Here is a 57,671-nt window from a genome sequence, read left to right on the forward strand (position 1 = left end):
CTTCGCCCCATCACGGCGAGCAGGGCCCAAGCGGCGCCATGCCGGCGCGCGCCGCCGGCATCACACCGGCCTCAGGCGCGGCGGGACAGGGGGCGCCGTCATGACCGCCGCCGTCGACCTTGCCACCGTCTGGGCCTTCATCATCGCCTTCGCGGTGTTCGTCTATGTCGTGATGGACGGCTTCGATCTCGGCCTCGGCATGCTGTTTCCGTTGTTTCCCGCCAAGGCCGACCGGGACGTCATGATGAACAGCGTGGCGCCGGTCTGGGATGGCAACGAGACCTGGCTGGTGCTGGGCGGCGGCGGCCTGATGGCAGCCTTTCCGCTCGCCTATGCGGTGCTGATGCCGGCGCTCTATACACCTGTCATCGCGATGCTGATCGGGCTGGTCTTCCGCGGTGTTGCCTTCGAATTCCGCTGGCGCACCACCGCGGCCCGAAACCGCTGGGACGTTGCCTTTGCCGCAGGTTCGTTGCTGGCGACGCTGGCGCAGGGCGTCGCCCTCGGCGCCATCCTGCAGGGCGTGCAGGTCGAGGGGAGGCATTATGCCGGCGGCTGGTGGGACTGGCTGACGCCGTTCAGCCTGCTGACGGGAGTTGCCCTGGTGATCGGCTATTCCCTGCTGGGCGCCACCTGGCTCATCCTGAAGACCGAGGGCGCGCTACGCGAGAAGGCCTACCGGCTGAGCTGGGGTCTGCTGTTTGCGATGCTTGCGGCGATCGCGGCGGTCAGCATCGCCACGCCATTTCTCAGCATTCAATACGCGCAGCGCTGGTTCGCCTGGCCGAATGTCGCCCTGGCCGCGCCGGTGCCGATCGCGGTCGCCGCCGTCACCGCACTCCTGATGCGCAGCCTCGGGCAAAAGCAGGACTCCCGGCCGTTCTTTCTCGTGCTGGCGTTGTTCGCGCTGTCCTATGCCGGGCTGGGCATCAGCATGTATCCCTTCATCGTGCCGCAGAGCATCACGATCTGGCAGGCGGCCGCGCCGCAGAACAGCCAGATCTTCATGCTCGTCGGCGTGGCCGGGCTGGTGCCGCTCATTCTCGGCTACACCGGCTGGGCCTATTGGGTGTTCCGCGGCAAGGTCCGGGCCGGGAGCGGTTATCACTGATGCCGCGCGAAGCTGAGGCAAGGCAGCTGGGGCGACGGCTGATATGGTTCGCCGTGCTCTGGCTCGGGGGCGTCGGCGCCGTCACCGTGATTTCGTTCGCTCTCAGACTGTGGCTTGCGCCGAAGTGATCGGCCCTGTCGCCAGCCGGATCGTTTCCGGCACGGCGACGAGAGCGCAACGACGAAAGCGACCAGGTCGTGATGCCGCTGTTGTTGCTTGACTCCGCGGACCCGTCCGTGGAGCTTCGCGGCCTCGAAATCAGCCGCCCGCAATGGACGACACGACCAACAGCACCGACATTCGCCTTCGTGAAGGCGCCTCGATCGCGCAGCGGCTGGTCATGTCCGGCTTTGCGGCGGCCGTCGCGCTGTGCTTCACGCCGGGCCTGTTCACGCACGACACCCTGGAAATCATCATCTCCGTGGTCGCCCTCCTGGTGGGGACGGGGTTCGTCATTGGCATCATGATGGCGCCGGCGGTGGTGTGGATCATCACACCAAACGAAATCCTGATCGGGCAACAAAGTCCGTTCGGGAAGCTCCGCACGCGGATCGTCGCGAAGGACGACATCAGCGGATTGCAGGTTCCTGGAAGCAAGCGGGTGAAGGCCCGCTTTCAGCTCGTCTTCACGCTTGTCTCGGGGGAGCGCCTGACGTCGCCGCCGATCTCCGACGTCACCCATGTTCGTGACACCGTGTCCCGGATCGCCGCGCAGTTCGACGTCCCCAATGTCGAGGACCCCGTCAATCCGCTCGATGCCAGCAATGCCGAGATGCATCTCGGCGAGCCGCTCGAAGCATTTTCCGCGCGGGACATCCGGATCGTCGCGCTGATCGCCGTCGCGCTGTGCGCCGTGCCCTACGCCTACAAGCTCTGGCGCGGATGGCCGCCCAGCCATGTCGACATCCTGCTGCTGCCGCTCGGCGCGCTCGCCGCGTTCGCGGTTTACAGATACGCAAACCTCGTCACCGGAGCGTTCTGGATCATCCGCGAGGGCGATATCCGCGTCGAACGCCTGTGGGGCGACGGCACGCCGCGCGCAGATCATATCGAGGGGAACCAGGTGAAGACGATCTCAGTCGACCGCCGCGGCCGGTCCGAGGACGAGCACTGCATCGTCACGATCCGGTTGCGCTCGGGCAAGCGGTTTCGCAGCCCCCGGATCGGGTCGAGGATCGAGGCCCGCGCGGTGGGCACCGAAATCGTGCGGCGGCTGGGGATCGCGCGCGAGAGCAACAGGATTTAGTCCCGACTGCCTCCACGCCGTCATGGCCGGGCTCGTCCCGGCCATGACGGATGCAGATTCGACAGGCCATCCCCGGAGGAATGTCGCCGACACTGCTTTTCGCGCCATCCCCTGCTTGTGGCATTGCGAAGGGCTCGTCAAAAAACCAAAGTATTCTCGTGACATAACAGCCGGGTGTGCCATCAACTTGCCATGAAGATGGCCCTGAGATTTGATGGTTCCAGATGATTTTGGCCTTGGCCGCGGGGAGAGCCTGAAATGACGGATTTTCGTCGCCTGACCGGGATGTTTGTGGCTGCGATCGGCCTGATCCTGTCCGCGCCCCATGCTTACGCCCAGCAGCCCGATCGCGGCGACGAGCCGGGCCTGGTCGCCGACGACGCCTATGAGCTCGATCCGGAATGGCAGAAGCAGGTCGTCTACTTCCGCACCACCGAAGCACCTGGCACGCTCATCATCTCGACCGCCGAACGGCATCTCTATCTGGTCCAGCCCGGTGGCCGCGCGATCCGCTATGGCATCGGCGTCGGCCGCGATGGTTTTCAATGGCAGGGGCTGGTGAACATCACCAACAAGAAGGAATGGCCGGACTGGACGCCGCCGCCGGAGATGATCCAGCGCCAGCCCTATCTGCCGCGCTTCATGGCCGGCGGCCCCGGCAATCCGCTCGGCGCCCGCGCCATGTATCTGGGCACCACGGTCTACCGCATCCACGGCACCAATCGGCCCGACACGATCGGCACCAAGGTGTCCTCGGGCTGCTTCCGGCTGGTCAACCGCGACGTCGCCGATCTCTACGATCGCGTCCCTGTCGGCACCAAGGTGGTGATCCGTCAGAAGCCCGAACTCTGATCTCCTCGCTTTAGCGAATATTCCTTTTCCCGATTTTTCGAGAGAGCAACATGATGCGCACATTTCGAGGCGGCCTGCTGATCGGGCTCGCGGTCGCCGTGCTGGTCGCCGTCCTGGCCATCATCTATGAATTCTACGACACCCGTACCCTGAAGCGCACCGTTCGCCGTGGCGAAGTGCTGTGCGGCGTCAACAAGGGCCTGCCGGGCTTCTCGATTCCCGACGACAAGGGCAACTGGACCGGCTTCGACGTCGATTTCTGCCGCGCCGTGGCCTCCGCGATCTTCAACGATCCGGGCAAGGCGAAGTTCGTTCCGCTCGACGCCGGCGAGCGTTTCAAGGAATTGCAGAGCCGGAAGGTGGACATCCTCTCGCGCAACTCGACCTGGAGCATGGCGCGTGAGCTCGACTACGACCTCTATTTCCCGGCGGTCGCCTATTACGACGGCGCAGGCTTCATGCTGCCGCGCGCGCGCAACAAGGAAACCTCGCTGGACCTGACCGACAGCAAGGTCTGCGTGCAAGCCGGGACCACCACGGCGCTCAACGTCGCCGACTACTTCCGTGCCAACAACATGAAGTACGAAGAGGTGAAGTTCGACAAGCTGGACGACGTGGTGAAAGCCTACGACACCGGCAAGTGCGACACGCTCTCCGCCGACGTCTCCCAGCTCTATGCGCTGCGGCTGAACTTGTCGAAGCCCGGCGACCACATGATCCTGCCGGACATGATCTCCAAGGAGCCGCTCGCCCCGGTCGTGCGCCAGCGCGACGACGACTGGATGATGATCGTGAAGTGGACGCTCTACGCGATGATCAACGCCGAAGAGCTCGGCGTCACATCGGAGAACATCGACGAGGCCCTGAAGTCGAAGAAGCCGGAGGTGATGCGGCTGGTCGGCACCGAGGGCAATTACGGCGAGCAGCTCGGCCTCACCAAGGACTGGGTCGTCCGCATCATCCGTCACGTCGGAAACTACGGCGAGATGTACGAGCGCAACATCGGCGAGAAGTCCAAGCTGAAGATCCCGCGCGGGATGAACCAGCTGTGGAACGCAGGCGGCGTGCAGTACGCGCCGCCGATGCGGTAAGTCCTTCGCTCGACGAAAGCTGCATTCTCAAACGTCATGCCCGGGCTTGTCCCGGGCATCCACGTTTTTGAGACCGCTAAGAACGTGGATGGCCGGGACAAGCCCGGCCATGACGAGCTTGGGGCTGGCACCCTCCACACTCTCAACTGTCATCGCCCGGCTTGACCGGGCGATCCAGTATTCCGAGACGTCAATCGTATGCGGAGAAGCTGCGGCGTACTGGATCGCCCGCCTTCGCGGGCGATGACACCGCGTGTGAGACGAAGGTGCGCCTCAATATCCCCGCGTCCGCGCCAGCTGCTCGGTGTGGTAGTTCGCGTCCCCGAACAATTCCTCGCAGACCCGCGCGCGCTTCATGAAGAAGCCGATGTCGAACTGGTCGGTCATGCCCATGCCGCCATGCATCTGCACGCCTTCCTGCACCGCGCGCGTGGCGGTGGTGCCGGCGCGGGCCTTGGCGACCGCGACGCTTGATGCGGCCTTGGCGACGTCGGCATCCAGCGCCTGCAGCGCCTTCATCGTGGCGGCGCGGGTGATCTCGATGTCGACATAGAGCTCGGCGGCGCGGTGCTGCAGCGCCTGGAATTCGCCGATCAGCTTGCCGAACTGCTTTCTGTTCTTGAGGTACTCGACCGTGCGGTTGAACACTTCCTCGCTGAGGCCGACCATCTCGGCGGCGACCGCGCCGCGGCCGATGTCGAGCACGCCGTCGAGCAGGGCAGCGCCCTGGTCGACTTCGCCGAGCACGCTGTCGGCGGTAACCTCGACATTGGCAAGCTCGATCCGCGCCGCATTGTGCGCGTCGACCATGATCGTGCGCTCGATCGAAACGCCCTTCGCCCTGGGATTGACCAGGAACAGCGTCAGGCCGTCGCGTTCGCCGGCTGAGCCCGCAGTGCGCGCGGCGACGATGAAGAGATCGGCGACGTGGCCGTCGACGACCAGCGCCTTGGCGCCGCTCAGCTTGAAGCCGTTGCCGGCGCGCACGGCCTGAAGGCTGGTCTGGAGCGGACGATGCTTTGCGCCCTCGTCGATCGCAAGCGTCGCGAGCAGCGAGCCGTTGGAGATCTTCGGCAGATATTCCGACTTCTGCGCGGCATTGCCGCCACGGTTCAGCGCCGAGGCCGCAACCACGCTGGTGGCGAGGAAGGGCGACGGCATCAAGGTGCGGCCGATCTCCTCCATCACGACACCCGCCTCCATGAAGCCGAGGCCGCTGCCGCCGAACTCCTCCGGCACCAAGAGGCCGGCAAAGCCCATCTCGGCGAAGGCGTGCCAGAGCTCCTTGGAGAAGCCGGTGGGGTCCTTGGCATCGCGCAAGGAGCGCAAATGCGACACCGGTGCCTTGTCGCTGATCAGCCCGCGCGCGGAGTCGCGGAGCATCGATTGTTCTTCGGTGAGGACGAGGGCCATGTGCGTGTTTCCGATTCGAAATCTATTTGTCGTCGTCATTCCGGGATGCGCCGCAAGGCGCAGGCCCGGAATCCATCGGGCGGCAGAGTTGGTGGATGAATGGATTCCGGGCTCGCGACTTCGTCGCGCCCCGGAATGTCGGAAAGGCTTACGCCCCCGGCAGATCCAGGATGCGCTTGGCGACGATGCCGAGCATCACCTCCGTGGTGCCGCCCTCGATCGAGTTGGCCTTGGTGCGCAGCCAGGCGCGCGGGCGGGCGCCCTGCTTCGAGCGCTCGCTCTCCCATTCCAGCGCATCGACACCGCCGGCGGACATCAGGATTTCGTAGCGGCGCTTGTTGAGCTCGGTGCCGTAATATTTCATCGCCGAGGAGAATGCCGGATGCGCCTGGCCTGCCTTGGCGAGATCGACGGCGCGCTCGGCGCAGGCGGCAAGGGCGGCTTCATCGACGTCGAAGCTGGCGATCCTGCCGCGCAGCATCGCATCGTCGAGCTTGCCTTGCGCATCGGAGCCGACGGAGTCGGCCGCGATCTGGCCGAGCGGGCGACCGACGCCGCGCTCACCCATCCCGGAGATCATCGCGCGTTCGTGCTGCAGCAGATATTTCGCGACGTCCCAGCCGCGGTTGACAGTGCCGACCACATGCGATTTCGGCACGCGGACGCCGTCGAAGAAGGTTTCGCAGAACGGGGAATAGCCCGAGATCAGCAGGATCGGCTTGGTCGTCACGCCCTTGGAGGTCATGTCGAACAGGATGAAGCTGATGCCGTCGTGCTTCTTCGCGCTCGCGTCGGTGCGGACGAGGCAGAAGATCCAGTCGGCGTAATTGGCGTAGGAGGTCCAGATCTTCTGGCCGGTGATGACGAAATCGTCGCCGTCACTCTCGGCGCGGGTCTGCAGCGAGGCGAGATCGGAGCCGGCGTTCGGCTCGGAATAGCCCTGGCACCAGCGGATCAGGCCCGCGGCGATTTTCGGCAGATGCTCCTTCTTCTGCGCCTCGTTGCCGTATTTCAGCAGCGCCGGCCCGAGCATCCAGATGCCGAAGCTCGACAGCGGCGGACGCGCGCCGATCCGCCCCATCTCGGTGCGCAGCACCTTGTGCTCGGCGGCGCTGAGGCCGCCGCCGCCATATTCCCTCGGCCAGTCCGGCACGGTCCAGCCCTTGTCGCGCATGCGCTCGAACCAGATGCGCTGCGGCTCCGAGGCGAATTTCGTGTTGCGTCCGCCCCAGAATACATCGGCGTCGGATGTTGCGGGCTTGCGCATCTCCGGCGGGCAATTGGCTTCCAGCCAGGCCCGCGTCTCGTTGCGGAATTTTTCGAGATCGGCGCTCTCAGTCTCGCTCATGGTCGTTTCCATCATCACAACTTGTTGGGTGCGACTCTGAGCCATCGCCCCGTGGAATTCAACCACTTCCGCAGGCCGCATTCGGCTATAGTCGCAGCGACGGCGAGCTTGAAAACAAAGAGGAAACGACAATGCGCCTGAAACTTCTTTCGCCTGGCGAAATGAACGAGAGCCAGCGGCAGACCTATGACGAGTCGATTGCCGGCAAGCGCGGCAAGCCGCCGGCGCCGATGATGGCCTGGCTCAACAGCCCCGACATGGCCCGTCACGCCACGCGGCTCGGCGAGGTGCTGCGCTACGACACGATCTTCCCGGCCAAGCTTTCGGAGATCGCGATCCTGGTAACCGCGCGGCACTGGACGGCGCATTACGAATGGTACGCGCATAAACGCCTCGCGCTGGCCGGCGGCATGGATCCTGACATCATCGACGCCATCCGCGACCGCCGCACGCCCGTGTTCGACGATCCCAAGGGCCGGATGATCTACGATCTCGCAAAATCGCTGCACGAGGGCCATGGCGTCGAGAAGGGGCTCTATGACGAGGCGGTGAAGCTGCTGAGCGAACGCGGCGTGGTCGAGGTGATCGGACTGTGCGGCTATTACACGATGGTGTCGATGACGCTGAACGCCTTCGCGTTCGAGCTGCCGGAGGGCGAGACGGCGGAGCTGTCCTAGTCGCTCATTCGGAAACGATGGGTTTCGGGACAGGCTGGTAGCGTCGTCCCGAAGCCGGGCCTATGTGGAGTTTATCAACGGAGCACCACCATGTCGCAGAGCCCAGCCGTCGCCGCCGGCACCAGGATCGGCCACGTCCACCTCAAGGTCGCCGATCTCGATCGCGCGCTCGGCTTCTATTGCGGCGTGCTCGGCTTCGAGCTGATGCAACGGATGGGCTCCGGCGCGGCCTTCATCGCGGCCGGCGGTTATCACCACCACATCGGGCTCAACACCTGGGAGAGCAAGGGCGGCTCGCCGCCTCCACCCGGCACGACCGGGCTGTTCCACACCGCGATCCTCTATCCGACGCGGCCGGCGCTGGCGGATGCGCTGCATCGGGTGCTGTCGGCGGGCATCGCGCTTGACGGCGCCAGCGACCATGGCGTGTCCGAGGCGTTGTATTTGCGCGATCCCGACGAGAATGGCGTGGAGCTGTATTGGGACAAGCCCAGGGAGCAGTGGCCGTTCGGGGCGGATGGCAAGCTCGCAATGTTTACGAAGAGGCTGGATGTCGAGGCGTTGCTGAAGCAGCGGGAGGCGTGATGCCGCAGGGGCACGATCTCGTAGGGTGGGCAAAGCGGAGCGTGCCCACCAATCCTCTCAGCACGAACGGAGAATAAGATGGTGGGCACGGCGCTATGCGCCTTTGCCCACCCTACGAGAGCTTCGCTCTGCCGCGCACCATGATCAAGGCCGCCGCGACCACCTCCAGCGCAACACACAGATAGAACGGCAGCGCATAGCCGCCCGAAAAATCCCGCAAGGCCCCGACCACGCCGGGGCCGAAGGCGTAGGTCACCTGGTTGATCGCGGTATTCAGGCTGATCAGCACGCCGAACGAGGAACTGTCGAATTCCCGCTGCACGATCAGCGAGGGCAGCGTGATGAGGTTGCCGACCGAGAAGCCGAACACCGCGCAGGCCGCGATCAGCACATAGTCATTGTGCAGGTTGATGACGACGAGAAGCGCCGCCGCCTGGCTCAGGAACGACAGCGCCGACGCCAGCCGCTGGTTGAGGCGGTCGATCACCATCGAGAACAGCACGCGGCCGACCACCGCCATCGCGGTCAGCACGGCGACCGCGATGGCCGCGCGCTCGCGGCCGATCACCGGATCGAGGAACGAGATCAGGTGCACGATGAATCCGACCTGCGCGAACAACACCAAGGCAAAGGCGATGGTTACCGTGAGGAAGCCGACATCGCGCAGCGCCCAGGCGCGGATCTGCGCCGACGATTGCGGCTTTGGTCTCGCCGTCGCAGGCCAGCCGTGAAGATCGGGCGGGCGACCGACGAGAAAAAGGATCACCGGCAGCAGCAGCACCAGCATGGCGCCTGATGCGGCGTACATTGCACCGGCGAAGCCGATGTGGCCGATCAGCGTCACCAGCAACGGCACGCCGACGATGCCGCCGAAGCTGGCGCCATTCAGCGCCAGGCTGATCGCCATGCCGCGCTTGTGGTCGAACCACAGGCTGATCGTGTTGGTGATCATGGCGAGACTGGTGCCGGCCCAGCCGAAGGCGAGCACGGCGTCGGCCAGATAGAGCTGCCAGGGCTCGCGCACGGCGCCGATCGCAACGCTAGCTGCCGCCATCGCCAGCGTGCCGGCAATCAGGCACAGCCGCGGGCCATATTTCCGGACGGCTTCGCCGACGAAGACGACGAGCAACGCGCCGAACAGATAGAAGAACGTGGTGCCGGAGGAGATCAGCGAGGTCGGCCAGCCCCGGGCGCGCTGCAGCTCGGCGACATAGACGCTCTGGCCGTAGAAACCGAGCCCCCAGCCGAAGGTCGCGAGCAGAAAGCAGACCGCAACGATGCGCCAGCCTTCGTAGCGGAGGGAGGATTCGTCGATCGTGGGCTGTTGAGGATTGTCGAGCATTGCCGCTTACTCCGTCATGCCCGGGCATAGCCGTCTGAAGGACGGCGTCGCTTCCGCTCGCCTATGCCCGGGCATCCACGTTGTTCGATCCGCGCCCAAGACGTGGATGGCCGGGACAAGCCCGGCCATGACGACATCTAATTAACTCTCCTCAGAAAATCACTTCGACAGCGATCGAAGTATCAACGTTGCTGACAGCCTCCCGCCAAATCAGATTGCGTCCGGGAACTCGCCCATCGCGGCCTCAAGCCGAGCCCGGCGACGGCGCGCATACGAGACGAGCGAGAGCACGACGAGGCCCAGCACCACGGGCGGGAACACCACCATGTTCACCGCCGACCAGCCGTAGTTAGCGAGCAGCTGCCCGGAGGAGAACGAGCCGATCGCCATCATGCCGAACACGAGGAAATCGTTGAAGGCCTGCACCTTGTTGCGCTCCTGCGGGCGGTGCGTCTCCAGCACCAGCGCGGAGGCGCCGATGAACGAGAAATTCCAGCCGACGCCAAGCACGATCAGCGTGGCCCAGAAATGCATCGCGGTGATGCCGGAGAGGCCGATCGTGGCGGCGCCCGCCTCGAGCAGCAGGCCGGCGGCGACGATGCTGGGTGCGCCGAAGCGCGCGATCAGCGCGCCGGTGAAGAAGCTCGGGCCGTACATCGCGACGATGTGCCACTGAATGCCGAAATTGGAATCGGACACGCTGAGGCCACACAGCTTCATTGCGAGCGGCGCCGAGGTCATCACCAGATTCATCATGGGATAGGAGACGATGCCGCACAGCGCCGCCGCGATGAAGCGCGGCTGGGTCACGATGGTGAGCAGCGGACGTCCGCCATGCAGGTCGGCCGGTGCCGGCTTCGGCATGTCGACGCCGGCGACGATGCCCATCGCGATCAGCGCGACCGCGGCCTGCACCAGGAAGCTGAAGGCGAACAGATAAGGCTGCCAGACATCCATGGTCCATTGCACCAGCTGCGGCCCGAGCACGCCGGCGAACACGCCGCCGGCCATCACCCAGGAGACGGCCTTCGGCCGGTACGCCGCGCTGGCGCCGTCGGCCGCCGCGAAGCGATAGGACTGCGCCACCGCGCCGTAGAGGCCGCCGAGAAAGGTCGCCACACAGAACAGCGCGAAGGAGCCGTGCAGGATCGCGAACGAGCCCAGCAGGCCGGTCAACGTCCCCAAGCCGGTGCCGATGACGAACGCGGCGCGGCGGCCGAAACGACGCGAGATCGCGCCGGTCGGCAGCGTGCCGGCGGCGAGGCCCACCACATACATCGAGATCGGCACCGTCGCGAACGACATGTCGGGCGCGAGCGTGGCGCCGACGATCGCGCCGGTGGCGAAGATCACCGCCGAGTTGGCGCCCGTCAGCGCCTGCGCCGCGGCGAGGCGCACGACATTGGCACGCACGCGCGCGTCGGCGTCGATCTCGTTGGCTGAAGTCACGTCTAGCATCGGCATTTCCGCCCGAAGGTCTTTAAAGGGGTTTTGTTGATTCCCGGCACTATGGAGCGGTGCGGGAGCGCGGACAACCGGCGCAAACGGGCGCGGGCCATGCCCCTGACGCAATCGGCGGCATGATAGCCGGCCGCGCTCTTGACGGCTTGCGCTCGATCAAATCCTATCCGCCGCATTCTCCAGGAGTTTCGTTCATGTCCGTCGACGACAGGCCCACGCTCAGCGCTCCCGACGACGATCCCTGGCTGTGGCTGGAGGAGATCGAAGGCGAGCGCGCACTCGCATTCGTCGAACGGCAGAACCGGCTGACGCTCGACGCGTTTGGTGGAAAGGCCTTCGCGCGCGACCGCGACATCCTCGCGGCGATCTACGACCGGCCGGACAACATTCCCTATGTCAGCCGGCGCGGCACCGATCTGCACAACCTCTGGAAGGACGCCACCCATCCACGCGGCCTGTGGCGGCGCACCACGCTGGCGGAGTTTCGCAAGCCCGAGCCGGCGTGGGAGACCATGCTGGATATCGATCAGCTCGCCGCGCAGGAAGGCGCGGACTGGCTGCTGAGCTCCATCACCACGATGCCGGGACACTCGCGGGCCATCCTCGGTCTGTCGCGCGGCGGCAGCGATGCCGTGACGTTGCGGGAGTTCGACCTCGACACCAAGAGCTTCGTTGCGGAAGGTTTTGCGCTGCCGGAGGCCAAGGGCGGCGCCGACTGGCTCGATGCCGACACGCTGCTGCTGTCCAGCGCCCATGGCGAGGGCATGGCGACAAGCTCCGGATATTCGCGAACCGTTCGGCTGTGGCGGCGCGGCCAGCCGCTTGAACAGGCGCAGGTGATCCTCGAGACCACCGCAGATCACATGGCGCTTTCCGGAATGACCGACGACACCGGAGCGGCGCCACGGGTGTGGATCATCGACCAGATCGACTTCTTCAACCACGCCATCCGGCTGCGCGATGCGGCCGGCACCACGACGAAGCTCGATCTGCCGACCGGCGTCTGGATGCAGGCGCATGGCGACTGGTTCGCGATGAAGCTGCGCGCGGACTGGCTGGTCGACGGCCGATCCTATGCCACCGACACCGTGCTCGGCATGTCGCTCTCGGCGTTCCTCGCTGGCAGCCGCGATTTCGTGGTGCTGTTCGAGCCTGAACCGCGGCGCGCCCTGCAGGGCCTGTTCTGGGCGGGCGGCAGACTGGTGCTGTCGATCCTCGACGAGCTCAAGCCGCAATTCGAGATCTGCACGCCATCCGCTCACGGCTGGAGTCGCGAGTCGCTTCCCGGCCTCCCGCAGATCGGCGTTGTCGACATCTGGCCGCTCGACCGCCATCCGTCCGAAAGCAACGGCGATTTGCTCGCCAATGTGCAGGACCCGCTGACGCCGCCGTCGCTACTGTTGATCGAGCCCGGTATCGCCAGCCCGGCCGTGCTGAAGCAGGCGCCGAAGACATTCACGGCGGATGGTCTCGTGGTGACGCAGCACGAGGCGATCTCGATCGACGGCGAGCGCATTCCTTATGTGCAGACGGGTCCCGCGCGGGAGACCGGCGATGCGCCGGTGTACATGAGCGCCTATGGCGGCTTCGCCCATTCGGTGAAGCCGTACTACAACCCGTCGCTCGGCAAGCTGTGGCTGGAGCGCGGCGGCACCATTGTGCAGGCGAATTTGCGCGGCGGCGGCGAGTTCGGCACGCGCTGGCACGATGCCGGCCGCCTCGCCGGCAAGAAATTGTCGCACGACGATTTCGCCGCCGTGGCCGCCGATCTCGTGCGCCGCGGTGTGACCAGGCCAAAGCGCATCGCAGCGCAAGGCGGGTCGAACGGCGGCATCCTCATCACCAACATGCTGGTGCGATACCCCGAGCGCTTCGGTGCGCTGTTCTGCACCATCCCGCTGATCGACATGCGCCGCTACACCAAGCTGCTCGCGGGCGCGAGCTGGATCGCGGAATATGGCGATCCCGACAAGCCGGATGAATGGGAATGGCTGAAGACTTACTCGGCCTATCACAACGTCAGAGCCGGCCAGCCCTATCCGCCGATCCTGATCGCCACCACGCGCCGCGACGACCGCGTCCATCCCGGCCACGCGCGCAAGATGGCGGCAAAGCTCCAGTCGATGGGCTACGAGGCCTGGTTCTACGAACCGGAAGCGGGCGGCCACGGCTACGGCAAGGACAACAAGGAGCGCGCGGGGTTTGAGGTGATCGGTTTCCGGTTTCTGAAGGACAAGATCGGGTGGAAGGACGGCGAGGGCTAGAGCGGTTCACAGATTTATTGAATCGGAAGAGATTCCGGATCAGGGGCGAATATGATTCAAGATGCTGGCTGGGCTGGAGGCCAGCATCCGATGGTCCGACCAATTTCCAACGATTTGCGTGAGCGCGCAGTCTCCGCTGTGACCAAAGGTGAGAGCTGCCGATCTGTGGCGGAACGGTTTGGAGTTGCGGTCTCTTCAGTTGTGAAGTGGTCACAGCGTTATCGAACGACCGGCTCGGTAGCGCCTGGCAAGATGGGCGGTCACCGCAAGCCCGTGCTTGATTCGCACCGCGCCTTCATCGTCGAGCGGATCACTCAGACGCCGCACCTGACGCTGCATGGTCTGAAGGCGGAGCTGGCATCCCGCGGGGTCAAGGTCTCGCACAACGCAGTCTGGCTGTTCCTGCGCCGAGAAGGGCTGCGGTTCAAAAAAAACACTGTTCGCCCTCGAACAGGCGCGCGCCGACGTCTCTCATAGACGCCAGCGTTGGCGATCCTGGCAGGCCGGACTTGATGCTGGCCGGCTGGTCTTCATCGACGAGACCTGGATCAAGACCAACATGGCCCCCTTGCGGGGCTGGGGGCCCAAAGGGGCCCGCCTGCGCGGCTTCGCCCCGCACGGGCACTGGCGTACCCTCACATTCCTCGGCGCGCTCCGCCATGACCAACTCACGGCACCCTGCGTCTTCGACGGGCCGATCAACGGCGAATGCTTCTGCGCTTATGTGAAGCATGTCCTCCTGCCAACGCTGCGCGAAGGCGACATCGTCATTCTCGACAATCTCGGAAGCCACAAGTCGAAAGTTGTCAGACAGATGATCAAGGCCGCTGGCGCCAGGCTCTGGTACCTGCCGCCATACTCGCCCGACCTCAACCCGATCGAACAGGCCTTCTCCAAGATCAAACACTGGATGCGACAGGCTCAGAAGCGCACCATCGAGGATACTTGGCGCCACATCGGTCACCTCGTCCAGGACATCCAACCACGTGAATGCGCCAACTACTTTGCTAACGCCGGTTACGCTTCAATAAAAACGTGAAACGCTCTAGCGCTTGAGGCACCCAAGCTTCCACAACGTCATGGCCGGGCTCGTCCCGGCCATCCGCGTTTTGCCGCGAGGTTCGAAGAACGTGGATGCCCGGGACAAGCCCGGGCATGACGACTTCCCGAATTATCCTCGCGAAAACACCAGCGTCAGATTGTTCGCAGGCATGTCGATCGTATCGACCAGACCCAGGCGCGCGCCGCGCGCGAGCATCTCGACGTCGCTGATATCGCGCACGCCCCAGTCGGGATTGCCTTCGCGCAAGGAGGTGTCGAACACGGCGTTGCTGAGCGCAGTGTGCTTGCCGTCGCGCTTGAACGGGCCGTAGAGCAACAGCTTGCCGTCGGCGCGCAGATAGCGGCCCGCGCCGGCGAACAGGCCTTCGGCCACGCTCCATGGCGCGATGTGGATGACGTTGGCGCAGAACAAAGCGGCAAGGCTGGTCGGCACCTGGCCGTTTTTCAGCTCGGGACACCAGTCGGGATCGGTGAGGTCGATCCGCAAGGGACTGCGGATGTTCTGCAGGCCCGAATGAACGCGCCAGGCTTCGATGCTCTTGAGGTGGCGTTGGTTGAGGTCGCTCGGCCACCAGATCAGGCCGGGGGTGTGCTGCGCGAAATGGACCACGTGCTGTCCGGTTCCGCTGCCGAGCTCGACCACGTTGCCAGTCAGACCGGCGAGATGTTTTTCCAGCGCCGCCCAGAGCGATTCGTGATTGCGATGAAACGCCGGCGCATCGAGCCGCCCATCCGACTCGACCCGTCCGCCGTCCCTGCCAAATTCGACGACATATTCAGCCAATTGTGGTCCCCTTGAAAACGAGAACGAGATAAAAACAGCATGAGCGCCCAAACGCCCTGAAAACAGCCGGCCCGCGCCCCTGGGCCTGAATCCGCCGAACAAATAATCTCTTTAGTTGCAATGCGGAAGATATTAACTCCATTTTGCCGCCTGCATAGTCTTGATTGTCAGGCGGTGCCCTTTGTGCTTTGGAGCACTATATTTCCATAAACGAGATCATCGACATAACGCCTCGGAATGACGCCTTGACCGCCTTTCCCCGGACGCCCGTCCTTTACGTCCTGCTGGCCATCGCCGCCGGCCTTGCCGGAAGCTCAGCGCGGGCGCAATCCGCCGTGACTGACGGCCAGAAGCTCGCCTTCGACCGCGGCAAGGGCAATTGCCTGACCTGCCATGTCATCAAGGGCGGCGACCTGCCGGGTACGATCGGTCCGGAGCTGAAGGACATCAAATCAAAATACCCTGATCGCAACGAGTTGATCGCGATCGTCTTCGACGAGACCAAACGCAATCCGCAGACCATGATGCCGCCGTTCGGCCGGAACAGGATTTTGACCGAACAGGAGATCAGCGCGATCGTTGATTTCCTGCAGACCCTGTGACTTCAGGCACGCCAGGAGATCTCTGATGACCTTACGCCCCCTCGCAACGCGACGCCTGATCCTTCAGGGCGCGGCCTCGGTCGCGCTGCTTGGCCTGGGCAACCTGCCGTTCGCGCCCGCGCATGCCGCGGCCAACGACAAATATCCGGAGGAAGCGTTCAAGCAGAAGGGAGAGGCAGACGCGATCAAGGCGCTCTATGGCAGGACCGCCGAGCCCTCCGACAAGGTCAAGCTGGATGCGCCCGAGATTGCCGAGAATGGCGGCGTCGTGCCGATCTCGGTGACGACGACGCTCGACAAGGTGACCTCGATCTCGTTCTTCGTGGCCGAAAACCCGAGCGCGCTCGCAGCGTCCTACAGGATTCCGGACGGCACGATCCCTGGTGTCGCCAACCGCCTGAAGATGGCCAAGACCACCAACCTGACCGCGATCGTGGAAGCCGACGGCAAGCTTTACAGCGCGACCAAGGAGGTGAAAGTCACAGTCGGCGGCTGCGGCGGCTAGGAGGATCGGTCCGATGGCATCAAGCATTCGCGTGCGCGCAACATCCAACGGCGACATCACCGAGGTGCAGGCGCTGATCCAGCATCCCATGGACACCGGCTTCGTCAAGGACGCCAAGGGCGAGCTGATCCCGGCGCACTTCATCCAGGAGCTGAAGTTCGAATGTAACGGCAAGGACGTCTTCGTCGCCGATTGGGGCACCGCCGTCTCCAAGGACCCCTACGTCAAGTTCAGCTTCAGGGGCGCCAGGAAGGGCGACGACCTCAAGATATCCTGGACCGACAACAAGGGCGGATCGGATACGATCACCGCGAAGATCGCGTGATGAGGACCCGCCTCGCCCTCGTGCTCGGCTCGGTGAGCGCCGCGCTGATCGCGCTCACCCTCGCCTCGCCGCGCGTGATCGCGGCCGACAAGGTCGATCCCGCGGCCGACGCCAAGGCGTTCCAGAACTTCTTCTTCCAGAAATTCCCCGATGTGAAGCGCGAGGACTTCGTCAACGGTCCGTATTCGATGAACGCAGACATGAAGCGGCAGTGGCAGGAGAAGGAAGAGTTCCCGCCCTACGAGTTCGCGCTCGACGCCGGCAAGGAGATGTTCGCGACGCCGTTCAAGAACGGCAAGAGCTACGCCGACTGCTTCCCGAACGGCGGCATCGGCATTCGCCAGAACTATCCCTATTTCGACGAGAAGGAAGGCAAGGTCGTCACGCTGGAGCTCGCGCTCAACCGCTGCCGCGAGGCCAATGGCGAGGCGCCCTATTCCTACGTCAAGGACGAGATGGCCTCGCTGACCGCCTATATGGCGTTCACCTCGCGCGGCAAGCCGATGGACATCAGGATTCCCGACGACCCGCGCGCGCTCGCGGCGTTCGAGAACGGCAAGCGCTATTTCTACACGCGGCGCGGCCAGATGAATTTCTCCTGCGCGAGCTGCCACGTGCAGAGCCCGGGCGAGCGCATCCGCGCCGAGATCCTGGCGCCGGCCCTCGGCATTGTGAACGCGATGCCGATCTACCGCTCCGAATGGAGCGGCATGGGCACGACCAGCCGCCGCTTCGTCACCTGCAACAGCCAGACCCGCGCGGTTCCGCTGGAGCCGCAGGCGGACGAATATCGCGACGTCGAATACTTCCTCTCCTACGTCGCCAACGGCCTGCCGATCTCGGGGCCGGGAGCGCGGCCATGAAGCTGTTACTTCCCCTAGCCATGTTGCTCGCCCTGAGCCTCGCGCCTGCGGCGCGCGCGGCAAACGAGGCGGATTACAAGGCGGCCTATGCCGCCGCCGAAGCCGCCTCCAGGGAGGCAGCCGGCATTCGCAACCAGTGGACCGTGACCGTATCGACGCTGGCGGCGGCGAAGCGCGCCGCGGACGGCGGCGATTTCGACCGCGCGACGACCGCTGCGAAGGAAGCCGAGGCGCTGGCGAAGGCGTCGATCTTCCAGGCCATGTCTGAAAAAGAAGCGTGGAAGGCGATGGAAATCCGCTAAGCTGAGATGTTGTGGAACCGTCGAACTGCCGAGAATAGGCGCGGAGAATCTGGGATGGCGATCCGCCGCCGCGATTTCCTTAAGAATGCAGGCATTGTCGCAGCATCGCTGAGCTTGCCGCGACCGGCGCGTAGCGCCGAGGCTGCGAGCATTTACGACCTCGAACGGTTCGGCAATGCGCGCATCCTGCACATCACCGACACCCATGCGCAGCTCAACCCGGTCTATGTCCGCGAGCCCAGCGTCAATATCGGCATCGGCGAGATGGCGGGGCGGCCTCCGCATCTGGTCGGCCGCGCCTTCCTGGAGCGCTTCGGGGTCCGCGCCGACAGCGCCGATGCCTATGCCTTCAGCTGCCTGGAGTTCGAGAAGTCAGCGGCGCGCTTCGGCAAGCTCGGCGGCTTCGCCCATCTGAAGACGCTGATCGATCGGTTGCGGGGCGACGCTGGCGACGGGCGTTCGCTGCTGGTCGACGGCGGCGACCTCTGGCAGGGCACCGCGCTTGCCAACGTCATGCAGGGGCGCGACATGGTCGAGGTCGCCAATCTGCTCGGCATCGAGGCGATGACCGGGCACTGGGAATTCACCTATGGCGAGCAGGTGCTGCGCGACAATCTCGAGCGCTTCAAGGGCGAGTTTCTGGCGCAGAACGTCTTCCTCACCGAGGAAGCTGCGTTCAACGACGCCCGCGCCTTCGACAACGCCACGGGGCGCGTGTTCAAGCCCTCCCTGATCAAGGAACTCGCCGGCCATCGCGTCGCGATCGTCGGCCAGGCCTTTCCTTACGTGCCGATCGCGCATCCCAAACGGTTCACGCCGGACTGGACCTTTGGCATCCGCGAGGAGGAGTTGCAGAAGCACGTCGATGCCTTGCGCGGCACCGACAAGGTCGATGCCGTTATCCTGCTGTCGCACAATGGCATGGACGTCGACCTCAAGCTCGCAAGCCGCGTCACCGGCATCGACGTCATCCTCGGCGGCCATACCCATGACGCGATCCCGCAGCCGATCGCGGTGAAGAACGCGGGCGGTACGACGCTCGTGACCAATGCCGGCTCCAACGGGAAGTTCCTGGGCGTGCTCGATCTGGCGCTCGACAAGGGCAAGGTCAGCGACGTCAGATATCGTCTGCTGCCGGTCTATTCCGAGCTGCTGAAGCCCGACCCTGCCATGGCCGAACTGATCGGCCGGGTCCGCGCGCCGCATGTGACCGACTGGTCGGACAAGATCGCAACGCCTGACCGCCTGCTCTATCGCCGCGACAATTTCGCCGGGCCCGTCGACGAGCTGATCTGCGCCGCGCTGCGCACCGAGCTCGACGCCGAGATCGCGCTGTCGCCGGGCTTCCGCTGGGGCGTCACCGCGCTGCCGGGCCAGCCGCTGACGATGGAGGATTTGCTCGCGGAGACCGCGATCACCTATCCCGAGACCTATGTGCAGGAGATGACCGGCGCAGAGATTAAGGACGTGCTGGAAGACATTTGCGACAATCTCTTCAATGCCGATCCCTATTACCAGCAGGGCGGCGACATGGTGCGCGCCGGCGGGCTCGGCTACACCTGCACGCCCAATGCCGCGATCGGCAGCCGCATCTCCGATGTGAGGCTCCATGGCGGCAAGGCGCTGAGCGCAAGCCATCGCTACAAGGTCGCGGGCTGGGCCTCGATCAACGGCCGGCAGGGCGCGCCGGTATGGGACGTGGTGGCCAAATATCTGCGCTCGGGCCGGATGTTTCAGGAGCGGCTCGGCTCAGGCGTCACGCTGAAGGGCGTCGACGGCAATCCGGGCATCGCGGGATAGGGCGGCCGGAGGCTTTTGTGGCACAGCGCAACACCACGCGCAGTGTCATTCCCAGCGAAAGCGGGGAATCCAGTACGCCGCAGCCTCTCCGTCCCCTTCGGCGTCTCTGGAATACTGGATTGCCCGCCCCAGTGCGCGATTGCGCACAAGGCGGGCAATGACAGCGGAAGGTGGAGTGAGTACCCAATCCCACCACGCGCAATAAAAATCTTCTAAATTTTCTCGTCTACACAGTGAATTGCTTCTCTTTATAATGGCCGGCGTAGTAGAATCTTCAAAAATCAATTCCACGCCGGGCCTTGCCATGATCTTCCGCCAGCTCTTCGACAGCGTTTCGGGCACCTACAGTTACGTCCTCGCCAGCCGCCCCGGCGGCGAGGCGCTGATTCTCGATCCGGTGCTGGAGAAGGTCGACCGCTATTGCCAGCTGCTGCGCGAGCTCGACCTCAAGCTGGTCAAGGCGGTCGATACGCACCTGCACGCCGACCACGTCACCGGCCTCGGCGAGCTGCGCGACCGCACCCATTGCATGACCGTGATGGGCGACCAGACCAAGGCCGACGTGGTGGCGATGCGGGTTGCCGACGGCGACAAAGTGACCATCGAGGGCCTGTCGCTCGACGTGATGTACACGCCGGGCCACACCGACGATTCCTATTCCTATTTGATGGGCGACCGCGTCTTCACCGGCGACACGCTGCTGATCCGCGGTACCGGCCGCACCGATTTCCAGAACGGCTCCTCGCGCGCGCAATACGATTCGATCTTCAACCGCCTGCTCAAGCTGCCGGACGAGACCATGGTGTTCCCGGCACATGACTACAAGGGCGACACCGTCTCCACCATCGGCGAGGAGCGGCGCTACAATCCGCGCCTCCAAGTGCGCTCGGTCGACGAATATATCGAGCTGATGGCCAATTTGAAGCTGCCCAATCCGAAGATGATGGATGTGGCGGTGCCCGCCAACATGCATGTCGGCCTGCATCAGGAGGAGCTGGAGAAGGAGGGCCGCGCGCTGAGCGCGGTCGAGGCGATCCGCGTCCTCGGCCGGCCCGATATCCTGCTGGTCGATCTGCGCGAGAGCAACGAGCGGATGAAGCACGGCATGCTCGAGGGCGCGCTGCACACGCCCTATCCGAGCGTCGAGGAGAGCCTCAAGCCCGGCGGCATGCTGCGCGAGGTCGCCGCCGCCACCGGCCGCCGCGTGGTGTTCTTCTGCGCGTTCGGCGAACGCTCGGCGATGGCGGTGGCCGCAGCGAAGCAAGCCGGATTGTCCAACACGGCGCACATCGCCGGCGGCATCGACGCCTGGAAGAAGGCGGGCGGACCGATCCTGCACGGCTGACCTCATTGCCGCCCTTGAGATAAGTCAGGCTCCCTCCATATTTTCAGGATAGGGTCGGATGACACATCATCATCCGGGAACAGCCATGGCCAGGACCGCCAAGCCGAGCGAGCCGCCGAAGATCGCGGACGACAAGGCGAAAAAGCCTCCGCCGCCGCGCGCGACCGACGACGACGATTACGAGGACGGCGACATCGCAACGCCGAAGCGCGATCGATATGGTGAGGATGACGAGCCGTTGTGAGGGGCCTTACCCTCCGATCTCGTTCCTGCGTTCTCAGGGATGATAGATGGGCCGCGCTACCTGCCATGCGCGTGCGTTCATGGACAAATAACCGCTGTCCCCGATAGTTTGCGCTCCCATCGGGAGTGAAACGGAACAATGGTCGACGTTCTCGCCGCACCGCAGCAAGGCAAGGCGGACAGCGCGCTGCGCACGCTGACCGGGATCTCGATCGCGCATTGGGTCAGCCATTTTCATCTGCTGGTCCTGCCGATGCTGTTCCCGTTCCTGAAGAGCCAGCTCGGCGTCGGCTATGTCGAGCTCGGGTTCGCGCTCACGGTCTCCGCGGTGGTGTCGGGGCTGACGCAGGCGCCGACCGGCTATCTCGTCGACCATTTTGGCGCGCGCAGGATCCTGCTGGGCGGACTGACGCTCGGAGGGCTTGCGCTGATCCTGCTCGGGCTGCATCTGAGCTACGCCTCGCTGATCGCCTGCGCCGTGCTGCTTGGCCTTGCCAACAGCGTCTATCACCCCGCCGATTACGCCATCCTCGCCGAGCACATGGATGAGGCGCGGATGGGCCGCGCGTTCTCGATCCACACCTTTGCCGGCTATCTTGGCGGCGCGGTTGCGCCGGCGATCGTTGCCGCACTCGTCACTGTGTCCGGCGGCACCGGTGCGCTGTTCGCGGCGGGTGCGATCGGCGTGCTGGTGGCGCTGCTGCTCGTCACGATGAGCATTCCCGATGCCGGCGCGCACAAGACAAAGCCCGGCAGCGAAACCGCGCCGAAGCAGGCCGTGATCACGCCGGCGCTGATCACGCTCACCGTGCTGTTCACGCTGCTCAGCCTGTCGGTTGCCGGCATCAACAATTTCGGCGTGGTGGCGCTGATGAGCGGTTATGGCGCGTCCTACTCCGCCGCGAATGTGGCTCTGACCGCGTTTCTCGCGTCGAGCGCCGTCGGCGTGCTCGCGGGCGGCTTCCTCGCCGACCATACCGAGCGCCACGGCTATGTCGCCGCCGCCTGCTTTGCCGCCAATGCGGGAATCGTGCTGCTGATCGCGCTGGTGACGCTGCCCGGCTGGACCCTGACCCTCGCGATGATGGCCGCTGGATTTCTCTCCGGCGTGATCGCGCCGTCCCGGGACATGCTGGTGCGCAACGCCGCACCTGCCGGTGCTGCCGGCCGCGCCTTCGGCATCGTCTCCACCGGTTTCAATCTCGGCGGCATCGTCAGCCCGCTGCTGTTCGGCTGGATCATGGACCAGAGCGCGCCGCACTGGGTGTTCGGCGCGTCGGTGATCTTCATGCTGGCGACGGTGGTGCTGTCGCCGTTCACGGAGCGGAAGCCGGCGAAGGCTTGAGCCGTCGGTATCGCTACGAATTCAACTGTCGTCCCTGCGAACGCAGGGATCCATAACCACAGGGAGAAGATACGGCGCGAGACTGGTCACTCCGAGTCTTCGCCAAGCTACTCCATGTGGTTATGGGTCCCGGATCTGCGCTGCGCTTGTCCGGGACGACGGCTGAGAGAAACGCGTACAACAACAAGACAAAACGGGAAGAAACACCATGAGCACCCCTGATCTCGTGATCCGCGGCGGCACCGTTGCGGATGGAAGCGGCGGCGAGCTGTTCGAGGCTGATGTCGCCATCACCGGCGGCAGGATCAGCGAGGTCGGCAAGGTCTCGGCCAAGGGCAAAGAAGAAATCGACGCCCTCGGCAAGCTGGTGACGCCGGGCTTCGTCGACGTGCACACCCATTACGACGGCCAGGTGACCTGGAGCCATGACATCACGCCCTCCTCGCAGAACGGCGTCACCACGGCGATCATGGGCAATTGCGGCGTCGGCTTTGCGCCCTGCAAGCCCGCCGACCACACCCGCCTGATCCAGCTCATGGAAGGCGTCGAGGACATTCCCGAGCCGGTGCTGAGCGCCGGCATTCCCTGGGCGTGGGAAAGCTTCCCCGACTACATGGACTGGCTCGCCAAGCGCGATTTCGACATCGACGTCGGCGCGCAGCTGCCGCACGCGGCGCTGCGCGTCTATGTGATGGGCGAGCGCGGCGCGCGGCGCGATCCCTCGACCGCCGAGGACAACGCGGCGATGGCCAAACTCGCGGGCGAGGCGGTGCGCTCCGGCGCGCTCGGCTTCTCGACCTCGCGCACGCTCAACCACCGTACCTCGACCGGCGACTTCACGCCGACCTTGAAGGCCGGCGAGGACGAGCTCACGGCGATTGCGGGCGCGATGCACAGCCAGGGCCGCAGCGTGCTGCAATTCGTGCTCGATCTCTCCACCATCCACGAAGATTTGCCGATGATGCTGCGAGTGGCGGACGCCACCAAATGCCCGATCTCGTTCTCGATCACGCAGAACGACAAGGCGCCGAACCGCTGGCGCCAGACGCTGGACGAGATCAACGCCGCAGCCAAGCGCGGCCTCTCCATCACCGCGCAGATCGCGGCGCGCCCGGTCGGTCTGCTGCTCGGCCTCGAGCTGTCGCGCAACCCGTTCCAGACCCATCCGAGCTACAAGGCGATCGCGCATCTGCCGCTGCAGGAGCGGCTGGCGCGCCTGCATCAACCCGATGTTCGCAAGGCCATTCTCAGCGAGACGGCGACCGCGACCGACGATCCGCTGTTCTTCCGGCCCAATTACGACAAGATGTTCCTGCTCGGCGATCCCCCCGATTACGAGCAGCCGCCGGAGAACGCGCTGGGCCCGCAGGCGCGCAAGCAGGGACGTCAGCCGGAGGAGCTCGCTTACGACGCCATGCTGTCGGACGAGGGCAAGGGCATGCTCTACGTGCCGTTCCTCAACTATGCCGACGGCAATCTCGATGCGACGCGCGAGATGCTGATCGATCCGCAATCGGTGCCGGGCCTGTCCGACGGCGGCGCGCATTGCGGCATCATCTGCGATGCCAGCTTCCCGACCTATCTGCTGACGCATTGGACCCGTGACCGCAAGCGCGGCGAGAAGCTCACCATCCCGTTCGTGGTTGCCGCGCAGTCGCGCAAGACCGCGCTGTCCGTGGGATTGACCGATCGCGGACTGATCGCGCCCGGCTACAAGGCCGACGTCAACGTGATCGACTACGACCGGCTGCATCTGCATCCGCCGAAGGTGCACTACGATCTGCCGGTGGGCGGGCGGCGGCTGTTGCAGGATGTGGATGGCTATGACGCAACGATCGTGTCGGGCGTGGTGACGCGGCGGCAGGGCGAGGCAACGGGGCGCCGGCCGGGGAAGCTGATCCGGGGTGCGCAGGGGATGAATTAAGCGGGGATTGGTCTGAGGCGCGAAGGCCGCGCCTCAATCTCGCTGTCGTCCCCGCGCACGCGGGGACCCATAACCACAGGGAGAAGCGTGGTGCGGAGCTGGCAACTCCGAGTCTTCGCCAAACCACGGCCTATGGCTATGAGTCCCGGATCTGCGCTTCGCTTGTCCGGGACGACAGTTGAGGTTGAGGCCGGGAGAGGAGCGCCCCCTTACGTCGGCGACACCGCGCCCTTCAACCCGGCCGGCTGCGCCGCCGCACCGCGTGTCAGCCTCGCCTTCTCCGTATTCGGCCACAGCAGCAGCAGGCCGATCACGCCGGAGCCGACCATCACTACCGCGTTGATGGTGAAGCCGGTCATGTAGCCGTCGATCATGTTGCCGGCGCGCTGGATCACGGTGCCCATCACGGCCGGCGCGATGATGCCGGAGAGCGTGTAGAGCGCGCCGTAGATGGCGATGACCGCGCCGCGCTGCGACGTCGGCGTGAATTCGCCGAGCATCGGCGGGCAGACGACATAGATCGCGCCGCACAGGCCCGAGCCGACGACAAGCAGCGCGATCTGCAAGCCGGCACCCGCGACATGCGGCATCATGGCGAGGATCAGGCCGCCGATGATCAACGGCACCGAGCCGAGCACGCCGCGCGAGATGCGCGTGGTGTAGCCGCGCGCCATCATCACCTGCGAGATCCAGCCGGTGAGGATGACGATGGTGGCGCCGAACACCCAGGGCAGGATCGAGACGAAGCCGGCCTGGCTCTGCGAGAATCCGAGGCCCTTGACGATGAAGGGCGTGAACCAGGTGAGGCCGAGCGACAGCGCCCAATAGGCGCCGAAGGTCGCGATCACGCAACCGAGAAAGGTGCGCGAGGTGAGCAACTGCACATAGGGAATCTGCGGCTCGGTCGCGGCGAGGACCTGGGTGTCCTCGAGCGGACCTTCCTTGCCGAACGTCAGCCAGGCACAGACCCAGATCAGGCCGACCACGCCGAGCGCGCCGAAAGCGTAATGCCAGGAGTGATTGACGATGACCCAGTTCAGCGCCGGCACGGCCAGGATGACGCCGAAGGCCGAGCCCTGCGACAGGATCGCGGTCGGCAGCGTGCGCTTCTCGTCGGGGAACCATTTGTAGATCGCGTGCGCGGCGACCGAGAAGGCCGGGCCTTCGCCCGCGCCCAGCACGATGCGGCAGATCAGCAGCGTGGTGAAGGACACGGCGCCGACCATCGGGAACTGCGCCAGCGCCCAGATCACCGCCAGCGTCAGCAGCACCCAGCGCGTCGGGACCTTGTTGACGATGAAGCCGACCACGATGGCCGAGATCGAGAACAGAAAGAAGAACGAGGAGCCGAGCAGGCCGAATTGCTCGGCGTCGAGCTTCATGTCGGTCATGATCGGCACGCCGGCGAGACCGACGACGATCTTGTCGGCGAAGTTCACGACCATGAAGAGAAAGAGGAGAAACGTGACGGTCCAGGCGCCCTTCGGCGTTGCGCTGGACATCCCTGCCGTCTTACCCGCCGCGGACGGCGTTCCCTGAGCGCTCATCATTCTCCCCGTATGTTCTTTTTGGCACTTTTATGATTTGGCCGTTGCCGAAGCTAACAACGGCTTGAACGGCAACGCAACCCCGGCATTTCCACGGCAGGTGTGCTACGCAGCATTTCCCTTAATTCCGTCCGGCGCCATTGATCGTGCTGACCATCCGAAATCTCTCGAAGACCTTCTCCTCGGCAGGCGAACCGGTTCACGTGCTGCGCGGGGTCGATCTCGATATCAGGGGGGGCGAACGCGTCGCGCTGACAGGCGAATCCGGCAGCGGCAAGAGCACGCTGCTGCACCTGATCGCCGGGCTGGACGCCGCCGATGGCGGCACGATCCGGCTGGAGAACATCGAGGTCACAGAGCTCTCCGATGCAGGCCGCGCCGGCTTGCGGCGCGACCGGATCGGCCTGGTTTTCCAGCAGTTCAACCTGATCCCGAGCCTGTCGGTCGCGGACAATCTGGCCTTTCAGGCGCGGATCGCCGGCCGGCATGATGCGGCCTGGTCCAGGGAGCTGACCGAGCGACTCGGGCTCGGAGATTTGCTCAAGCGTTATCCAGAGCAATTATCAGGCGGCCAGCAGCAACGGGTCGCGATCGGCCGGGCGCTGGCGACGAAGCCTTCGCTGCTGCTGGCGGACGAGCCCACCGGCAATCTGGACGAGGACACCGCGGAGAACGTGCTGGCGCTGACGCGCGACCTCGTTGCGCGCACCGGCTGTGGCTTCCTGATGGTGACGCACAGCCTGCATCTGGCCGGCACGCTCGACCGCCACCTCACCTTGCATGCGGGACGGATCGCATGAGGCGCGCGCTGTGGGTGCTCGCGGTGCTCCTGAGCCATTGGCGGCGGCACAAGATGCAGTTCGCCACGCTCCTGATCGGGCTGATCGCCGCGACCGCATTGTGGAGCGGCGTGCAGGCGATCAACCAGCAGGCCCGCAGCGCCTATGACCGTGCCGCCGCAACCTTCGGCGGCGTGCGCACGGCGATGCTGGTCGCGCCCGACGCGGCGACTTTTCCGCAGGAATTGTTCGTCAAGCTCCGCCGCGCGGGCTGGCCGGTCTCGCCGGTGCTGGAGGGACGGGTCCAGGTCAACGGCCGCTCGGTGCGGTTGCTCGGCATCGAGCCGGTGACGCTGCCGGCCGATGTCGGCAATGCGCCGCGCCTCGGCGCCTCGGATTTGAGCAGCTTCGTTGCCGCGCCCGGCCAGACGCTGGTGGCGAAGGAGACGCTGAGCGATCTGCAGGCGCAGGAAGGCGCGGCGCCGCCGATCAGCAACGGCGCAAAGCTGCCGCCGCTACGCGTGCTGCCGCAACTCGTGCCCGACGTGCTCGTGGTCGACATCGGCGTGGCGCAGCGGCTGCTGAACAAGCCGGACCAGCTGTCGCGGCTGCTGATCGGCAAGCCGAGGGGCAAGCCCGCGCCGCTGCAAAGCGTCGTCGGCGAGGCATTGCAGCGGGTCGAACCGAATGCGGAGACCGAGCTCGAGCGCCTCACCGACAGCTTTCACCTCAACCTCACCGCCTTCGGCCTGCTGTCATTCTTCGTCGGACTGTTCATCGTCAACTCCGCCGTCGGCCTCGCCTTCGAGCAGCGGCTGCCGATGCTGCGCACCTTGCGGGCCTGCGGCGCGTCGGCGCGACTGGTGAACACGGTGCTGGTGGTCGAGCTGGTGGCGCTGGCGCTGGTCGCCGGCCTGATCGGTCTGGTCTGCGGCTATTTCATCGCCGCGGCGCTGCTGCCGGATGTGGCGGCATCGCTGCGCGGGCTCTATGGCGCGCAGATCCCGGGGCAACTCACGCTGCAGCCCGAATGGTGGTTTGCCGGCATCGGCATCAGCGTCGCCGGCGCGATCGTCGCGGCGGCGACCAGCCTGATCAAGGCCATCCGGATGCCGGTGCTGGCGACCGCGCAGCCATACGCCTGGCAGCAGCGTCAGCGCCGCTGGCTGATCCTGCAAAGTCTGGCGGCGTGCACGGTGTTCGTCGTCGCGCTGCTGCTGCTTCACTACGGGCAATCGCTGATCGCGGGTTTTGGCGTGCTGGCGGCGCTGATGCTCGGTGCGGCGCTGATCCTGCCGGCCTTCCTCGATATCATCCTGCTCGCCGGCCAGCGCACCGCGCGCGGACCGCTCTCGCTGTGGTTCTGGGCGGACAGCCGGCAGCAACTGTCGGGACTGTCGCTCGCGCTGATGGCGCTGCTGCTCGCGCTCGCCGTCAATGTCGGCGTGTCCACCATGGTGGAAACCTTCAGCCGCACCTTCATCGGCTGGCTCAACGGGCGGCTCGCGGCCGACGTCTACATCAGCGCCTCCGACAACGCACAAGGCACGGCAATCCGCAACTGGCTGAAGCAGCGCGACGAGGTTCAAGCCATCCTGTCCGGTGGCCGCGCAGAGACGCAGGTGCGCGGCCAGCCGGTGGAATTGCTCGGCCTGCCCGACCACGCGCTCTATCGCGAACGCTGGCCGCTTCTGGAGACCGCGCCGCGCGCCTGGACCCAGTTGGTGCCGGGCAATGCCGCCTTCATCAGCGAACAGTTGAGCCGGCGGCTAGATGTGCGCGTCGGCGACGTCATCGACGTGCCGACGCCCGGCGGAAATTGGGAGCTCGACATCGCCGGCATCTATGCCGATTACGGCAATCCCAAGGGACAGCTGACCGTGAACGTCGCGGCCCTGATCCGGCATTTTCCGCAGACGCCGCAGACGCGGATCGGGCTGATTGTCGCCAGGGAGAATATCCCCGGGCTGATCACTGCCTTGCAGAAGCAGTTCGCGCTCGACGATCGCAGCGTTGCGGATCAGGCAACGGTGAAGGCGGAATCGATCCGGATCTTCAACCGCACCTTTGCGGTGACGTCGGCGCTGAACGCGTTCACGCTCGGCGTCGCCGGCATTGCGCTGCTGACCAGCCTGTTGACGCTGGCGAATTCGCGGCTGCCGCAACTCGCGCCGCTTTGGGCGATCGGCATCACGCGGCCGCGCCTCGCTGCGATCGAGCTCACCAAGACGCTGTCGGTTGCACTGTTCACGTCGCTGCTGGCCGTGCCACTCGGGCTGCTGGTGGCGTGGTGCCTGATCGCGATCGTCAATGTGAAGGCGTTCGGCTGGCGGCTGCCGTTCCATGTGTTTCCGCTGCAGCTGGTCGAGCTGGTCGCTGTCGCAGTGTTCGCATCGCTGATTGCCGCACTGCTGCCGATGATCCGGCTGGCGCGGATGCAGCCGGCGAGCCTCGTCAAGGTGTTTGCCAATGAGCGCTGAGAGGATTTCAAGGCGCGCCTTCGCCGGCGGCATCGCCGCGCTCGCCCTCGCACGACGTGCTGGCGCGCAAAGCTATGCCGGACTTGGCGAGAGCGCCGATGGCTTTGCGAAAGTGACGCCAGGAAGAGCATTTTCCTTTCCAGGCGATCACGGCCCGCATCCGGACTTTCGCATCGAGTGGTGGTATCTGACGGCGAACCTGGTCGACAGCAGCGGCGCGGCGTGCGGGCTGCAATGGACGCTGTTCCGCCAGGCGGCGCAGCCGGGGCCGCAAGGCGAGGGCTGGGCCAATCAGCAGATCTGGATGGCGCATGCCGCGGTGACGCGCGCGGACACCCACCGCTTCAACGAGGCCTTTTCGCGCGGCGGGGTCGGGCAGGCCGGCGTCACTGCAAAGCCGTTCGCGGCGTGGATCGACGATTGGGAGATGAAAAGTCTCGAGCGCACCGACGATCGCGCCTTGTCGCCACTCACACTGAAAGCCGCCGGCACCGACTTCAGCTACGCACTCACGCTGGAGGCCGATCGTCCGGTCGTCTTGCAGGGCGACCACGGCTACAGCCGCAAGTCCGAGCGCGGGCAAGCCTCCTACTATTACAGCCAGCCGTTCTACCGCGCGCGCGGCACGCTCACCATCGACGACAAGTCCGTCGATGTATCAGGACAAGCCTGGATGGATCGCGAATGGAGCAGCCAGCCGCTCGACGCCGACCAGACCGGCTGGGACTGGCTGTCGCTGCATCTGTCGTCCGGCGACAAGCTGATGCTGTACCGGCTGCGGCAGAAGGATGGCCAATATTATCCGTTCTGCAACTGGATCAGTGCCGCGGGCGACACGCAGATGATTGCGGGCGGCGACATCCAGATGACGCCAAAGGCGACCGCGGAGGTCGCGGGACGCAAGCTACCGGTGGAATGGCAAATCGCGATTCCCTCGCGCGCCTTCTCGATTTCCTGCAAGCCGCTGAACCCAACAGCCTGGATGGGGACCGGCTTCTCCTATTGGGAGGGGCCGATCAGCTTCGCCGGCACGCATGACGGCGTTGGCTATCTCGAGCTAACCGGCTATTGAAGCCCAACTCGTTTGAAGGGATTGGCCATGTATCATCTCACCGCTCTCGTCACGCTGCTGGCGATTGCATTTTATCTCTTCGTCTGCATCAACGTCTCGCGCGTGCGGGAAAAGACCGGCGTCAAGGTACCTGCGACGTCGGGCCATCCCGATTTCGAGCGCGCCTTCCGCATTCAGATGAACACGCTGGAATGGATGCCGGTCTTTCTGCCGGCGCTCTGGCTGTTCGCGATCTATATCGGCGACGCCATCGCAGCCGGAATCGGCGCGGTCTGGATCATCGGCCGCATCGTGTATTTCATCGGCTATTCGAAGGCGGCAGCCAAGCGCGGCCCAGGCTTCGCGATCCAGGGCATCGCCGCCCTTGCGCTGTGGGCGGGGGCGATTGGGGCGGTGGTGTTGCGGCTGGTGTGAGGGGCGACGCCTCGACACATTCCGCTGTCATCCCGGACAAGCGCAGCGCAGATCCGCGATCCATAGCCACAGGGAGTGATTGTGGCGCAGACTGGTTACTCCGGGTCCCCATAACCACATCGGCCTGTGGTTATGGGTCCCGGATCTGCGCTCACTTCGTTCGCTTGTCCGGGACAACAGCGAGAGTGGAGCACCAGCGTTGGCTCACTTCGTCAGCGGACAGCCGCTTTCCTTGGCGGTGAAGAAGGCCTTGTCTCCGGGGACCACCGCGAGCTGCTTGTAATAGTCCCAGGGCTTCTTCGATTCCGACGGCTTCTTGACCTCGAACAGATACATGTCGTGGACCATGCGGCCGTTCTCAAGCACCTTGCCGCCTTGCGCGAAGTCGTCGTCAACCGGCAGCTCCTTCAGCTTCTTGGCGACCGCGTCCGGGTCCTTGGTGCCGGCGGCCTTGACCGCCTTGAGATAGCTGAGCGTCGCCGAATAGGTGCCGGCCTGGATCATGTTCGGCATCCGCCCGGTGCGCTTGAGGAAGCGTTCGCCGAGATTGCGCGTGCGGTCGTTGACGTCCCAGTAATAGCCTTCCGTCAGCACCAGGCCCTGCGCGGCCTGCAAGCCGAGGCCGTTCACCTCGGCGAGCGTCATCAGCAGGCCGGCGAGCTTCTGGCCGCCGGCGACGATGCCGAACTCAGAGGCCTGTTTGATCGAGTTGGTGGTGTCGAGGCCGGCATTGGCGAGGCCCACGATCTTCGCCTTGGAGCTCTGCGCCTGCAGCAGGAAGGAGGAGAAGTCCGAGGAGTTGAGCGGCACGCGCACCGAGCCGACCACCTTGCCGCCATTGGCCGTGACGATCTCGCTGGTGTCCTTCTCCAGGGCGTAGCCGAAGGCGTAGTCCGCGGTGAGGAAGAACCAGGTGTCGCCGCCGGCCTTGGTCAGCGCACCGCCGGTGCCGACGCCGAGCGCGCGGGTGTCGTAGGCCCAGTGGAAGCCGTAGGGCTGGCAGGCATCGCCGGTGAGGCGCGAGGTCGCGGCGCCGACGACGATGTCGATCTTCTTCTTTTCCTTGGAGAGCTCGTGGATCGCGAGCGCGACCGATGAGGTCGTCAGCTCCGTGATCATGTCGACGTTCTCGACGTCGTACCAGCGCCGCGCAATGGAGGTCGCAAGATCAGGCTTGTTCTGGTGGTCGGCCGTGACCAGTTCGACCTTCTGGCCCAGCACCTCGCCGCCGAAATCCTCGATCGCCATCTTGGCGGCTTCCACCGACCATTTGCCGCCGTAATCGGCGTAGACGCCGGACTGGTCGTTGAGAATGCCGATCTTGACGCCTTGCGCCGTGGCCGGCGCCGCCAGCATCAGGGCCGAAATTGCGACAGCAGCCAAAAGTGCTGATTTCATGTGTTAGCTCCCAGCAGTTTTCTGTTTTAAAATCGGGCGGATACTAGTGAAGAACACCGGGCCTGCCCATCCATTTCATGTTGATCGTTAGTATGGGATTCTGCGCGCCCAACAATCGCTGTCGTCCCGGACAAGCGAAGCGCAGATCCGGGACCCATAGCCCCAGGGAGAAGTTTGGCGAAGACTCCGAGTCTTCGCCAAACTTCTCCCTGGGGTTATGGATCCCCGCCTACGCGGGGATGACAGCGTGAATGTTGAGACGCCAGTGGCCACCACCAGCACCTAAGAAGCCACCACCTCCGGCTTCTTCCCCTCGTTCCGCCCCTCCGCCAGGTTCCGCACCACCACATAGAAGATCGGCGTGAACAGCAGCCCGAACAGGGTGACGCCGATCATGCCGAAGAACACGGCAACGCCGACGGCCTGACGCATCTCCGAACCGGAACCGGACGAAATCACCAGCGGCAAGACGCCGAGGATGAAGGCGAAAGACGTCATCAGGATCGGCCGCAGGCGCAGGCGGCAGGCGTCGATCACGGCCTCCAGCCGCGGCTTGCCTTCATTCTCGATGTCGCGTGCGAATTCGACGATCAGGATCGCGTTCTTTGCAGCTAACCCCACCAGAACGACGAATCCGATCTGGGTGAGGATGTTGACGTCCTGCCCCATGATCCGCACACCGATGGTGGCGGCGAGCAGGCACATCGGCACGATCAGGATCACCGCAAACGGCAGCGTCCAGCTGCCATATTGCGCGGCGAGCACGAGATAGACGAACAACACGCAGATCGGGAACATGTAGAGGCCGGCATTGCCGCCGGTGATTTGCTGGTAGGACAGGTCGGTCCATTCGAAGGTGAAGCCGCTCGGCAGGGTGTCGTCCGCGAGCTTCTTGACGGTGTTGAGCGCCGTGGTCGAGCTCACGCCCGGCGCCGGCTCGCCCTGCAGTTCGGACGCCGCATAGAGATTGTAGCGCGCGACGCGGTCGGGTCCCGACATGTCCTTGAACTCGACCACGCTGCCGAGCATCACCATGTCGCCCGAGGCGTTGCGCGTACGCAGCCGCGCAAGATCGCTTGGCTCCTTTCGGAACGGGAAGTCCGCCTGCGCGGTGACGTGATAGGTTCGGCCGAACAGGTTGAAGTCGTTGACATAGGTCGATCCGAAATAGGTCTGGATCGTGTCGTTGATGTTGGCGATGGGCACGCCGAGCTTCTGCGCCTTGGTGCGGTCGATGTCGAGGAAGAGCTGCGGCGTGTTGGCCGAGAACGGCGAGAACACCGTCGGAGCGAGCAGCAAGGGCGATTTGCGCGCCGCTGCGACGAGCTCATCGGTGGCCGCGGCGAGCAGCTCCGGCCCGCGGCCCTGGCGGTCCTGGATGCGAATGGTGAAGCCGCCGCCGGTGCCGATGCCGGGCACGGCCGGCGGCGGAATCACGATGATGAAGGCGCCCTGGATCGCGGCCAGGCGCTTGCGCAGCTCGCCGGTGATGGCGTTCGCCGTCAGCCCCTTCTTCAGGCGCACCTCGGGTTCATCGAACACCGGGAACAGAGCGGCCGCATTGCCGGCCTGAGTACGCGTCGCGCCGGAGAAGCCCGCGAAAGCGGCCACACGGATGATACCCGGCGTATCCAGCGAGATCCGCTCGATCTCGCGGACAATCTCCGTGGTGCGCGCCAGCGACGCCGCGCCCGGCAATTGCACGGAGATGATGACGTAGCCGCGGTCCTGCGCCGGAATGAAGCCTTGCGACGTGGTCCCGATCAGCCAGCCGGCGCTGCCGATCAGCACGACGTAGATCAGGATCATCACCGCCGAATGGCGGATGACGAAATTGGCGACGCCGGCATAGCCATGCGCAAGCCGGTCGAACAGGCGGTTGAAGGCGCCAGTGAAGCCGTTCCAGCCGCGCGCAATCAGATTCCAGGCGGCCGGAGGCTTCTTCTCCTCATGCGGCGTGAGGATCAGCGACGCCAGCGCCGGCGACAGCGTCAGCGAGCAGAAGCAGGAGATCGCGGTCGCCACCGCGATGGTGACGGCGAATTGCTGGAAGAACTGCCCGGAAATGCCGCCGAGGAATGCCGTCGGCACGAACACCGCGCAGAGCACCAGCGCGATCGAGACCAGCGCGCCGCCGACCTCCTCCATCGTCTTGAGCGCGGCGTCACGCCGGCTCAGGCCGTGCTCGAGATGTCGTTCGACATTCTCGACCACGACGATGGCATCGTCGACCACGATGCCGACGGCGAGCACGAGGCCGAACAGCGTGAGATTGTTGATGGAGAAGCCGAGCGCCGCCATCACCGCGAAGGTGCCGACCAGCGAGACCGGGATCGCGATGATCGGAATGATCGCGGGCCGCCATCCCTGCAGGAACACCAGCACGACGACGACCACGAGCAGCATGGCCTCGTAGATCGTCTTGATCAGCTCGTGGACCGACTGCGCGATGAACTCGGTCGGATTGTAGCCGATATTGTAGTCGAGGCCTTTCGGAAAGCTCTCCTTCAGCCTGGTCATGGTGTCGGAGATGTTCTTCGCCGTCGCGAGCGCGTTCGATCCAGGCCGCTGCGTCACCAGCATGGCGACCGCCGACTTGCGCAGCAGGAAGCTGTTGGTCGAGTAGGCGAGTGCACCGAGCTCGATACGGGCGACGTCGCGGAGGCGCACGGTGCGGCCGTCGGAGCCGGCCTTGATCAGGATGTCCTCGAACTGCTTCTGGTCCTTCAGGCGCCCTGTGAATGTGAGGTTCGGCTGGAAGGCGCGATCGGCGATCGGCGGCTCGGCAATCTGGCCGCCCGCGATCTGCACGTTCTGGGCGCGGATCGCGGCCAGGACTTCGGTCGAGGTCAGGCCGAGATTGGCGATACGGTCAGGGTCGAGCCAGAGCCGCATCGAATAGTCGCGTGCGCCGAAGATCTGGATGTCGCCGACGCCGTCGATCCGCAGCAACTGGTCGCGGACCTGGAGCAGCGCGTAGTTGGAGATGTAGAGCTGGTCGAACGTGTCGTCAGGCGACAGCATGAACACGACCATCAGGATGTCGGGCGAGTTCTTGCGGGTGACGACGCCGTTGCGCTGCACCTCGTCCGGCAATTGCGGCTGCGCGATCGCGACGCGGTTCTGCACCAGCACCTGCGCCTTGTCGAGATCGGTGCCTAGCTTGAATGTGACGGTGATGGTGAGCTGACCGTTCGAGGTCGCCTGGCTGTAGAGATACAGCATGTCCTCGACGCCGTTGATCTGCTGCTCGATCGGAGCGGCGACGGTGTCGGACACGGTTTGCGCCGAAGCGCCGGGATATTGCGTGGTGACCACGACGGTCGGCGGCACCACCTGGGGATATTCGGAGACCGGCAGCGTGGTGTAGGCGAGCGCGCCGACGATCAGCAGCACGATCGACAGCACCATCGCAAGGATGGGCTGGTTGATGGAGAGACGACCCAGATTCATGACTTGTCACCAGGCTTGCCAACGGCCGGCGCTGGCGCTGTCTGCGGGGCAACCTTGACGCCGACACGGGCGCGCTGGATGCCGTTGACGATGACGCGATCGTCCGGCTTCAGCCCTTCGCGGATCACGCGCAGGCCTTCGTCCAGCGGACCGAGCACCACGGGGCGGGCCTCGACGGTATCGTCCGGCTTGACCACGAACACGATCTTGCGGGACTGGTCGGTTGCGATCGCAGCGTCCGGAATCAGCAGGGCCTCATAGGGCGCACTGCCGATCAGCCTGATACGGCCGAACTGACCGGGCAGGATCGACAGATCGGTGTTCTTGATCACGGCGCGGCTGCGCAGGGTTCCGGTGGAGACATCGAGGCGGTTGTCGAGGAAGTTGATGGAGCCTTCATGCGACGACTTAGTCTCGCCAGCCAGCGTCACCTGCACCGGGTTCGCCGTATCGCGCGAGCTCGGGCGCCTCCCTTCGAACCAGAGCTTGCTGTATTTGATGAAGGTCGCTTCATCCATGTCGAAATAGACGTAGATCGGATCAAGCGTCACGATCGAGGTCAGCAGCGTCGATGAGCCGTTGTCGCTGCCTTGCACGAGATTGCCGGGACTGACGAGATGGCGGCCGACGCGACCGGTGAGCGGCGCGGTCACATGGGTGAACTCGATGTTGAGCCTGGCGGCCTTCAGCACGCCCTCGGCCTGCGTCACCGCGGCGTGCGCGGCCTGCAAGGCCTGACGGCGCTGATCGACGACCTGCTCGGAGACCGCACTGGTCTGGACCAGGTTGAGGCCGCGGTCGAGCTCGCGCTTGGCAAGCTCGACCCTGGCGCGCGCGTCGACGAGCTGGCCGTCCGCCTGCTCCGCCACCGCCTCGAACGGGCGCGGATCGATCACGTAGAGCAGATCGCCCTGATGCACGATCGCGCCGTCCTCGAATTCGACCGAGTTGACGAAGCCGCCGACGCGGGGGCGCACCTGCACTTCTTCAACCGCTTCGAAGCGGCCGGTGAACTCATCCCAATCGGTGACGGTGCGCTTGACCGGCTGGGCCACCGTCACCGGCGCGGGCGGCGGCGCGCCCGCCTGCGAGGTCGGCTGTCCGCAACCGGTGAGCGCAAACGCCGCCGCGAGAAGGCCAGCGATTACGTAAGGCCGGAACTCAACGAAATCGTGCGTTTTGACAAATGGCTCGCTTCCGTCCGGTCCAGTCATCCCAGGTCCTCGCATAAAAGCCGCGGAAATTGCAGGGTACGCGCGTACCCGCGGGCGCCACGAGATGGGTGGCGAGGATGAACTGTTCAAGACCGATGCCAGCACAATGCTTGGGCGGATGCGCTAGCCGGATGGCGGGTTGACGGGGATGCCGTGCTCGCGCCGTACGCAAGGTATCACCCTCCCCTGGAGGGCAGGAAAGCACAGCGTCTTCGCACATGACGGGCGCGGCAGCCTCGGCTAGACTTCCCCTACAAAACAAAGACGAATTGTCCGGGGAGGACAGACGTGCACCAGGGACGTGTCGTTTACGGCGCGATCGAGGAGGTCGTGTTCGGCCACCCGGCGGCCGAGGCTATCGTCGCGCAGATGGACCGGCTGGGGACGCGCCGCGCCTTCCTGATGGTCTCCGGCACGCTGAACCGGCAGACCGATGAAGTCGAGAAAATCAAACAAGCCCTGGGCTCCCGCTGCGCCGGCCTGTTCGACGCCATGCCGGCGCACACGCCGCGCGAGGCGGTGATCGCGGCGACCAACGCGGCGCGCGAGGCGGGCGCTGATCTGATCGTGACCGTCGGCGGCGGCTCGATCACCGACGGCGCCAAGGCGGTGCAGCTTTGTCTTGCCAACGGCATTGATGATGTCGACGGCATCGATCGCATCCGCGTGCACAAGGGCGTCGCGCCCGAGATGACCGCGCCGACGGTGCGCCAGATCAGCGTGCCGACCACGATCGCCGGCGGCGAGTTCAGCTCTATCGCGGGCGTGACCGACCGCGCCACGCACGTCAAGCAGATGCTGCGGCATCCGCTCGCCGTGCCGCGCGCGACCATCCTCGATCCCGCCGTCACCGTGCACACGCCGGAATGGCTGTTCCTCTCCACCGGCATCCGCGCCGTCGATCACTGCGTCGAGGCGATCTGCTCGCGCGAAACGCACCCTTATGCGGATGCGCAAGCGGTGAAGGGCCTCGCCATGCTCGCCGACGCGCTGCCGCGGGTGAAGGCCGACCCTGCCGATCTCGACGCGCGGATGGACGCGCAGATCGGCACCTGGCTGTCGATGGGCGCGCTCGCGGCCGGCGTGCCGATGGGCGCGAGCCATGGCATCGGCTACGTGCTGGGGGCCGCCTTCGACGTGCCGCACGGCTACACCTCCTGCGTCATGCTGCCGGCGGTGATGCGCTGGAATGCGCGCGACAATGCCGAGCGCCAGATGATCGTCGCGGCCGCGATGGGCTTTCCCGGCCATAACGCCGCCGACGTGCTCGACGCCTTCATCCGCTCGCTCGGCATGCCGCGCAGTCTCGCGGACGTGCGCGTCTCGCCGGAGCATTTCGATGCCATCGCCGAACAGGCGATGCGCACGAACTGGATTCCGCGCAACCCGCGCAAGATCGATACGCCAGCGCAGGTGCGGGAAATCCTGCTTCTCGCCGCATAGCCTTAACGACGGAGGACTGATGTATCCAGGTCAGCATGCTCGCCTACGCCCGCTGCAGCCCGCCTTCATCATGGCAGCGACCGGCGAGGCCGTCACCTATCGCGAGCTGGACGCGCGCAGCAACAAGCTCGCGCATCTGTTCCGCAAGCACGGATTGAGGCGGCTCGACCACTACTCGATCTTCATGGAGAACAATTCGCGCTATCTCGAAGCCTGCGGCGCGGGCGAGCGGTCCGGGCTGTATTACACCTGCATCAACTCGTTCCTCACCGCGGGTGAGCTCGCCTATCTCCTGACCAACAGCCAGTCCAGGATCCTGATCACGTCGGTGGCGAAGCTCGACATCGCGCGCGAGGCGATCAAGGCCTGCCCCGACGTCAAGCTCTGCATCGTCGCCGACGGCTCCGGCGAGAGCGACCGCATCGTCGGTCTTGCGGACGTGACTGCCGACCTGCCGAAGACGCCGATCGCGGACGAGTGGCTGGGCACCTCCATGCTGTATTCGTCGGGCACGACAGGTCGCCCGAAGGGCATCATCCGGCCGCTTCCGGAGGAGCCCCCGAAGCACAATCTGCCGCTGTTCGATTTTCTCTCGAAGCTCTGGCACTACCGCGAGGGCATGGTCTACCTCTCACCGGCGCCGCTCTATCACTCGGCGCCGCAAGCCGCGGTGAACCTCACGATCCGCATCGGCGGCACCGTGATCATCATGGAGAACTTCGATCCTGAACGATATCTCCAGCTCGTCCAGCAATGGGGCATCACCCACACCCAGCTGGTGCCGACGATGTTCTCGCGCATGCTGAAGCTGCCGGAGGAGGTACGCAGGCGCTACGACCTCTCATCGCTGGAGATCGCGATCCATGCCGCGGCGCCCTGCCCGGCGCTTGTCAAGGACGACATCATAAAATGGTGGGGTCCGATCATCCACGAATATTACGGCGCGACCGAAGGCCTCGGCTTCACCGCCTGCAACAGCGAGGAATGGCTGAGCCATCGCGGCACCGTCGGCAAGGTGCTGCTGGGTGACTTGCACATTCTCGACGAGGACATGAAGCCCTGCCCGACCGGCACGCCCGGGCAAGTGTGGTTCAAGACGGGATCGCCGTTCGAATATTTCAACGACCCGGAGAAGACCAGGGAAGCGCGCTCGGCCGACGGCAGCATGAGCACGGTCGGCGACGTCGGCTATGTCGACGAGGATCGCTTCCTCTACCTCACCGACCGCGCGACTTTCATGATCATCTCGGGCGGCGTGAACATCTATCCGCAGGAATGCGAAAATCTGCTGATCACCCATCCGAAGGTCGCGGATGCCGCGGTGTTCGGCGTGCCCAATCCCGATCTCGGCGAAGAGGTGAAGGCGGTGGTGCAGCCGATGCCGGGCGTGGTGCCGGGCGAGGCGCTCGCCGAAGAGCTGATTGCCTTCTGCGGCGCATCGCTATCGCGGCAGAAGGTGCCGCGCTCGGTCGATTTCGAGAAGGAGCTGCCAAGGCTGCCGACGGGGAAGCTGTACAAGCGGCTGCTGCGCGACCGGTACTGGGGGAACAAGACGTCGCGGATCGTGTGAGGGTGTAGCTGCAAGCTTGCTGTCGTCCCCGGGCGCGCGCAGCGCGAGCCCGGGACCCGTAACCACAGGGAGTAGTTGTCGCGCAAGATCGCAACTCCGAGTCTTCGCCAAACTGCTTCCTGTGGTTATGGGTCCCGGATCTGCGCTGCGCTTGTCCGGGACGACAGCTGAGATTTGCGCGCTACATCTGCACCGGAATCACTCCTTCGCATCCGCACTCTCACATTGTGAGAAAAATGCCCTGCGGCCTTCCGTCATCCGAATTGTCGAGGCCCCTGCCAGCCTTGCCGGTTGCTTCGCTGCGCGCGCGTCGCTATCGTCTGACAAACAGGTCGCAAAGGCCGTTTCCAGGGAGGATGAGAATGCGGAGCGTGTGGGCGTTCGCCGCAATGGCGGCGTTATCTGTGCTGACGGTCTCGACCACCACGCTCGCCGGCGAGCCCAAGCAGGGCGGAATCCTGCGGATGTATCACCGCGACAGCCCCGGCAACGCCTCGATCCACGAAGGCGCGACCTACTCGCTCAATGTTCCCTTCATGCCCGTGTTCAACAACCTCGTCATCTACAAGCAGGACGAGGCGCAGAACAGGATGGACAACATCGTCCCGGAACTCGCTGAGAGCTGGGCCTGGGTCAACGACAACAAGACGCTGGCCTTCAAGCTGCGCCAGGGCGTGAAATGGCATGACGGCAAGCCGTTCACCGCGGCGGACGTCAAATGCACCTTCGACATGCTGATGGGCAAGGCGCCGCAGAAATTCCGGCAGAACCCGCGCAAGTCCTGGTACGATCAGGTCAACGACATCTCGACCAACGGCGATTTCGAGGTCTCCTTCAACCTGAAGCGGCCACAGCCGTCGCTGCTGGCGCTGCTCGCGTCCGGCTATACGCCGGTCTATCCGTGCCACGTCTCGCCCGGCGACATGCGCACGCATCCGATCGGCACCGGCCCGTTCAAGTTCGTCGAGTTCAAGGCCAACGAATCGATCAAGCTGACCCGCAATCCCGACTATTGGCGCAAGGGCCGGCCCTATCTCGACGGTATCGAGTTCACCATCATTCCGAACCGCTCGACCGCGATCCTGGCCTTCGTCGCCGGCAAGTTCGACATGGCTTTCCCGACAGAAGTGAGCATTCCGCTGCTGAAGGACGTGAAATCGCAGGCGCCGAACGCGGTCTGCGTGGTCGAGCCCAACAACGTCGCGACCAACATCATCGTCAATTCGTCCGCGCCGCCGTTCGACAATATCGACATCCGCCGCGCGATGGCGCTGTCGCTCGACCGCAAGGCATTCATCTCGATCATGTTCGAGGGCCAGGGCGATGTCGGCGGCACCATGGAGCCGGCACCGGCCGGCCTCTGGGCGATGCCCAAGGAGATGCTGGAGAGCATTCCGGGCTACGGCCCCGACATCAACGCCAACCGCGAGGAGGCGAAGAAGCTGATGCAGAAGGCCGGCTACGGTCCGGACAAGCATCTCGCCGTAAAAGTCTCGACCCGCAACATCCCGGTCTACCGCGACCCCGCAGTGATCCTGATCGACCAGCTCAAGAGCATCTATATCGACGGCGAGCTCGACGTGGTCGAGACCGCGAACTGGTTCCCGAAGATCGCGCGCAAGGACTACATGCTGGGGCTCAATCTGACCGGCAACGCCGTCGACGATCCCGACCAGTCCTTCTACGAAAATTATTCCTGCGGTTCCGAGCGGAACTACACCAATTACTGCAACAAGGAGATCGAAAAGCTGTTCGACGTGCAGTCGCAGGAAACCGACATCGCCAAGCGCAAGAAGCTGGTGTGGGATATCGACAAGAAGTTGCAGGAGGACGTCGCGCGTCCCATCATCTTCCACGCACGCACCGGCAGCTGCTGGCAGCCCTATGTCAAGGGCGTGACCGTCATGTCGAACAGCTCCTATAATGGCTACCGGTACGAAGACGTCTGGATGGACAAGTAGCGCGCTGACGGCAGGGCGGGAGGGCGGGAGGGCGCGGAATGTTTGCCTATCTGGTACGGCGCCTGTTCCTGATGCTCGTGACCCTGTTCGGGATCTCGGTCGTCATCTTCTTCCTGCTGCGCATCGTGCCCGGCAACATCGTCGATATCCTGTTCGCCGCGGCCGGCTATGTCGATCCCGCTGACAAGGCCAATCTGGAGAAGGAACTCGGCATCGACCGGCCGCTGATCGTGCAATATTGGCACTGGATCAGCGGTTTCCTGCGCGGCGACTTTGGTTACTCCTACGTCTCGGAGAAGCCGGCGCTTCAGGAGATTTTGCCGCGGATCCCGATCACCGCCCGGCTCGCCGGACTGGCGCTGCTGTTCTCGGCCTCGATCGGCATTCCGCTCGGCGTCATCAGCGCAGTCAGGCAGGGCACGCGGCTCGATTATGCGCTGCGCGTCGTCAGCCTCAGCGGATTGTCCCTGCCCTCGTTCTGGCTCGGCCTGCTCATCCTCACTGCGTCGGTCGCGATGTTCAACCAGATGCCGATCTTCAATCCAAATCCCGCGACTTGGCTGGAAGCTTTCGCAACCTACGCCGTGCCGGCCGCCGCCGTCGGTTTCCGCAGCGCCGCGCTCACCATGCGCATCACGCGCTCCTCCATGCTGGAGGTGCTGCGGCAGGACTACATCCGCACCGCGCGCGCCAAGGGCGCCTCCGACGCCGCGGTCAACTACAAGCATGCGCTGAAGAATGCGATCCTTCCCGTCATCACCGTGATCGGCATCGAGGCGGCATTCCTGATCGGCGGGCTCATCGTGACGGAGACCGTGTTCAACATCCCCGGCGTCGCCCGCTTCCTAGTCGAAGCGATCCGCTGGCGCGATTATCCGATCGTGCAGAACCTCGTGATGCTGATTGCGGTGGTGGTGGTGAGTGCGAACTTCATCGTCGACATGCTGTACGCGGTGTTCGATCCGCGCATCCGGTACACGGATTGATCGCATGATTTTCTCTCACACAGTATGTGCGCTCTCCTTCACCTCTCCCCGCCTGCGGGGAGAGGTCGGATTGCATCGCAGATGCAATCCGGGTGAGGGGGAGTCTCCGCGAATCTTACTGTCACCTCCCCCGTGGAGAGCCCCCCTCACCCCAGCCCTCTCCCCGCCTGCGGGGAGAGGGGGAAGATAGAGCTTGCATGGCCGCGATCGACTACGACGTTGAGCTGAGGCGCGCCGGCGCGTATGCGACCGGCGGCTGGCGGCGCGTGCTGTTTCTGGCGCAGCGACACGTGCTGGGCGCGGCCGGGCTCGTCATCATGACGTTGTTCGTGCTCACGGCGATCTTCGCGGACTTCATCGCGCGCTACGATCCGCTGACGATCGATTCGACCCGCGCGCTGATGCGCCCGAGCCTGGCGCACTGGATGGGCACGGACTCGTTCGGCCGCGACGTCTTCAGTCGCATCATCCACGGTGCGCGGATTTCGCTCGCTGTCGGCATCGGCTCGACCACGCTCGGCGGCACGATCGGCGTCATCGTCGGGCTGACATCCGGCTACCTCTCCGGTTGGGTCGACCTCGTCTTCCAGCGCGTCTCCGACGTCCTCCAGGCGCTGCCGCTGCTGGTGCTGGCCCTGATCATGACGGCGGCGCTCGGCCCGTCGCTGCCGAACGTCATCATCGCGATCGCCATTCCGCTGATCCCGACCGTGTCGCGCGTTGTCCGCGCCAACACGCTGGCGCTGCGCGAACTGCCCTTTGTCGAAGCCGCCAAGTCGATCGGCATGAGCGAGGTGCGCATCGCGCTCCGCCACGTGTTGCCGAACACGCTGGCGCCGCTGATTGTGCTCGCCACCGCGCAGCTCGGCTCGACCATCCTCACCGAAGCTTCACTCTCCTTCCTCGGCCTCGGCATTCCCGAGCCTTATCCATCCTGGGGACGCATGCTGTCGGAATCCGCCGCCGAATATGTCCGCACCGCGCCGTGGCTGGTGATCTTCCCGGGCATCGCGATCAGCCTCGCCGTGTTCGGCGCGAATCTGTTCGGCGACGCCCTGCGCGACATCCTCGATCCCCGGCAGCGCGGCTGATGACGAGCAAATCCGATCTCGTGCTCGAGGTGAAGAACCTGAAGACGGTGTTCTTCACCAATTCGGGGCTGTTCAGGGCGGTCGACGACGTCTCCTTCACCGTGAGTCGGGGCGAGACGCTGGCGATCGTCGGCGAGTCCGGCTGCGGCAAGAGCGTCACCGCGCTGTCGCTGATGCGGCTGGTGCCCGATCCGCCCGGCCGCATCGTCGGCGGCTCAATGTCGCTCGAGGGCACCGACCTGCTGGCGCTGGATGAAGCGCAAATGCGCGCCGTCCGAGGCAACCGCATCTCCATGATCTTCCAGGAGCCGATGACCTCGCTCAATCCGGTGATGCGGATCGGCGACCAGATCGCCGAGGCGGTGCGGCTGCACCGGAACATGTCGTCGAAAGAAGCCCGTGACATCGCGGTCGAGATGCTGCGGCTGGTGCGCATCCCCGAGCCGGCGCGGCGAGCACGGGAATATCCGCATCAGCTCTCCGGCGGCATGCGCCAGCGCGCGATGATCGCAATGGCCTTGGCGTGCCGGCCGGCTCTGCTGATCGCGGACGAGCCGACCACCGCGCTCGACGTCACCATCCAGGCGCAGATCCTGGCGCTGATCCTCGACCTCCAGAAGGAGCTCGGCACCGGGCTCGTGCTGATCACGCACGATCTCGGCGTGGTCGCGCAGACCGCACAGCGTGTCATCGTGATGTATGCGGGGCGGAAGGTCGAGGAAGCCAGTGTCGAGGCGCTGTTCGCTGATCCAAAGCACCCCTACACGCGCGGGCTGATGGCCTCGATCCCGGCTGTACCGGCGTCAGGTGTACCTGTGCAGGAGCGGCTCAACGAGATTCCCGGCACCGTGCCCTCGCTGGTGCGGCTACCGCCGGGCTGCGCCTTCGCGCCGCGCTGCAAGCTCGCGATCAAGCGCTGTCAGGATGAATATCCGCCGCTCGCAGATTGGGGCAGCGGTCATCTCGCCGCGTGCTGGCGCGCGGCAGACGTGGCGGAGGTGGCATGACCGAGGCCCTGCTCGAAGTCACCGACCTGACAAAGCACTATCCGGTACGTGCCGGCGTGCTGCGCCGGCAGGTCGGCACCGTGCACGCGGTCGACGGCGTCTCGTTCTCGGTTGGTGTCGGCGAGACGCTGGGCCTTGTCGGCGAATCCGGTTGCGGCAAATCGACGGTGGCGCGCAGCGTGCTGCGACTGGTCGAGCCGACCTCGGGCCAGATCCGCCTCGACGGCGAGGACATCACGCATCTGTCCAAGACCGCGCTGCGGCCGCACCGCCGTTCGATGCAGATCGTGTTCCAGGACCCGTTTGCCTCGCTCAATCCGCGCATGAGCGCAGGCGACATCGTCGGAGAGCCGCTGGCCGTGCATGGGCTTGCGACCGGCAAGGCGCTGGAGGCCCGCACCGCAGAACTGTTCGAGCAGGTCGGCTTGCGACCCGACCAGATGCGCAACTTCCCGCATCAATTCTCCGGCGGCCAGCGCCAGCGCATCTGCATTGCGCGGGCGCTGGCGCTCGGGCCGCGCCTGATCGTCTGCGACGAGCCGGTGTCAGCGCTCGACGTCTCGATCCAGGCGCAGGTGATCAATCTGCTGATCGATTTGCAACGCGCGCACGGCTTCTCCTACCTCTTCATTGCGCACGACCTTGCCGTGGTCGCCCATATCAGCCACCGCGTCGCCGTGATGTATCTCGGACGCATCGTCGAGATATCAGGCAAGGACGAGCTGTTCCGCAACCCGCGCCATCCCTACACGCAGGCGCTGCTTGCCTCGGTGCCGATTGCCAACCCGCTGGCGAAGAAGCTCGCGCCGCTGGTGGATGGCGACGTGCCGAGCCCGGTCAATCCGCCGCCGGGCTGCGCGTTCCACACCCGCTGCCGGTTTGCGATGGAGCGGTGCAGGACCGAGCGGCCGGCGCTGATGGACGCGGGCGACGGACACCAGGTGGCGTGCTTGCTCAATGAGGGGACGGGACGGGGAGCGTAACTCTCGTGTCCCCGCGAAAGCGGGGACCCAGAAACATCCTCTCATTCGGAGCCATGGGTCCCGGCTCGCGCTTCGCGCGTCCGGGACACGAGACTATACCCCGATCTCCGCCACGATCCTGCCCGTCGTCACCTGCTCGCCCTCGGCAACGCCGATTGCGGCGATCACACCGTCGATGCCGGCCTTGTGGACATGCTCCATTTTCATCGCTTCCAGCGTCAGCACCGGCTGGCCGGCGGTGACGCGGTCGCCCGGCTTGACCAGAACGGCGACGACACGGCCGTTCATCGCGGCGCGGACTTTGCCGTCGCCACCGTTGCTAGCGGCGGCCTTTGGCGCGGCGAGGGTGAGATCGGTGACCGCGAGCGGGATGCCGCGGTGCTGGAGGTAGAGCCGGTCGCCATCGCGCAGGAACTTTGCGCTGTCCATCACGCCGTCGTGGTGGAAGCGAATGGCGGCGGGATCGAGCTGGTCGATCTCGAACCTGGCCTGGTGTCCGTCGATCGCGACGGTGTAGCTGCCATCACGCTCGCGCGTAACCTCGAGCGCGTGCGCGTGGCCTGAAATCTCCACTCTCGCCGGCAACGGGAACGTCGCCGCAAGGCTCCGTCCACTGCGCCACGCCAGCGCCTGCGGGTTGGTGACGTACAGCAGAAGGCCGGCGAGCGCTGCGCCGAATGCGCCGTTTGCCGGCGGCGCCAACAGCTCGTCGCGATGCGCGGCAATGAAGGCCGTCGTCGCCTCGCCCTTGGCGAAGCCCGGGTGCCGCAGGCAGGACAGCAGGAACGCCTGATTGGTCGTCACGCCGAGAGCGACGAGCTGCTCCAGACCGACGATCAATCGCCCCCGTGCCTCCTCACGCGTCGCGCCATGGCTGATCACCTTGGCGATCATGGAATCGTAGAATGGTGCGATCTCCGTGCCCGATTGCAGCGCGTGCTCGACGCGGATGCCATCCGGCACCTGCCAGCACGCCATCCGGCCGGACTGCGGCATGAAATCCTGCGCGGCATCTTCGGAGCAGAGCCGCACCTCGATGGCGTGGCCGGAGAAGCGGATCTCCTGTTGCTTCAGCGGCAGCGGCTCACCGCGTGCGACGCGCAGCTGCAGCTCGACGAGATCGAGCCCGGTGATCGCCTCGGTCACGGGATGCTCGACCTGGAGGCGCGTGTTCATCTCCATGAAGTAGAACTCGCCGCTTGGATCGAGCAGGAACTCCAGCGTACCGGCACCCTCATAGCGCAACGCCTTCACCGCGGCGACCGCGACCTCGCCCATCTTCGCGCGCAGCTCCGGCGTGACCGCGGGCGATGGCGCCTCCTCGATCAGCTTCTGGTGCCGCCGCTGCACCGAGCAATCGCGCTCGCCGAGATGGATGGCGTTGCCGTGGCTATCACCGAACACCTGGATCTCGATGTGGCGGGGATTCTGGATCGCCCGTTCGAGGATGACAGCGGGGTCGCCGAACGCGGCCTTCGCCTCCGACCGTGCGCTACGCAGCGCATCCGGGAAGGAGGTCGCATCGGTGACGAGCCGCATGCCACGGCCACCGCCGCCGGCGACCGCCTTGATCATGACGGGGAAGCCGATCTTCCTGGCCTCCGCGAGCATGACCTCGTCGCCCTGGTCGGCGCCTTGATAGCCGGGCACGATAGGTACGCCGGCCTTCTTCATGATCTCCTTGGCGCCGGCCTTGTTGCCCATCGCCAAAATCGCCTGCGGCGACGGGCCGATGAAGACGAGGCCGGCATCCTTGCAGGCCTGTGCAAAATCCTCGTTCTCGGCGAGGAAGCCGTAGCCCGGATGCACCGCATCCGCACCGCTGGCTTTGGCGGCGGCAATGATGGCGGGGATGTTGAGATAGGATTGAGCGGGCAAGGCTTCGCCGATGCGCACGGCCTGGTCGGCCTGCCGCACATGGAGCGCATCGCGATCGGCGTCCGAATAGACCGCGACGACGCCAAGGCCGAGCCGCCGCGCGCTCCGCATCACGCGGAGCGCGATCTCGCCGCGATTGGCAATCAGAATCTTTAAGAACGGCCGGTGCTGCACTGATCCGTTCCTCATGGGCGGGCCACCGAGAACTGCATGCGTTGAGGCGTGCGTGCATCGCCCTCGCGGCAGATCGCAAGCACTTCGGACAGCACCGCGCGGGTGTCGCGCGGATCGATGACGCCGTCGTCGAGCACGCGCGCGCTGGTCGAGAACACGTCCATCTGGCCGTCGAACACGCCGATGATCTGCGCCTTCATGGCCTCCAACTGATCCTTCTCCACCGGCTTGCCGCGGCGGGCTGCGGCGGCCTCGGTCACGATCGCCATGGTCTCGGCGGCCTGCTCGCCGCCCATCACCGCGGTCCTGGCGTTCGGCCATGAGAAGCAGAAGCGCGGATGGAAGCCGCGGCCGCACATGCCGTAATTGCCGGCGCCGAACGAGGCGCCGCAATAGATCGTGATCTGCGGCACCGTCGCCGACGTCACCGCCTGGATCATCTTCGAGCCGTGCTTGATCATGCCGGCTTCTTCATAAGCCTTGCCGACCATGTAGCCGGTGGTGTTGTTGAGATAGAGGATCGGCGTGCGGGTCTGGCAGCAAGCCTGGATGAAATGCGTCGCCTTGTTGGCGCCGGCAGGATCGAGCGGGCCGTTATTGGTGATGATGCCGATCGCTTGCCCCTCGATGCGGGCATGACCGCAGACGGTGGCAGGACCGTAATTCGGTGCCATCTCGGTGAAATCGGAATCGTCGATGATACGCGCGATCACCTGCTTCATATCGACGGGGCGCTTGTGGTCCATCGGCATGATGCCGAGCAATTCGTCCTGGTCGTAGCGCGGCGGCTTAAACTGCGGATCCGCCCTGCCCGGCCGCTCCCATTCCAGCGCCGCCATGATCTCGCGCGCGATGCGCAGCGCGTCGCGGTCGTCCTCGGCGAGGTAGTCGCCGAGGCCGGACACCTGCGTGTGCATCTCGGCGCCGCCGAGCTCTTCCTCGGTCGCGATTTCACCAGTCGCGGCTTTCAGCAGCGGCGGCCCGGCAAGAAAGGCGCGGGTGCGGCCGCGGACCATGACGATATAGTCCGACAAGCCCGTCTGGTAGGCGCCGCCTGCGGTGGACGAACCGTGGGTAACTGTGACGACTGGAAGCCCCGCCGCCGAAAGCCGTGCGAGATTGCGAAAGATGTTGCCGCCCCGAACGAAATCCTCGACGCGGTAGCGCAACAAATTGGCGCCGGCGCTTTCGACCAGCTGGACGTAGGGCAGCTTGTTCTCGAGCGCGAGCTCCTGCACGCGGATCGTCTTGTCGAGGCCGTAAGGCTGCAGCGCGCCGGCATCGATGCCGGCATCGTTGGCACTGACCATGCAGCGAATGCCCGAGACGAAGCCGATGCCAGCGATGACGCCGCCGCCCGGCACGCTCTTGTTCGCATCCGGCACGTCGAACATGTAGCCGGCGAGCGTCGACAGCTCGATGAAGGGCGCGCCGGGATCGAGCACCAGCGCGACGCGCTCGCGCGGCAGCAATTGCCCGCGCTTGTGGAAACGGTCCTTGGCTGCGGCGGATGCGGCGCGCGTGCGCTCTTCCAGAGCGCGCATGCGGTCGATCAGGCCGAGCATGCCGTCGTGGTTGGCGCGGTAGGCGGCACTGCCGGGGGAAATGGTGTTTTCGAGAATGGACATCAAAACTCCTGCCCGTCATTCCGGGGCGCGCGTAGCGCGAGCCCGGAATCCATAACCACGATCGGGAGTATGGATTCCGGGCCTGGCCCTTCGGGCCATCCCGGAATGACGGAGTGTGTGACTACCTGTTCGTCCCAAAGATCTTCCGTGCCTCGGCGGGGCTCGCGATGTCGCGGCCGGCACGGCGGGCGCAGGCGGCGATGGCCTCGATCAGCTGGCCGTTCGACGTCACCTTCTTTCCGTCGGCGAGATAGAAGGCGTCCTCGAGCCCGGTGCGCAGATGGCCGCCGAGCTCGGCGCAGCGCTCGTGCAGCGGCCAGATCTCTTCGCGCCCGATCGCGGTGACCTGAAAATGCGCCTCGGGGCGCTTCAGCTTGATCAGGATCGGCAGCAGATCGGGATCGGACGGCATGCCGGACGCCACGCCCATCACGAAGTTGTATTCGAGCGGGCCCCTGTACATGCCGACCTGATGGTACATGCCGACGCAGCGAACGATGCCGACATCGAAGCATTCGAACTCCGGGACGGTGCCGACCGCGTTCATGACATCGAGATAGTCCTTCACCTTCTCGACCGCGTTGTCGAACATCATCGGCGGCCAGGCCCAGGTGTTGTCCGCCTTCACCTTCAGATAATTCAGCGAGCCGGCGTTGCAGGCGGCAATTTCAGGCTTGGTCTCGCGGATACAATCCAGCGCGCCGCTGTAGTTCGGTCCTGATACGCCCGAGGTGTGGTTGATGATCACGCCGGGGCAGGCTTCGCGGATCGCCTGCTGGATCTCCCTGCTGACACTGACCTCCCAGGACGGCAGATGCCCCTTGCCCGGCGCCTGCTGGCGCAGATGGATGTGCATGACGCTGGCGCCGGCGTCGAACGCAGCCTTTGCCTCGCGCGCCATCTGCTCGGGCGTGACGGGAACGTTGTGCTGCTTCGGGTCGGTGAGCACGCCGTTCAGCGCGCAGGTGATGACGGCCTTGTCGCTCATGCCACTAATGTCTCGCACGTTGAGAATTCAACGCTTGCGATCATGTGACGCGCGGCATGCGGCTTCTTGCGCGGAGAAGCTGGAAAAGGGCGAGTTGTAGGGTGGGTGAGCCGAAGTCGTAACCCACCGAAGTCTCTCACCGCGGAAGCAGGCGTGGTGGATTACGCCTTCGGCTAATCCACCCCACAAGACCGGCGCTAACTCGCCTCTGCCAGCCTCACCGTCTCGGTGCTGCGATAGATCGCAAGGTCGCGCGAGCCGACGAAGATCGCGCGCGGCTTGAGTCCGTAGAAGCGGCGGATCGAATGGCTGAAGTGGGTCGAGTCGGGATAGCCGATGTCCTGCGCGAGATGGGCGAGGTTGAGGTCCTGGTTGGCGAAGTGCAGCAGATGCCGCGCGCGCTTCCAGGCGCGGAAGGAACGGAAGGAGATGCCGGTCTCCTCCTTGAACAGGTGCAGGAAGCGCGAGGCGGAGAGACCCGCGTCCGCGGCACATGTATCCGCGGTCACCGGCTCGCCCGTGAAGCGGCCGATGCGGGCGACGGCGCGCATCACGCGCGGGTCGAGCACACGGCGCGGCAGCGCCTCACCAAAGCACATCTCGTCGAATTCGGCGGTGGTGATATCGCCATAGCGGCGCTGGCGCAGCAGCGCGTAGGCGGCGAGGATCTTGCGGGCGTAGAGCGCCCTGTCGGGTCCCGTCAGCCGCTGGGCCAAGGCCTCGATCACGCCATCGGGCATGCTCTCCGGCTCGAGCGTCACGCTGATTGCAGTGCGGTAGTCGCTGGCAATGGAATGCCGCTGATTCGGCAGGGTGACGAACAGCTCACCGGTAGCGGGGGCGTCGTCGATCGTCAGATGCAGGTTGCCCTTCACGGCCACATAGACGTGGCAGCAGCCGGGGGTCCGCTTGCGAGGGCGGCCGAGCAGACCGGCATAGAAGACCCGCTCGGGTGTGATCAGCATCAGATGGTCGGATTCGCGACCGATATCTTCCATTGGGATCCTCCTCGCGCGGCTCTGTGGCCGCTGCGGACGGGGGTCACCTTAGCGGAAATTTGGGCGCTGTCACGACGGGATAGCGCTGTCATGGAGCGCAAAACATCATCATTCCGGGACGTCCAGAGGACGAAACCGGAACTGGTAAGCGGCAGCTTCATCAACCGACGAAGCTACGCCCGCACCCGCGGCGCAACATTCTGTTCGGCGCCGGCCTTTTGCTCCGCAGCAACCGCGCGCTTGAAGCCATCCCGCTGCTGCAATCGTGCCCAATAGGCTGCGACATTTGGCCCAAAGTCCTTCGCCAGGCCAATGTTATCGGCGAGGCGGAGTGCGTAGCCGATCACGATGTCGGCGGCGGTGAAGCGGCCGGCGCACAAGGTTTCAGCATTCGCGGTCGCTGCCTCGACGGCGCGCAGCCTCCCCAAGAACCATTTTGCATAATCGCCGGCGACTTGCGGATTGCGGCGCTCCTCCGGCTCGAGCTGGGTGTACCGGAGCACCAGCGTTTGCGGGAAGGTTAACGTGGCGTCGCTGAAGTACATCCAGTTCAGGAAGGCGCCATAGGCGGGATCCTCGGGACCGACCATCAGCGGCGTCGGCCCATGCTTGATACCGAGATAGTGGCAGATGCCGGAGGACTCCGTCATCTTGGTCTCGCCGTCGACCATGAACGGAATCGTGCCCAGCGGATTGAGCGCGAGATACTCCTTGGCGAAAACGCGCGGCGGGAACGGCAGCATCTTCAATTCGTAAGCAAGCCCCATCTCTTCCAGCATCCAGAGCGGACGGAACGAGCGCGCGGCGTCGCAGTGATAGAGCGTGATCATCAGGCGTTCCCCTTGCTGCCCGGCAGCGTGCCCATCATCTTGCACAGAACCATCAGCATGACCTCGTCGGCGCCGCCGCCGATCGAGGTCAGGCGGCTGTCGCGATAGGCACGGCTGACCGGCGTCTCGTTGGTAAAGCCCATTCCACCCCAATATTGCAAGCAGGCGTCAGTGAGTTCGCGACCGAGCCGGCCGGCCTTCAGCTTGGCCATGGTCGCAAGTTTCGTGACGTCCTCGCCCGCCACCAGCTGCTCGGCGGCGCGATAGATCAGCGCGCGCAGCAGCTCGACCTCGGTCTGCATCTCCGCAAGCTTGAAGTGCACGACCTGGTTGTCGAGAATGCTCTGGCCGAACGCCTTGCGGTTGCGGGTGTATTCGATGGTCTGGTCGATGATGTATTCATGCGACTTCAGGCAGGCGGCCGCGCCCCAGAGCCGTTCCTCCTGGAACTGGATCATCTGGTAGGTAAAACCCTTGCCCTCCTCGCCGATCCGGTTGCGCTTGGGCACACGGACATCGTCGAAGAAGATCTGCGCGGTGTCGGAGGAGCGCATCCCCATCTTGTCGAGCTTTCGCGCGACGTTGACGCCCTTGCTCTTCATCGGCACGCAGATCAGCGACTTGTTGCGGTGAACGGGCCCGTCGCCGGTGTTGGCGAGCAGGCAGATCCAGTCGGCCTGGGTGCCGTTGGTGATCCACATCTTGCCGCCGCTGATGACGTAATCATCGCCATCCGAGCGCGCATTGGTCTTGATCGAAGCGACGTCCGAGCCTGCGCCGGGCTCGGAGACGCCGATGCAGGCGACGAAATCGCCCGCAATCGAGGGCGCCAGGAACTCGCGCCGGACCTCGTCCGAACCGAACCGCGCCAGCGCCGGCGTCGCCATGTCGGTCTGCACCCCGATCGCCATCGGCACGCCGCCGCAGGTGATGGCGCCGAGCTCCTCCGCCATCATCAGCGCGTAGGAATAGTCGAGGCCCGAGCCGCCGAACTCGACCGGCTTGTTCAGTCCGAGGAAGCCGAGACTGCCCATCTTCTTGAACAGCTCGTGCGCCGGGAAGATGTCGGCCTTCTCCCAATCATCGACATGAGGATTGATCTCGGCGGCGATGAATTTTTGCAAGCTTCGGCGGATGTCGTCGTGGTCGGCGGTGAATAGCATTCTTTCCCCTTTGTCATTCCGGGGCGCGCGAAGCGCGAACCCGGAATCCATTCCTCTACAGTGCGTGCAGCCCGATGGATTCCGGGCTCGACGCTCCGCGTCGCCCCGGAATGACGGCGGCTATCACAACCCCATCTGCCGGCTGGCCAGATCCTTCATGATCTCCTCGGTGCCGCCGCCGATGGCGTTGACCTTGACCTCGCGGTAGATGCGCTCGGCCTTGATGCCGCGCATGAAGCCGGCGCCGCCAAAGATCTGCACCGCTTCCGAGGCGCAGAACGCCATGGTCTGCGTCGCCTGGTTCTTCATCATGCAGATTTCCGCGACCGGGCTCTCGCCCTGCTCCAGCCGCCAGGCCAGCATCTCCAGCATGGCCTGCGACGCGGCAACTTTCTGCGCCATGTCGACGATCTTGTGGCGGATGACCTGATGCTGGGCGAGCGGCTTGCCGAATGTCTTGCGCTCCTTGGCGTAGCCGATCGCCTCATCGAGGCAGACCCGCGCGAAGGCTGTGCAGCCCGCCGCCATGCCCATGCGCTCGCTGTTGAAGTTCTGCATGATGATCTTGAAGCCCTGGCCCTCCTCGCCGATCAGATTTTCGGCCGGCACGCGGCATTCGTCGAAATGCAGCGTCGCGGTGTCGGAAGCCCACCAGCCCATCTTCTTCAGCTTGATGCGCGACAGGCCGGGGGTGTCGCCCTCGATCAGGAGCAGGCTGACGCCGCCGGCGCCCTCGCCGCCGGTCCGCACCGCGACGGTCAGATAATCGGCGCGCACGCCGGAGGTGATGAAGGTTTTTTCCCCGCTCACGACGTAGTGATTGCCGTCACGCCGGGCCTTGGTGCGGAGCCCCGCGACATCAGAACCGCCGCCCGGCTCGGTGATCGCGAGCGCGGAGATCTTCTCGCCCGAAAGCACCTGCGGCAGCACGCGTGCCTTCACCTCCGGGCGCGCCGCCCGCGCGATCGGCGGCGAGCCGATGGTGTGGCTCATCAGGCTGGCGCTGACACCGCCGGCCCCGGCGCGCGCCAATTCCTGGCTCGCGACGATCTTCATGAACTGGTCGGCGGCGATCCCGCCATATTCCTCCGGAAATCCGAGCCCCAACAGCCCGATCTCGGCCGCCTTGCGATAGAGCACGCGGGGAAACTCGCCGGCCTCGTCCCACTCATGGGCGAACGGCGTGATCTCCTTGTCGACGAAGCGCCGCATCACGTCGCGGAAGGCGTCGTGCTCGGCGGTATAGAACGGGCTCTTCATCGCACTCGCCTCGCTGGCGGATTCGTCCCGTCCACCATGGCCGGAACAATTGCGGTTCACTTGCGCCGAGTGGCTGACCCACAGAGCCGTTTGGAGCCTGGCCATCGCACTAGCAACTCAACGCAAGACGATTTTCGTCCCCCGCAGGCCAACTCCAAATCAAAAGAAGACGTGCTGCACAAAACTCCGGCTGGTCCCCCAGGGCCATGCCGGGCATGGTGCATGACAACAAGAATGCAGGCGGCACCAGACCGCCGAGGAGGAATTCGTGGCCGTTCGTTACTACGACTGGATCGCCCATCATGGCCGCCGCACACCTGACAAGGTCGCGGTCATCGACCTCGCCAGCGAGCGCCGCTTCACCTATTCGCAGCTCGATGCGCGTGTCGCGCGCCTGGCTGGCTTCCTCCGCGATACGCTCAAGGTCTCGCGCGGCGACCGGGTCGCGGTGCTGGCACTGAACACGACCGATACGCTGGAGGTGCAGTTCGCCTGCGGGCGTCTCGGCGCGATCTTCGTGCCGCTCAACACCCGCCTCACCGTTCCCGAGCTCCAGTTCATCACCGCCGACTGCGCGCCGAAGGTGATGATCCACGACACCGATCTCGCCGACACCGCCCTGAGCGTTGCAAAGCTCTGCAACGTCGCGACCAGCCTGCTGCTCGGCCCCGACGGCGCCTATGAGGCCGGCATCGCAGCCGCCAAACCTCTCGCCCGTGCCGAAGAGGTCACGCTCGATGACGTCTCGACCATCATGTACACGTCGGGCACCACGGGGCATCCGAAGGGCGCGACCATCACCCATGGCATGACGTTCTGGAACTGCGTCAATCTCGGCGGCCCCGCCTGCATCGGGCCGGCCTCGGTGCTGCTCACCGTGCTGCCGCTGTTCCACACCGGCGGGCTGAATTGCTACACCAATCCGGTGCTGCATGCTGGCGGCACCGTGCAAATCATGCGTGCCTTCGATCCCGGTGTCGCGCTCGGCCTGATCAGCGATCCCGCACAGGGCATCAACGTGTTCTTCGGCGTGCCCGCGATCTACCAGTTCATGGCACAGCATCCGGCCTTCGCGACCACCGACCTCGGCCGGCTGATCGTCGGCGGTGTCGGCGGCGCGCCGATGCCGGTGCCGCTGCTGAAAGTCTGGGAGGCGCGCGGCGTCGCGCTTCAGCAAGGCTACGGCATGACCGAGACGTCGCCTGCCGTGCTGGTGCTCGACCGCGAGGACGCAGCGCGGAAAGCCGGCTCCGCCGGCAAGCCGGTGCTGCACACGGAGGTGCGGATCGTCCGCCCCGACGGCGGCGACGCCGATGTCGGCGAACTCGGGGAGCTCTGGGTGAAGGGGCCGAACATCACGCCCGGCTACTGGAACAGGCCCGAAGCGAACAAGACGTCGTTCACCGACGGCTGGCTGCACACCGGCGACGCGACCCGCATCGACGAGGAAGGCTTCTACTACATCGTCGACCGCTGGAAGGACATGTACATCTCCGGCGGCGAAAACGTCTATCCGGCTGAGGTCGAGAACGTCCTGCATCAGCTCAATGCGATCGCGGAAGCCGCCGTGATCGGCATTCCCGACCCGCAATGGGGCGAGGTCGGCCTCGCCATCGTCGCGGTCAAGCCCGGTCAGCGGCTGACCGAAGCCGATGTTTTCACGCATTGCGCGGCGAATCTGGCGCGGTTCAAATGTCCGCGGCAGGTTCGCTTTGTCGATGCGCTGCCGCGCAACGCGACCGGCAAGATCCACAAGCCGACCTTGCGCAAGGACTTTTCGGTCGCCTCGGAAGTCGACAGGAAAGTCGCCAACGCCTGATCAAAGCGCCCCTTTCGGGCGCTTTTCTTTTTCGACGTGCCTGCTCCAACCCAGAAGAAACCCCAAGGAATTTTCATGAACAAGAAACTCTCCCTGCTTGCCGCGGCAGCCGCGCTGACGTTGCTCACGGCCCAGGGCGCTTACGCGCAGAAGAAATACGACACCGGCGCCAGCGACACCGAGATCAAGATCGGCAATGTCGAGGCCTATTCCGGCCCCGCTTCCGCCTACGGCATCATCGGCAAGACCGAAGACGCCTATTTCAAGATGATCAACGACCAAGGCGGCATCAACGGCCGCAAGATCAATTTCATCTCCTACGACGACGGCTACTCGCCGCCGAAGACCGTGGAGCAGGTCCGCAAGCTGATCGAGAGCGACGAAGTCTTTCTCGTCTTCAACGCGCTGGGCACGCCGACCCAGACCGCCGTGCAGAAATATCACAACGCCAAGAAGGTGCCGCAGCTCTTCCTCGCCACCGGCGCCAGCAAGTGGAACGATCCGAAAGCCTTCCCGTGGACCATGGGCTTCCAGCCCAGCTACCGGGTCGAGGCGCGGATCTTCGCGAAATACATCATGAAGGCAAAGCCCGATGCCAAGGTCGCGATCTTCTATGCCAATGATGATTTCGGCAAGGACTACGTCGCCGGCATCAAGGAGATCTTCGGCGAGAAGGCGTCCTCGCTGATCGTCGCGGAAGAGAGCTATGAGACCACCGAGCCTTCGATCGATTCCCACATCGTCAAGCTGAAGGGCACCGGCGCGAATGTCTTCGTCAACATCGCGACGCCAAAATTCGCGGCACAGGCGATCAAGAAGATCGCCGAACTCGAATGGAAGCCGATGCAAGTGATGACCGACGTCTCGATCTCGATCGGCGCGGTGATGCAGCCGGCCGGCCTGCAGGCCTCCGAGGGCGTGCTGTCGGCGGGCTACCTGAAGGACGCCGCCGACCCGCAATGGAAGGACGACGACGGCATGAAGAAGTTCCTGGCCTTCGTGAACAAATACATGCCGGGCGCCGATATCACCGACACCAACCTGG

At 65.0% G+C, this 57,671-nt stretch carries 48 protein-coding genes (2 of these 48 cut by a window edge); 32 read left to right on the forward strand and 16 right to left on the reverse strand.

Going from position 1 to position 57,671, the window contains the following annotated elements:
* The 5 genes from F8237_RS13240 to F8237_RS13265 form a co-directional block, all read left to right on the forward strand.
* A protein-coding gene (locus F8237_RS13240; protein WP_151645289.1) for a cytochrome ubiquinol oxidase subunit I crosses the window boundary here: on the forward strand, nt 1–104 show its end. Its footprint begins 1,306 nt before the window's first position; 104 of the gene's 1,410 nt are visible here — the last part of the coding sequence; its start codon lies beyond the left edge, outside the window; the stop codon is at nt 102–104.
* Nucleotides 101–1,111, forward strand: a complete 1,011-nt coding sequence (gene cydB / locus F8237_RS13245) for a cytochrome d ubiquinol oxidase subunit II (protein ID WP_151645291.1) — start codon at nt 101–103, stop codon at nt 1,109–1,111. The genes F8237_RS13240 and cydB overlap by 4 nt, the downstream gene beginning before the upstream one ends.
* Before the next feature lie 271 nt (nt 1,112–1,382).
* The gene (locus F8237_RS13255; RefSeq protein WP_151645295.1) at nt 1,383–2,357 is read left to right on the forward strand and encodes a hypothetical protein; all 975 of its coding nucleotides are present in this window, start codon (nt 1,383–1,385) and stop codon (nt 2,355–2,357) included.
* A gap of 258 nt (nt 2,358–2,615) precedes the next feature.
* The gene (locus tag F8237_RS13260) at nt 2,616–3,209 is read left to right on the forward strand and encodes a L,D-transpeptidase (protein WP_007597994.1); all 594 of its coding nucleotides are present in this window, start codon (nt 2,616–2,618) and stop codon (nt 3,207–3,209) included.
* A 53-nt stretch (nt 3,210–3,262) separates the two neighbouring features.
* Complete coding sequence (locus tag F8237_RS13265) at nt 3,263–4,300, forward strand: amino acid ABC transporter substrate-binding protein (RefSeq protein ID WP_151650541.1); 1,038 nt, start codon at nt 3,263–3,265, stop codon at nt 4,298–4,300.
* A gap of 273 nt (nt 4,301–4,573) precedes the next feature.
* On the opposite strand, the gene F8237_RS13270 is transcribed toward F8237_RS13265, so the two are convergent.
* Nucleotides 4,574–5,713 carry an acyl-CoA dehydrogenase family protein gene (locus F8237_RS13270; RefSeq protein WP_151645297.1) on the reverse strand — a complete coding sequence of 380 codons (1,140 nt, stop codon included), beginning with the start codon at nt 5,711–5,713 and terminating at the stop codon, nt 4,574–4,576.
* Nucleotides 5,714–5,861: 148 nt separating this feature from the next.
* Nucleotides 5,862–7,061: an acyl-CoA dehydrogenase family protein gene (locus F8237_RS13275; RefSeq protein WP_162006030.1), complete on the reverse strand. Its 1,200-nt coding sequence runs from the start codon at nt 7,059–7,061 to the stop codon at nt 5,862–5,864.
* A 131-nt stretch (nt 7,062–7,192) separates the two neighbouring features.
* Between F8237_RS13275 and F8237_RS13280 the strand changes: the two genes are divergently transcribed.
* Both F8237_RS13280 and F8237_RS13285 read left to right on the forward strand, forming a co-directional pair.
* Nucleotides 7,193–7,738: a carboxymuconolactone decarboxylase family protein gene (locus F8237_RS13280; protein WP_151645301.1), complete on the forward strand. Its 546-nt coding sequence runs from the start codon at nt 7,193–7,195 to the stop codon at nt 7,736–7,738.
* Nucleotides 7,739–7,828: 90 nt separating this feature from the next.
* Complete coding sequence (locus tag F8237_RS13285) at nt 7,829–8,323, forward strand: VOC family protein (RefSeq protein ID WP_151645303.1); 495 nt, start codon at nt 7,829–7,831, stop codon at nt 8,321–8,323.
* Nucleotides 8,324–8,435: 112 nt separating this feature from the next.
* Here F8237_RS13285 and F8237_RS13290 read toward each other — a convergent pair whose 3' ends face one another.
* A complete protein-coding gene (locus F8237_RS13290) occupies nt 8,436–9,665 on the reverse strand; it encodes an MFS transporter (RefSeq protein ID WP_151645305.1) in 1,230 nt (409 codons plus the stop codon).
* A gap of 210 nt (nt 9,666–9,875) precedes the next feature.
* On the reverse strand, nt 9,876–11,123 hold the full coding sequence (locus F8237_RS13295; protein WP_015689222.1) for an MFS transporter: 1,248 nt from the start codon (nt 11,121–11,123) through the stop codon (nt 9,876–9,878).
* 197 nt (nt 11,124–11,320) lie between these two features.
* Here F8237_RS13295 and F8237_RS13300 point away from each other — a divergent pair, with 197 nt between their 5' ends.
* Entirely contained in the window at nt 11,321–13,390 is a 2,070-nt protein-coding gene (locus F8237_RS13300) for a prolyl oligopeptidase family serine peptidase (protein ID WP_162006031.1), read from the forward strand.
* A gap of 90 nt (nt 13,391–13,480) precedes the next feature.
* Nucleotides 13,481–14,429, forward strand: a protein-coding gene (locus F8237_RS13305; RefSeq protein WP_151650542.1) for an IS630 family transposase whose coding sequence is annotated in 2 segments (ribosomal slippage) — nt 13,481–13,816 and nt 13,818–14,429 — 948 coding nt in all. Because the reading frame shifts where the segments join, the coding sequence is not laid out codon by codon here.
* 132 nt (nt 14,430–14,561) lie between these two features.
* Here the strand turns inward: F8237_RS13305 and F8237_RS13310 are convergent.
* On the reverse strand, nt 14,562–15,236 hold the full coding sequence (locus F8237_RS13310; RefSeq protein ID WP_151645309.1) for a DUF938 domain-containing protein: 675 nt from the start codon (nt 15,234–15,236) through the stop codon (nt 14,562–14,564).
* 245 nt (nt 15,237–15,481) lie between these two features.
* Between F8237_RS13310 and soxX the strand changes: the two genes are divergently transcribed.
* The 10 genes from soxX (at nt 15,482) to F8237_RS13360 (ending at nt 24,490) form a co-directional block, all read left to right on the forward strand.
* A complete protein-coding gene (soxX, locus tag F8237_RS13315) occupies nt 15,482–15,838 on the forward strand; it encodes a sulfur oxidation c-type cytochrome SoxX (RefSeq protein WP_151645312.1) in 357 nt (118 codons plus the stop codon).
* A 22-nt stretch (nt 15,839–15,860) separates the two neighbouring features.
* On the forward strand, nt 15,861–16,343 hold the full coding sequence (soxY, locus tag F8237_RS13320) for a thiosulfate oxidation carrier protein SoxY (protein ID WP_162006373.1): 483 nt from the start codon (nt 15,861–15,863) through the stop codon (nt 16,341–16,343).
* A 13-nt stretch (nt 16,344–16,356) separates the two neighbouring features.
* Nucleotides 16,357–16,668: a thiosulfate oxidation carrier complex protein SoxZ gene (gene soxZ, locus F8237_RS13325; protein WP_151645316.1), complete on the forward strand. Its 312-nt coding sequence runs from the start codon at nt 16,357–16,359 to the stop codon at nt 16,666–16,668.
* Nucleotides 16,668–17,531, forward strand: a complete 864-nt coding sequence (gene soxA / locus F8237_RS13330) for a sulfur oxidation c-type cytochrome SoxA (protein WP_162006032.1) — start codon at nt 16,668–16,670, stop codon at nt 17,529–17,531. The genes soxZ and soxA overlap by 1 nt, the downstream gene beginning before the upstream one ends.
* On the forward strand, nt 17,528–17,833 hold the full coding sequence (locus tag F8237_RS13335; protein WP_151645320.1) for a hypothetical protein: 306 nt from the start codon (nt 17,528–17,530) through the stop codon (nt 17,831–17,833). The genes soxA and F8237_RS13335 overlap by 4 nt, the downstream gene beginning before the upstream one ends.
* 54 nt (nt 17,834–17,887) lie before the next feature.
* On the forward strand, nt 17,888–19,633 hold the full coding sequence (gene soxB, locus F8237_RS13340) for a thiosulfohydrolase SoxB (protein WP_151645322.1): 1,746 nt from the start codon (nt 17,888–17,890) through the stop codon (nt 19,631–19,633).
* A gap of 304 nt (nt 19,634–19,937) precedes the next feature.
* Nucleotides 19,938–20,978 carry an MBL fold metallo-hydrolase gene (locus tag F8237_RS13345; protein WP_151645324.1) on the forward strand — a complete coding sequence of 347 codons (1,041 nt, stop codon included), beginning with the start codon at nt 19,938–19,940 and terminating at the stop codon, nt 20,976–20,978.
* 85 nt (nt 20,979–21,063) lie between these two features.
* Nucleotides 21,064–21,222, forward strand: coding sequence for a hypothetical protein (locus tag F8237_RS36345; RefSeq protein ID WP_167527475.1), 159 nt, complete (start codon nt 21,064–21,066; stop codon nt 21,220–21,222).
* A gap of 138 nt (nt 21,223–21,360) precedes the next feature.
* The gene (locus F8237_RS13355) at nt 21,361–22,566 is read left to right on the forward strand and encodes an MFS transporter (RefSeq protein ID WP_151645328.1); all 1,206 of its coding nucleotides are present in this window, start codon (nt 21,361–21,363) and stop codon (nt 22,564–22,566) included.
* Between the two features lie 208 nt (nt 22,567–22,774).
* The gene (locus F8237_RS13360; RefSeq protein ID WP_151645330.1) at nt 22,775–24,490 is read left to right on the forward strand and encodes an N-acyl-D-amino-acid deacylase family protein; all 1,716 of its coding nucleotides are present in this window, start codon (nt 22,775–22,777) and stop codon (nt 24,488–24,490) included.
* Nucleotides 24,491–24,699: 209 nt separating this feature from the next.
* On the opposite strand, the gene F8237_RS13365 is transcribed toward F8237_RS13360, so the two are convergent.
* A complete protein-coding gene (locus F8237_RS13365; protein ID WP_151650543.1) occupies nt 24,700–26,037 on the reverse strand; it encodes an MFS transporter in 1,338 nt (445 codons plus the stop codon).
* A 146-nt stretch (nt 26,038–26,183) separates the two neighbouring features.
* Here F8237_RS13365 and F8237_RS13370 point away from each other — a divergent pair, with 146 nt between their 5' ends.
* The 4 genes from F8237_RS13370 to F8237_RS13385 are packed head-to-tail and all read left to right on the forward strand — an operon-like array spanning nt 26,184 to nt 30,782.
* Complete coding sequence (locus F8237_RS13370) at nt 26,184–26,837, forward strand: ABC transporter ATP-binding protein (protein ID WP_151645332.1); 654 nt, start codon at nt 26,184–26,186, stop codon at nt 26,835–26,837.
* The gene (locus F8237_RS13375; protein WP_151645334.1) at nt 26,834–29,296 is read left to right on the forward strand and encodes an FtsX-like permease family protein; all 2,463 of its coding nucleotides are present in this window, start codon (nt 26,834–26,836) and stop codon (nt 29,294–29,296) included. The genes F8237_RS13370 and F8237_RS13375 overlap by 4 nt, the downstream gene beginning before the upstream one ends.
* A complete protein-coding gene (locus F8237_RS13380) occupies nt 29,286–30,368 on the forward strand; it encodes a lipocalin-like domain-containing protein (protein WP_151645336.1) in 1,083 nt (360 codons plus the stop codon). The genes F8237_RS13375 and F8237_RS13380 overlap by 11 nt, the downstream gene beginning before the upstream one ends.
* Before the next feature lie 27 nt (nt 30,369–30,395).
* Nucleotides 30,396–30,782 (forward strand): MAPEG family protein, encoded by a 387-nt coding sequence (locus F8237_RS13385; protein ID WP_151645338.1) that lies wholly within the window; start codon nt 30,396–30,398, stop codon nt 30,780–30,782.
* A gap of 204 nt (nt 30,783–30,986) precedes the next feature.
* Here the strand turns inward: F8237_RS13385 and F8237_RS13390 are convergent, their stop codons facing one another.
* From F8237_RS13390 to F8237_RS13400, 3 genes are all read right to left on the reverse strand, one after another.
* Nucleotides 30,987–32,180, reverse strand: a complete 1,194-nt coding sequence (locus tag F8237_RS13390; RefSeq protein WP_151645340.1) for an ABC transporter substrate-binding protein — start codon at nt 32,178–32,180, stop codon at nt 30,987–30,989.
* 282 nt (nt 32,181–32,462) lie between these two features.
* A complete protein-coding gene (locus F8237_RS13395; RefSeq protein WP_151645341.1) occupies nt 32,463–35,633 on the reverse strand; it encodes an efflux RND transporter permease subunit in 3,171 nt (1,056 codons plus the stop codon).
* Nucleotides 35,630–36,847 carry an efflux RND transporter periplasmic adaptor subunit gene (locus F8237_RS13400; RefSeq protein ID WP_162006033.1) on the reverse strand — a complete coding sequence of 406 codons (1,218 nt, stop codon included), beginning with the start codon at nt 36,845–36,847 and terminating at the stop codon, nt 35,630–35,632. The genes F8237_RS13395 and F8237_RS13400 overlap by 4 nt, the downstream gene beginning before the upstream one ends.
* A 288-nt stretch (nt 36,848–37,135) precedes the next feature.
* Between F8237_RS13400 and F8237_RS13405 the strand changes: the two genes are divergently transcribed.
* The 7 genes from F8237_RS13405 to F8237_RS13435 all read left to right on the forward strand — a co-directional run bounded on the left by F8237_RS13405 (nt 37,136) and on the right by F8237_RS13435 (nt 45,888).
* Complete coding sequence (locus F8237_RS13405; RefSeq protein ID WP_151645345.1) at nt 37,136–38,290, forward strand: iron-containing alcohol dehydrogenase; 1,155 nt, start codon at nt 37,136–37,138, stop codon at nt 38,288–38,290.
* Between the two features lie 19 nt (nt 38,291–38,309).
* Nucleotides 38,310–39,860, forward strand: a complete 1,551-nt coding sequence (locus F8237_RS13410; RefSeq protein ID WP_151645347.1) for an AMP-binding protein — start codon at nt 38,310–38,312, stop codon at nt 39,858–39,860.
* Between the two features lie 362 nt (nt 39,861–40,222).
* Nucleotides 40,223–41,821: an ABC transporter substrate-binding protein gene (locus F8237_RS13415; protein ID WP_151645349.1), complete on the forward strand. Its 1,599-nt coding sequence runs from the start codon at nt 40,223–40,225 to the stop codon at nt 41,819–41,821.
* Between the two features lie 38 nt (nt 41,822–41,859).
* On the forward strand, nt 41,860–42,807 hold the full coding sequence (locus tag F8237_RS13420; protein WP_151645351.1) for an ABC transporter permease: 948 nt from the start codon (nt 41,860–41,862) through the stop codon (nt 42,805–42,807).
* Nucleotides 42,808–43,004: 197 nt separating this feature from the next.
* On the forward strand, nt 43,005–43,898 hold the full coding sequence (locus F8237_RS13425) for an ABC transporter permease (protein WP_162006034.1): 894 nt from the start codon (nt 43,005–43,007) through the stop codon (nt 43,896–43,898).
* Nucleotides 43,898–44,905: an ABC transporter ATP-binding protein gene (locus F8237_RS13430; RefSeq protein ID WP_151645355.1), complete on the forward strand. Its 1,008-nt coding sequence runs from the start codon at nt 43,898–43,900 to the stop codon at nt 44,903–44,905. Before F8237_RS13425 ends, F8237_RS13430 begins: the two co-directional genes overlap by 1 nt.
* Nucleotides 44,902–45,888 (forward strand): ABC transporter ATP-binding protein, encoded by a 987-nt coding sequence (locus tag F8237_RS13435; protein ID WP_151645357.1) that lies wholly within the window; start codon nt 44,902–44,904, stop codon nt 45,886–45,888. Before F8237_RS13430 ends, F8237_RS13435 begins: the two co-directional genes overlap by 4 nt.
* A gap of 93 nt (nt 45,889–45,981) precedes the next feature.
* Here the strand turns inward: F8237_RS13435 and F8237_RS13440 are convergent, their stop codons facing one another.
* The 7 genes from F8237_RS13440 to F8237_RS13470 form a co-directional block, all read right to left on the reverse strand.
* On the reverse strand, nt 45,982–47,955 hold the full coding sequence (locus tag F8237_RS13440; protein WP_151645359.1) for an acetyl-CoA carboxylase biotin carboxylase subunit: 1,974 nt from the start codon (nt 47,953–47,955) through the stop codon (nt 45,982–45,984).
* Nucleotides 47,952–49,568 carry an acyl-CoA carboxylase subunit beta gene (locus F8237_RS13445; RefSeq protein ID WP_151645361.1) on the reverse strand — a complete coding sequence of 539 codons (1,617 nt, stop codon included), beginning with the start codon at nt 49,566–49,568 and terminating at the stop codon, nt 47,952–47,954. The genes F8237_RS13440 and F8237_RS13445 overlap by 4 nt, the downstream gene beginning before the upstream one ends.
* 121 nt (nt 49,569–49,689) lie before the next feature.
* Nucleotides 49,690–50,556: a beta-keto acid cleavage family enzyme gene (locus F8237_RS13450; protein ID WP_151645363.1), complete on the reverse strand. Its 867-nt coding sequence runs from the start codon at nt 50,554–50,556 to the stop codon at nt 49,690–49,692.
* Between the two features lie 197 nt (nt 50,557–50,753).
* Entirely contained in the window at nt 50,754–51,554 is an 801-nt protein-coding gene (locus F8237_RS13455; RefSeq protein WP_151645365.1) for a helix-turn-helix domain-containing protein, read from the reverse strand.
* A gap of 173 nt (nt 51,555–51,727) precedes the next feature.
* Nucleotides 51,728–52,384, reverse strand: a complete 657-nt coding sequence (locus F8237_RS13460) for a glutathione S-transferase family protein (protein WP_151645367.1) — start codon at nt 52,382–52,384, stop codon at nt 51,728–51,730.
* Entirely contained in the window at nt 52,384–53,547 is a 1,164-nt protein-coding gene (locus F8237_RS13465) for an acyl-CoA dehydrogenase family protein (protein WP_151645369.1), read from the reverse strand. Before F8237_RS13465 ends, F8237_RS13460 begins: the two co-directional genes overlap by 1 nt.
* Nucleotides 53,548–53,670: 123 nt before the next feature.
* Nucleotides 53,671–54,807 (reverse strand): acyl-CoA dehydrogenase family protein, encoded by a 1,137-nt coding sequence (locus F8237_RS13470; RefSeq protein WP_151645370.1) that lies wholly within the window; start codon nt 54,805–54,807, stop codon nt 53,671–53,673.
* Nucleotides 54,808–55,075: 268 nt separating this feature from the next.
* Here F8237_RS13470 and F8237_RS13475 point away from each other — a divergent pair, with 268 nt between their 5' ends.
* Together F8237_RS13475 and F8237_RS13480 are read left to right on the forward strand one after the other, a co-directional pair.
* Complete coding sequence (locus F8237_RS13475) at nt 55,076–56,626, forward strand: acyl-CoA synthetase (RefSeq protein WP_151645371.1); 1,551 nt, start codon at nt 55,076–55,078, stop codon at nt 56,624–56,626.
* 75 nt (nt 56,627–56,701) lie between these two features.
* Nucleotides 56,702–57,671, forward strand: the 5' portion of a protein-coding gene (locus F8237_RS13480; protein WP_151645372.1) for an ABC transporter substrate-binding protein. 251 nt of this gene lie beyond the right edge of the window; the window shows 970 of its 1,221 coding nt (coding positions 1–970); the start codon lies at nt 56,702–56,704; its stop codon lies off the right edge, out of view.

Source organism: Bradyrhizobium betae, from assembly GCF_008932115.1.
GTDB lineage: Bacteria > Pseudomonadota > Alphaproteobacteria > Rhizobiales > Xanthobacteraceae > Bradyrhizobium > Bradyrhizobium betae.

Coding starts and splice junctions, on each gene's coding strand:
- cydB (WP_151645291.1), top strand. CDS start 101: ATGACCGCCGCCGTCGACCTTGCCACCGTCTGGGCCTTCATCATCGCC.
- F8237_RS13255 (WP_151645295.1), top strand. CDS start 1,383: ATGGACGACACGACCAACAGCACCGACATTCGCCTTCGTGAAGGCGCC.
- F8237_RS13260 (WP_007597994.1), top strand. CDS start 2,616: ATGACGGATTTTCGTCGCCTGACCGGGATGTTTGTGGCTGCGATCGGC.
- F8237_RS13265 (WP_151650541.1), top strand. CDS start 3,263: ATGCGCACATTTCGAGGCGGCCTGCTGATCGGGCTCGCGGTCGCCGTG.
- F8237_RS13270 (WP_151645297.1), bottom strand. CDS start 5,713: ATGGCCCTCGTCCTCACCGAAGAACAATCGATGCTCCGCGACTCCGCG.
- F8237_RS13275 (WP_162006030.1), bottom strand. CDS start 7,061: ATGAGCGAGACTGAGAGCGCCGATCTCGAAAAATTCCGCAACGAGACG.
- F8237_RS13280 (WP_151645301.1), top strand. CDS start 7,193: ATGCGCCTGAAACTTCTTTCGCCTGGCGAAATGAACGAGAGCCAGCGG.
- F8237_RS13285 (WP_151645303.1), top strand. CDS start 7,829: ATGTCGCAGAGCCCAGCCGTCGCCGCCGGCACCAGGATCGGCCACGTC.
- F8237_RS13290 (WP_151645305.1), bottom strand. CDS start 9,665: ATGCTCGACAATCCTCAACAGCCCACGATCGACGAATCCTCCCTCCGC.
- F8237_RS13295 (WP_015689222.1), bottom strand. CDS start 11,123: ATGCTAGACGTGACTTCAGCCAACGAGATCGACGCCGACGCGCGCGTG.
- F8237_RS13300 (WP_162006031.1), top strand. CDS start 11,321: ATGTCCGTCGACGACAGGCCCACGCTCAGCGCTCCCGACGACGATCCC.
- soxZ (WP_151645316.1), top strand. CDS start 16,357: ATGGCATCAAGCATTCGCGTGCGCGCAACATCCAACGGCGACATCACC.
- soxA (WP_162006032.1), top strand. CDS start 16,668: ATGAGGACCCGCCTCGCCCTCGTGCTCGGCTCGGTGAGCGCCGCGCTG.
- F8237_RS13335 (WP_151645320.1), top strand. CDS start 17,528: ATGAAGCTGTTACTTCCCCTAGCCATGTTGCTCGCCCTGAGCCTCGCG.
- soxB (WP_151645322.1), top strand. CDS start 17,888: ATGGCGATCCGCCGCCGCGATTTCCTTAAGAATGCAGGCATTGTCGCA.
- F8237_RS13345 (WP_151645324.1), top strand. CDS start 19,938: ATGATCTTCCGCCAGCTCTTCGACAGCGTTTCGGGCACCTACAGTTAC.
- F8237_RS36345 (WP_167527475.1), top strand. CDS start 21,064: ATGGCCAGGACCGCCAAGCCGAGCGAGCCGCCGAAGATCGCGGACGAC.
- F8237_RS13355 (WP_151645328.1), top strand. CDS start 21,361: ATGGTCGACGTTCTCGCCGCACCGCAGCAAGGCAAGGCGGACAGCGCG.
- F8237_RS13360 (WP_151645330.1), top strand. CDS start 22,775: ATGAGCACCCCTGATCTCGTGATCCGCGGCGGCACCGTTGCGGATGGA.
- F8237_RS13365 (WP_151650543.1), bottom strand. CDS start 26,037: ATGAGCGCTCAGGGAACGCCGTCCGCGGCGGGTAAGACGGCAGGGATG.
- F8237_RS13375 (WP_151645334.1), top strand. CDS start 26,834: ATGAGGCGCGCGCTGTGGGTGCTCGCGGTGCTCCTGAGCCATTGGCGG.
- F8237_RS13380 (WP_151645336.1), top strand. CDS start 29,286: ATGAGCGCTGAGAGGATTTCAAGGCGCGCCTTCGCCGGCGGCATCGCC.
- F8237_RS13385 (WP_151645338.1), top strand. CDS start 30,396: ATGTATCATCTCACCGCTCTCGTCACGCTGCTGGCGATTGCATTTTAT.
- F8237_RS13390 (WP_151645340.1), bottom strand. CDS start 32,180: ATGAAATCAGCACTTTTGGCTGCTGTCGCAATTTCGGCCCTGATGCTG.
- F8237_RS13395 (WP_151645341.1), bottom strand. CDS start 35,633: ATGAATCTGGGTCGTCTCTCCATCAACCAGCCCATCCTTGCGATGGTG.
- F8237_RS13400 (WP_162006033.1), bottom strand. CDS start 36,847: ATGACTGGACCGGACGGAAGCGAGCCATTTGTCAAAACGCACGATTTC.
- F8237_RS13410 (WP_151645347.1), top strand. CDS start 38,310: ATGTATCCAGGTCAGCATGCTCGCCTACGCCCGCTGCAGCCCGCCTTC.
- F8237_RS13415 (WP_151645349.1), top strand. CDS start 40,223: ATGCGGAGCGTGTGGGCGTTCGCCGCAATGGCGGCGTTATCTGTGCTG.
- F8237_RS13420 (WP_151645351.1), top strand. CDS start 41,860: ATGTTTGCCTATCTGGTACGGCGCCTGTTCCTGATGCTCGTGACCCTG.
- F8237_RS13425 (WP_162006034.1), top strand. CDS start 43,005: ATGGCCGCGATCGACTACGACGTTGAGCTGAGGCGCGCCGGCGCGTAT.
- F8237_RS13430 (WP_151645355.1), top strand. CDS start 43,898: ATGACGAGCAAATCCGATCTCGTGCTCGAGGTGAAGAACCTGAAGACG.
- F8237_RS13435 (WP_151645357.1), top strand. CDS start 44,902: ATGACCGAGGCCCTGCTCGAAGTCACCGACCTGACAAAGCACTATCCG.
- F8237_RS13440 (WP_151645359.1), bottom strand. CDS start 47,955: ATGAGGAACGGATCAGTGCAGCACCGGCCGTTCTTAAAGATTCTGATT.
- F8237_RS13445 (WP_151645361.1), bottom strand. CDS start 49,568: ATGTCCATTCTCGAAAACACCATTTCCCCCGGCAGTGCCGCCTACCGC.
- F8237_RS13450 (WP_151645363.1), bottom strand. CDS start 50,556: ATGAGCGACAAGGCCGTCATCACCTGCGCGCTGAACGGCGTGCTCACC.
- F8237_RS13455 (WP_151645365.1), bottom strand. CDS start 51,554: ATGGAAGATATCGGTCGCGAATCCGACCATCTGATGCTGATCACACCC.
- F8237_RS13460 (WP_151645367.1), bottom strand. CDS start 52,384: ATGATCACGCTCTATCACTGCGACGCCGCGCGCTCGTTCCGTCCGCTC.
- F8237_RS13465 (WP_151645369.1), bottom strand. CDS start 53,547: ATGCTATTCACCGCCGACCACGACGACATCCGCCGAAGCTTGCAAAAA.
- F8237_RS13470 (WP_151645370.1), bottom strand. CDS start 54,807: ATGAAGAGCCCGTTCTATACCGCCGAGCACGACGCCTTCCGCGACGTG.